Source organism: Bacteroides sp. AM44-19 (assembly GCF_003603395.1).
Classification (GTDB): domain Bacteria; phylum Bacteroidota; class Bacteroidia; order Bacteroidales; family Bacteroidaceae; genus Bacteroides; species Bacteroides uniformis.
In genome coordinates, this window is the sequence record NZ_QTNB01000004.1 from 288,358 (window position 1) to 335,331 (window position 46,974).

Here is a 46,974-nt window from a genome sequence, read left to right on the forward strand (position 1 = left end):
TTAGGGTTACTATTATGTACAGGCATAGTCGCCTATGCATTCTATACCTACCGCCTGAAGCGGCAGCACATGATGAAGAAAATGGAACGACAGAAAAAAGAGGAAGTCTATGAATCAAAACTACGCTTCTTCACCAACATCACCCACGAGTTTTGCACCCCCCTCACCCTGATTCAGGGACCGTGCGAGAAGATACTCACCCACAAGGAGACAGATATCTACACGCACCGCTACGCCAAAATGATTCAGCAAAATGTGGAAAAGCTGAATGGTCTCATCGTGGAGTTGCTGGAGTTCAGAAGACTGGAAACGGAAAACAAAATGCTCTCCATACAGCCGCAGCCTGTTTCCGAAAAGTTAAGGGACATCGCCGAATCCTTCGGTGACATGGCGGAAAACAGAGAAATGAACTACTGCCTTGACATCGCCCCCGAACTGACATGGAACACCGACCTGAGCTGCTTCAACAAAATAGCCGGAAACCTCATATCCAACGCTTTCAAGTACACACCCGACAAGGGGAACATCAGCGTAACATTGTACACGAAAAACGAACGTCTTATTTTGAAGATAGCCAATACCGGCAAAGGCATCACACCGGAAAATCTCGGAAAGATATTCGACCGCTATAAGATTCTCGACTCCGTGGAGATGAACGGCAAAAACTCAAGAAACGGACTGGGGTTGGCCATCTGCAAAAACATGGTGACACTGTTGGAAGGAGACATAAACATCGAAAGCACACCGGGCGAACTGACCACCTTCACTGTAAGCCTTCCCTCGCTCCCCCCCAACGGACAAGAAGTACCGCAAACTGCATACGAAGCGGCTTCTCCAAGCATTCCCACCGAAGAGGTGCAAGAATTGCCCGAAAAATACACCCAAGAATTCGACGCAAACAAGCAGACGGTCATGGTGATAGATGATGACCCTTCCATGCTGTGGTTCGTATCCGAAATATTCACAGAGAAATACAACGTACTCTCCTTCAATAATGCCCAAAAGGCATTAGACAGCTTGGAACAACGACAGCCAGACCTCATCATCTCAGACGTGATGATGCCCGATATAGACGGGCTATCCTTCACCTCCACCATCAAGCAACACAAGCTGTGGAGCCATATCCCCCTAATCCTGCTCTCAGCACTGCATCACGAAGACGACCAAGTAAAAGGACTGGAATCGGGGGCGGATGCCTATGTCACCAAGCCTTTCAATGTGAAATATTTGGAAAAGATGGTCTATCATCTCATCCGCCGCGAAGAAAACCTGAAGGAATATTATAGTTCGGCACTCAGCACCTTTACCTGGAAAGAAGGAAGCTGCTTGCACAAAGAAGAACAAGAATTCTTAGAGAAAATGACAGAAGTCATTGAAAAGAACTTAGCCAATCCAGACCTGCAAGTAGAACTTTTGAGTAAGGAAATGGGCTACAGCAGCCGGCAGTTCTACCGCAAACTGAAACCACTTACTGACAAATCGCCTGCCGACATCATCAAAGAATACCGCCTCTCCACGGCGGAACGCTTGTTAGTCTCCAGCAACTTCACCATCGAAGAGCTGATGGACCGCACGGGATTCACCAACCGAAGCACTTTCTATAAAGCTTTTTCACAACGTTACGGAATGCCGCCCCGTCAATACTGCGAACGGCAAAAGAAGAACGTGAGGGAAGGACAGGAAATCACTAATACTTAATCATCTTATACCATCTGCATTTATGAAAAGAAGCTCTTTTTTGAGTATCGCATTCACCGGGCTGCTTGCTACCGCAGCCGCAACAGCACAAACTCACGAACAGCCCGAATGAAATGACCTGAACATTTCGGGAGTGAACAAAGAAACGGCATGCCAAACCGCCATTCCCTTTGCCGACGAAGGACAAGCCCTACGCCTGAGCATCGAGGAATCCCCCTATTATCAAACTCTGAACGGTACATGGAAATTCCATTGGGTGGCCGACCCCGAAAAACGGCCGAAGGATTTCTTCAAGCCCGACTACGACGTAAGTGACTGGGACAACATCAAAGTGCCTGCCACATGGCAGATAGAGGCTGTACGCCATAACAAGCCCTGGGACAAGCCTTTGTATTGCAATACCATTTACCCTTTCTGTGATTACAGTAAAGGAGTACAATGGCCCAACGTCATCCAACCTCGCCCGGCAGACTATACTTTCGCCAACATGCCCAATCCCGTAGGCAGTTACCGACGTGAATTCACTTTGCCCACATCTTGGAAGGGCAGAGATGTATTTATTCGCTTCAATGGAGTGGAAGCAGGTTTCTATCTTTGGTTGAACGGTAAAAAAGTGGGCTATTCAGAAGACAGCTACTTACCTGCCGAGTTCAATCTGACTCCCTATTTACAAGAAGGAAAAAACACATTGGCAGTTGAAGTGTACCGTTTCACCGATGGAAGTTTTCTTGAATGTCAAGATTTCTGGCGGTTCAGCGGTATCTTCCGCGATGTATTCCTATGGTCAGCACCACGCACGCAAATTAGGGACTTCTTCTTCCGAACCGACTTGGACGGAGATTATCGTAATGCTACAGTTTTTTTGGACGTGGAAATCACCGGTAAGAAAAGTTCTGCCGAACTCATAGTGAAGCTCTCCGACACAGAAGGAAAGGAAGTGCTATCACGCACTATCCACGCCACAAAAATAGGTAGTACCCATCTGGAATTCGATGTGAAGAACCCACTGAAATGGACAGCCGAAACACCCAGCCTCTACAACCTGACCCTGACCCTAAAACAGAAGGGAAAAGTGACAGACCTACGTAGTGTAAAGGTAGGCTTCCGCGAAATAGAGTTTGCCAAAAACGGACAACTGCTGATTAACGGCAAACCCACTCTTTTCAAAGGTGTCAACCGCCACGATCACAGCCCATTGAATGGCCGTACCGTCTCCAAAGAAGAGATGGAAAAGGACGTACAACTAATGAAAGCGCTGAACGTAAATGCTGTCCGTACCTCCCATTACCCCAACAACCCTTACTTTTACGACCTATGCGACCGCTATGGCATCTATGTATTGGCAGAAGCCAATGTAGAGTGCCACGGCGAAATGCGTCTCTCACACGAGCCACAGTGGGAAAAATCATTCACCGAGCGCAACGAGAACCAAGTGAAACGTTTCCGTAACCACGCTTCCATCGTAATGTGGTCCATGGGCAACGAATCGGGAAACGGAAACAACTTCTCCACTGCTGAAAAGGCCATCAAACGTTTGGATACTACCCGCCCCACCCACTACGAGGGAAACAGTTCCTTCTGCGACGTGACCAGTTGCATGTACCCAAGTGTGGACTGGCTGGAAAACGTAGGCCGTGAACGATTGGAGAAAATACAAAAGGGCGAGATCGTGAAACCTCACGTAGTATGCGAGTATGCCCATGCCATGGGAAATTCCATAGGAAACTTCAAGGAATACTGGGAAACCTACGAACGCTATCCGGCACTCATCGGAGGTTTCATTTGGGATTGGGTGGACCAAAGCCTGCGTATGCCCACTCCCGACGGCAAAGGCTTCTACATGGCCGTAGGCGGTGACTTTGGTGACAAGCCCAACGACGGTAACTTCTGTACCAACGGCGTCATCTTCTCCGACCGTACATTATCTGCCAAATCCTATGAAATGAAGAAGATACATCAACCCATCCGCATAGAAGCATTAGGGAATGGCAAATATAGAATCAGCAACAAGCGATTCCATGCCAATATGGAAGACCTCTACGGGAGATACGAAATAACGGAAGATGGAAGGACCGTCTGCTCAGGCAATCTGGAAGATTTGAAGCTGGAAGCACAGGCAAGCAAAGTCATCACCCTGCCAGACATACCCGCAACGAAGGTACCCGGAGCAGAATACTTTATCAATTTCAGTTTCTGCCAAAAAAGAGATACCGAATGGGCAAAAGCCGACTACGAGGTAGCCACCGAACAATTCAAGCTATCAAGCAGCGAGAAACCTATATTCGTACCCGAAAAAGGAAACATCAATCTAAACGAAACTGCCGACGCATTGGTGGTGAAAGGTGAACGTTTTGAAGCTGTCTTCTCCAAGGAAGAAGGAACTTTATCGGCATATACATTGAATAATATCCCCCTGATAAGTAAAGGACTCGAACTGAACCTCTTCCGTGCTCCCACCGACAACGATAAACAGGTAAGTGGCGATTGGCAACGCAAAGGCCTTTACCAGCTGCAAGCGGAAACCGGCAAATGGGAAACCCACCAAGAAGAGGACAGAATAACCCTGCACATCCGGAACTGCCACAAAGGTAAACTCGGTTTTGAGTATCGCACAGAAATAGAATACACCGTAAATGCCGATGGTTCCATCATGGTGAACAGTGTCATCATCCCGGTATCCGACAGCGAAATCATTCCGCGTGTGGGCTATCGAATGGAACTGCCCGAAGGCTTCGAGCGTATGCGTTGGTATGGACGTGGCCCATGGGAAAACTACGTAGACCGCAAGGATGCCACCCCAATAGGCGTATACGAAAGTACAGTATCCGACCAATGGGTGAACTATGTAAAGCCTCAGGAGATGGGTAACCATGAAGAGGTACGCTGGATTTCCATCACCAACGCCGACGGTATGGGCTTCGTTTTCGTGGCAGGCGACCAAATGGCGGCTTCTGCCCTGCATGTCAGAGCACAAGACATGGCAGACCCCGACCATCTGCAAAAACTGATTCACAAATACGACATCCCGATGCGCAAGGAGACAGTTCTTTGTCTTGATGCCCACAATCGTCCTCTGGGCAACGCAAGCTGCGGTCCAGGCCCGATGAAAAAATACGAACTGCAAGCAACTCCCGTAGCATTCAGCTTCATCATGATGCCTTTGGAAAGAAGCTACACGCAAAGTGAGCTTACCAAGAAAGCACGCGTACAGATGCCTGCATGCATGCCCGTAATGGTAGAACGCGATAACAACGGTTACCTGCAAATGAGTACCGGAACTCCGGACGCGACCATCTTCTACAGCCTTAACGGTAACGAATACCGGGAATACACAGCTCCATTCGAGTTCATTGACGGTGGAAAGATACAAACATACGCTGTTTCTGGAAAATTAGGCAAGAGCCTGGTCACTACTATGGAACTACCCATATTCGTAGACCACTCGGCATGGAAGGTGGTCTCCTCCAGCAGCGACAGCCAAGGAGAAGAGGCGCAAAACGCCATCGATGGAGACCCTTCCACGTATTGGCACACCCGTTGGCACGAACCCATTCCAGAGTTTCCACACAGCATTGTGGTAGACATGGCTTCCCTACTGGTAGTGGACAAATTCATCTACACAGCACGACATTCCAATGATAACGGACACGTCAAAGACTACGAGCTAAGCTTCAGCAAAGACGGAAAAAATTGGGAAAGCACCGTCAAAGGTACATTCTCCAATCTGACGTCTGCCCAAACCATAACATTGGAAACACCCGTCACTGCCCGTTACTTCAAATTCGTTCCCTTGTCCGAAATGCACGGCAGGAAATGGGCTTCGGCAGCCGAACTGAATGTGAGCAGCGGAGCATCCCAGAGACAAATAGTGGTCTCCGTAGACAGCGATGCAGACAACAGCATGAAGCTGGCGGCAGACGGTAACATAAACACCTATTGGCACACGGTACACAACCAATTCTACATAGCTCCCTACCCTCATGAGATACATCTTTCCCTATCCAAAGAGGCCACTATAAAGGGTATCCGCTACACTCCGCGACAAGATAGCGAAGAAGGACGGATAGCTTCCTATGAAGTATATGCAAGCAAAGATGGAAAAAATTGGGGGCAGCCCATTACCTATGGCACCTTCCATATAGGTACAGCAACGCAAACTATAGAATTTACTCCTTGCCGGGCACGCTATGTGAAACTATCGGGATTATCGGCCCATGACAAAGGAAAGAAAGCTGCCATAGCAGAATTAGAGATAATCTTGGAAGAATAATTTTATATGAAAAACTATTAACCATGGAGTTTCAAGACTTGTGCAAAAACTTGTACAAGTCCTGAAATTCCACGTTTTCTCCTATAAGCAAAAATCACTTCCCTTTCACTATCCGCTTAATATCATTCAGCTTGTTCAGCGCCTCCAGCGGCGTCAAGTTATTCACATCCAGATTCAGTATCTCATCGCGTATCTGGCACAGCACCGGGTCGTCGAGCTGAAAGAAGCTGAGCTGCATACCACCGCGTGTCTCTCCCACTTCCACCATCGGTTTGCTGGAAATCCCCTGCTGGCGGTTGTCCGTTTCCAGTTGTTTCAGAATGTCATTGGCACGCTTCACGATGCTTTTGGGCATACCTGCCATTTTGGCTACATGGATACCGAAGGAGTGTTCGCTGCCGCCGCGCTCCAATTTGCGCAGGAAGATGACTTTGTTATCTATCTCCTTCACCGAAACGTTGTAGTTCTTAATACGCTTGAAGCTTTTCTCCATCTCGTTCAACTCATGGTAGTGCGTGGCAAACAAGGTGCGTGCCTTCGCTTTTGGATGCTCATGGATATGCTCCACAATCGCCCAGGCGATGGAAATACCGTCGTACGTAGAAGTACCGCGTCCCAGCTCGTCGAACAGCACCAGGCTGCGGGGAGAAAGGTTGTTCAAGATATCCGCCGCCTCGTTCATCTCCACCATAAAGGTAGACTCGCCCACGGAAATATTATCGCTGGCACCCACACGGGTGAATATCTTATCCACCAAACCGATATGGGCACTCTCCGCAGGCACGAAACTGCCGATTTGAGCCAGTAGCGTAATCAGCGCCGTCTGCCTCAGCAAAGCGGACTTACCCGCCATGTTGGGACCCGTAATGATGATAATCTGCTGCGTCTGGCTGTCCAGCATCACATCGTTGGCAATATACTTCTCGCCGATGGGGAGCTGCTTCTCAATGACCGGATGCCGTCCCTGATGGATTTCCAGCACATCGTCGTCGGCAATGACGGGGCGTATATAGTTGTTCTCGCGCGCCGCTGTGGCAAAGGAGAGCAGGCAGTCCAACCGTGCTATCTGGTTCGCATTGATTTGAATGGCAGGAATGAACTCGCTCAAAGATTGTACCAGCTCTGCATAGAGTTGTGTTTCCAGTACCAGTATCTTGTCCTCCGCGCCGAGAATCTTCTCCTCGTATTCCTTCAATTCCTGGGTAATATAGCGCTCGGCATTGGCAAGGGTCTGCTTGCGTATCCACTCTGCCGGCACCTTGTCCTTATGCGTGTTGCGCACCTCGATGTAGTAGCCGAAAACATTGTTGTAGCCTATCTTCAAACTGGGAATCTCTGTCAGTTCGCTCTCGCGCTGCTGTATCTGCAACAGATAATCCTTGCCGGAGTAGGCAATCCGGCGCAACTCGTCCAGCTCGGCACTGACACCGGATTTGATGACACCTCCCTTATTAATCAATAACGGCGGGTCATTGTCTATCTCCCGGTCAATACGGTCGCGGATAGACTGGCAGATATTCAACTGCTCGCCTATATGATTCAAGCTGGCATTATCGGCATCCATGCAAGCTGCCTTGATGGGTTCTATCGCCTGCAAAGCCACCTTCAACGCCACCACCTCACGCGGAGAGACACGCCCTACCGCCACTTTGGAGATGATGCGTTCCAAGTCGCCAATCAAATGCAACTGCTCTTCTATCAACTCTTTGAAATCGGGCTGGCGGAAAAAGTATTCCACCACATTCAGCCGCTCGTTAATCGGCTGCACGTCCTTCAACGGGAATACCAGCCAGCGTTTCAGCAGGCGGGCACCCATCGGGCTGATGGTCTTGTCTATCACATTCAGCAGACTACTGCCACCGTCGTTCATCGACCCCATCAACTCCAGGCTGCGCACCGTGAACTTATCCAGGCGGACATACTTATCCTCCTCGATGCGTGCCAGCGAAGTGACATGCCCTATCTGCGTATGCTGCGTCATGATGAGGTATTGCAGGATGGCTCCCGAAGCGATGATACCGTTCTTGAGATGCTCCACACCGAAGCCTTTCAAGTTCTTCACCTCGAAATGCTTCAGCAGCTTTTCGCGGGCAGATGTCTCGGTAAACACCCAGTCGTCCAACTCGAAGGTGAAGAACTTGCTGCCGAAGTTTCCTTCGAACATCAGCCGCTTGCCACGCTCGAAAAGCACCTCTTTGGGGGCAAAGTTGTTCAGCAGCTTGTCCACATAGTCGAAAGGTCCTTCCGCCGTCAGAAATTCGCCCGTAGATATGTCCAGGAAAGCCACACCGCAGGCACCCTTACCGAAATGCACGGCAGCCAGGAAGTTGTTCTCCCGGTAGTTCAGCACATTGTCGTTGATGGAAACTCCCGGCGTCACCAGCTCCGTGATGCCGCGCTTCACCAGTTTCTTCGTCAGCTTCGGGTCCTCCAACTGGTCGCAGATGGCCACACGCTTGCCGGCACGTATCAGCTTGGGCAGATAGGTGTCGAGCGCATGATGCGGGAAACCCGCCATTTCGATGGTTTTCCCCTTGCCATTGGCACGTTTGGTCAAGGTAATACCGAGGATTTCGGACGCGACGACGGCATCGGTGGAATAGGTTTCATAGAAGTCACCACAACGAAACAGCATGACAGCATCGGGATGCTTTGCCTTCAAGTCGAGGAACTGCTTCATCATCGGGGTAAGGACAATATCTTCGTGCATACAAGTCTTTAATTTTTAATTTCCAAAGCTTTGAGCCAAGAGAGCAGGAAATCGTCAAGTAAGACCCAAAACTTAATGTGACAAAGATAATTCTTTTTTAGAAAACAGCCACGGAGAGGCTTCAAAACCTTAGCAAGCCTTAACAAAGAGACGCATTTTCCTAAAACATGTTATAAAACAGTCTTTTTTATTTGCTTTATTTGGAGATAAGCAAAAAGTTCGTACCTTTGCAATGTGTTTTTCATAGTATTAGATTTAAGGTTAACAAAGGTTGGAGTACAGCGGTACTCCTTTTTTTATGCCCATACCTTTCGTATCTTTCCCCTTTTCCCTTACAAAAGTACATATTCACTCGGCGAAACGCCCTTTATCTTCTTGAAAACCTTGTTCATGCGATCCCAACAAGGATGAGCAACAGTTGTCTCCCATTTACTACATTCCCTATTTAAGCAACAATTCCTGCAATACTGCATTTTAAATTCTTGCTTACTAAAACTTATTCGTCCGACAGCCGTTGAATTATCGTCCGACAATTGTCGGACGATAATTCAACGGCTGTCGGACGATAATTCAACAAGTATCGGACGAATAAATCTTAGCAAATAGAGAGATAGATGGCTTACCGCTTGATTTATTTGTGATTATCCGCGCACACAATCAGTACCTCCCCAAAAGAATCAAGTTGCCAATGGGGTCTCATAGAGATTGTCATTGCAACTTCAGGAATGGCAACGTATTTCCACCGGTAGACAACGGCAATTTCCCGTCCCATTTCTCCACAGCCTTTAGTTGAATCAATTCCGGCGTGATGCTTTGTTGAAGGATACGGTTGGCATCTGCCTTACCCTTGGCGGCAGCTACTACCTTTTCCGCCTCGGCTATAGCGGCTTTCTTTTCATTCTCCACCTTCAAGGCATTCTGCACAGCAGTATTCTTTTCGTCAATGGCAGCTTGCAGCACATCGTTGGGTTTCACGGACGACTGTATGTTGGTAAACGTAAAGCCACGGGTACTGAGACGCTCCTTCAGTAATGCCTCCACCTCCTTCTCGAAAGCCGGACGGTTGTTGATGAGCGAATCCGTCTCATAGAGTCCTGCCACGTCCTTATAAGCGTTCTTCACTTCCGTCAGGATAACACTCTGTTCCAATTCTTCGGTAGTCTTGCGATAGCGTAGAAAAACTACTTTGGCATCCTCCCGCTCAATGAAGTATTCTATAGTAGGGTCTGTCTTGAAGATGGTTCCCTTCTTGTCCTGAATGTCGAAAGGTTCGTAGTCTACAATCTGCGCAAATGCAGGATATTCGAATAGCTGCTTGGCAAAACGGTTGTAAACCACCCATCCGGTCTCCACCTTGGCATCATCTACTCCACGCTCACTACCGGCCAGATTGACGATGATGCCCGTCTGTCCCGAATCAATACGCTCCACGGCAAACATGACCAAGAACAATACTATAATTCCAATGACTGCGACTCCTGCCGCGCCTACTCTCACTGTTGATTTGTTTGTGACTTTCATGGTGTTTTCTGTTAGTTTAATGAGTGAATAATGCTCCAAAGATATTTATAATTGTTTGTTCAAAAAAGGCAATCCGTTATTTTTGGAAGAGAAGAAGGCCTCCCTCCCGCACACAGTGTAGAAAGGAGGCCCATAGTCTCTATATTTTCAGAATTTACTCAGTCACGATACGACCTGCCAACAGTGATTTCTTCAGATAACTTTCAGCACACTATAGGAATTACCCTCACTCCCACTGGACATGGTGCTGATTTCCTTTGCCACTTCTTTCAGTCTTGCCGGATTGCTGTATTTATATATAATTGTAGGATATACCTTTTTACAGAATTCTGTGCCAAATTACTTAAACGTTCGTGTTTGCGAAATAATATTGCCATAATGTCTTGGTTTTTAAAATAAATAGAATAGAAATCGTGTTTTCTTATTTCTCTGCCAATAGCTGCACAGATTCATCCGTCATGTGATGGTCTGCTGTCAAGCTCCAGTCATTGTTCTTTTCGTCCCATTCGTAGCTGAGGTAGCGCAAGACACTGCTGTCGGTCTGCCGATAGACGGCTTTCTGCTTGATGTCGGTGTAGGCATTGCTTTGCTCGTTCCAGAGGGCGTATTCCACAGTGACGTCGTCCGTATAGAAGAAGTTAAGACTGTGGTGCTTCTCAAAGCTTTGCGTGGATTCGTTCCATTTCAGCACTTCTTTTTGGGAGATGCGACCGGAGTTGTCGTAAATGTAATTGTACTTCAGGTGGCGGTGCAGGAATTTCTGATTCTCCACTTTGAATACGGTTTGTGTTTCCACACGGCCGTCGTTGGTTTCGGTATTATAGGCAAAGTTGTCTGTACGGTTAACGGCTGCTGCGCTTACTACGTTTACTAAAGAGGTCATTGCGATGATTGCTGAAATTACTAAAGTCTTCATAATGGTTCTATTTTTTAAGTTATACATTTTGTTTCAAGTTCTTGTCTTTGGGGGAGTTGTTCCCTTTCGACATTGCAAAGATAGGAGGTGGTAAAAAGCTTTTAGGTTATCGTTACGTTAATGTTAGGTTAACGGAGATATTTATTACTTTTGCGCCCAAAACAAGAACAAAATGAAAACACGTTTCCTCTTATATCTTTCCTTTTCCAATCTATCGGAGACGTAACTGGATAGGCATACAGCAGACTGTCACCACATCTACTATTGAGAAGTACCATCTTTCTTCTATGTCGTCCCAAACGGTTCGGACTTTCTTCGCTTCGAAAAGCTTGATGGCATTATGCTGGGTCATGATATTATGTTTTCAATTCTTAGTTTTAAGCTCTTTGATTGGGTCCTCGTTATGTGACAGAAACAATGCTCTTTCTTCAATTTAATCATAATTTCTGTTTTATTGCATCAGTTGACATAGTCTGTTTTCTTAGGTATAGTACAAAATATATGATTATTTTGACTTAAAACAAATCGCAGTCAATAAATCACTGCACATCATATGACAATAGGGAATAGCCTGCACCACAGACCATCCCCTATCACCTTAATTCTACTTGTGTGACTTCCTCTTACTTCACCACACCGTCCGTCATCGTAAAGCCTTCCAGAGAGCCGGCTTTCACCTGAATACAAATCACACTGATGGCGCTGTCTGCCGCAGCCGACAATTGGCGTTCTCCTGCCGGAGCCACGCGAAGCCAGTCACCCGCCTGCAGTTCTACGGTTTCTCCGTCAACCACCATGGTGCCGCGTCCGGAGAGGACGGCATAAATTTCTTCATTTTGCTTGTGCGAATGCACAAAAGGTACTCCTGCACCAGCCGGCAAATTGCTGATAGATACTTCTGCACCAGTCAGATTCAATGAATCGTGCAACTCGACACGTGCCTCGCCTGCGGGCACATTTACTTTCTGATAGTTCTTCATAATCACTTCTCCTTAGTATGTTTTGATTTACGGCTGCAAAGTTAGCCAACTACCAGACATCGTACAAGAAGGCACTTGAAGCTCAGTTAGTTACCTCCATGTTACCATTATTGGCAAATAAGGAGTTAGAAAAATAAGATTAACAAAAATTATTACTATTTTTGCCGAAAAAGCAAATATCGACTAAACTCTATAAAACATGAAGATTCTGAAAAAAATTTCAAAAGTAATAGTCATCGTAATGGCTGTACTGGCAACCATTTGGTGTGGTTTGTATGTTTATGCCAACTATTTCTATAATGACAAGCAGATTGATGTAGAAAACTTCTACATCGCGGAACTACCGTTAACCCCCTCGCAGTTTGAAGAAGATTTCAAAGAAATACACCAGATTGTCATGGAGAATTATTCATTATACCAAGCCAAGCATCTGAATATGGATTCATTGTATCAAGCTTGTGACGCCCGCGTTCGCCAGGCGCAGACCACCACAGACTACGGACTGATAGTGCAGGAATACATCTCTGCCTTACAATGCGCCCACGCCATTACCTGCTACAAGAGGTACACAGCCAATCAGCGCGTAGCCTTTATAGAGGATTTCTTGTTCGTTGACAAACCCAATGACTATCTGACAGAATACGGCTTCCAGGACAAAGACCGGATTATAGCTATCAACGGACTCCCCTATAAACAATGGATTGAACAGAACGAAAAATATACCGAAGCATCTACCGTCCCCCACAGACGGCTCCGTACAGCCTATGATGCGTTCCGTAGTTATGCAGACACCCTAAGAAACTATACACTGCTGAGAGGGGGCGATACTCTGACCGTCACCCTTCCCTTGAAACAAAGGGACTATTTTCCGGATAACGAAGAACAAACTGTGGAGAGCAGGATATTACAAGACAGCATTGGTTACCTTACCATCAAAACCATGATGAACCCCGTCATGGAAGATTTCAAGGCGGTCTATCCCAAAGTCAAGGATTTACCATACCTCATTATAGACGTACGTAGAAACGGCGGAGGAAACAGCATGAATGGAGTAAACATCTGCAAGTACTTCATCCGCGAAGCACAACCACACTGCGTCAGCAAGAGCTACATCATGCAGCCCGAAGCCGACGCCTATAAAGGTAAAATCTATCTGCTGACCGACACATATACGCTCTCTGCTGCCGAGAGCTTCACACTCGACATGAAGGAAAGCGGAAATGTCACCCTCATCGGCGAAGCTACCGGAGGGGATACCGGCAATGGCCCCCGTCCTTTCTGTACCAAACAGCGGACCTATTTCCGTATCCCTACCCGCCAGCCGGACGTCTCTTCTAAAGGTTTCCCCATGGAAGGTATAGGCATACCGCCCCATCATCAAGTATCCCAAACCGTAGCAGATTTCATGAAGGATGAAGATACAGTGCTGAATTATGCTGTCGGACTGATAACAGAGAAACAATAATACATTTCCTCAACGAAAAAGAGCCAAGTATCAAAGGTGTGTCACCTCACGATACTTGGCTCTTTTGTATTTGATATATTATCCTTTATTTGGTACTTGCCAACATCAAAGCCGCATTGCTGTCATTCAGTTCGTAAACGGTAGTTTGCGTATAGCTGTCGTAACCATTAGTTCTACTGTTCCAACGGGCATAGTTCAACTCAACTTCACTGTCAGTGTATTCAACATCCAGCTTGAAATAAGGCACCCAGGCTTCCTTTACGCTATCCCACTTGAAAGCTTCCTTGCTCGTCACACGGTTCTCACTGTCATAAGTGTAAGTGTAGCGGAGGTGACGGAAAAGGTGTCCGTCCTCATTGCGGAAGATAGTCTTGGCGGTCATCAGTTCTCCGGTCATCTCCTCGTTTTTCACATAATCGGCAGGAGTTGTCGCGCTTGCAGAAAAGTTCATTACACTTGCCATTACCACTGCCATCATTACCACTGCTTTTGAAAATACTGTTGCTTTCATAATCGTTATTTTTTATTGTTATTACTTCTTTCTCTGAGGAGGTTGTTGTTTCATAACCGCCTTCGCCTATATATAGTCAATCTGCGTGCCAAAGAATTAAATCACTGATTATCAAAGAATAACTATTTTATAGTAATGTCCATTTTCGGACAACTGTCCGCACAAAAACGAACAGCAAAACAAAAAATAAACGAAATATCATGAAAGTATTTCTACATTAGCAATAATATTATGTAACAGTAGTAAACTGTTTGATGATTGTCCCTACAAAAAGCTGATGTATACTTATCTTATCTCAATGGCGGCATCTGAAAACGTGGTGGGGCAATAGTCGCTCCGCCACTGCCCCCTCTATTATCAAAGACGGTGTTACGCAGAATCTCATACAAGATTCCACCTACATCCAGACTTAATTTAAACTTGTCGAAATTATAATAGGGAATCACAACGGGAACCGTCTCCCAACGACCGCGATAAGCATCGTAATAACGTTGTACTCCAACTTCCATACCAAAACGTTCGGACATATCCAGAGACATGGTGGCACCGTAGCGGTGGGTATCCATCCCGTAAGTATTTCCTATGGCATACGAACCGAAAACCTTAAAAGCTACACGGTCCGAAGCCTGATACCGCAAAGCTCCCGAAGTACTGAAAGCCTGCCCGGTGGAATGAATCATATTTATCTTCATGGCATCTACGCCAAGCTGGAGCGTCAGCCTTTGGTTAAAGGCATGCTGATATCCCAGGGAAGCATTGTTGAAACGTCCGATACCCGGTACGCTGGTCTGCCCACCGGAACCGAATAACATACCGTGAGGAAACTGTCTTAATACACCGCTTGTACTGTAATCTCCCCGAAATAGCAGGGAAGGATTGGTCTGATAAGGCAGACGAAGAGACTCTTTCAGTGAAAAATCGGGCAGGGAATAGGAGTGCTCCGGATGAAACATGGAAGAAGGGGCAGAGTTTTCAGAAGGAAGCTCAAAAGGAGAGAATAGAGATTCATTGAATTCCGGCTGTATCTGTATACTGTCACGAATGAAACGTACACTGTCTTCCTGCGCAAAAAGCAATTGCGGCACAAAAGCCAACAGCAGGCAGATTCCCAAACGGCCACCAAGACAAGAGATACTGACTTTCCGTTTTATACACATATACCCTCCTTCTTTATATTCATATAATACTGCTATACAAAAATAACGAAAATAAACCAGAAGAACAGTACATGTACTGCTAAATTATTGCAATATAGAAGGATACATTATTAATTTTCTATCAGTATCAATCCTACTCCTTTCACTGTTTTAATGGTTACCGACTCGTCTTCCGAAAGAAATTTCCGAAGTTTCGTCACAAATACATCCAGGCTGCGGGAAGCAAAGTAATCATCTTCCGTATTCCAGAATTTATCCAAGATAGCTTCCCGGCGGATAACGTCTCCCCGCTTCTCACAAAGCATCTGCAACAAACCTGTCTCGCGCACAGTCAAAGTCTTGTTTACACCCGAAGCATGTTTCAAAGTGGCATGTGTGGCATCCAACACATATTCCTTGCCTATCTTGTAGCATTGACTCATGTCTTTCGATTTTTCGCCTTTGGAAAGCTTCAATAAGGCGTGGACATGTGCATCCAGTTCTTCGGGAATGAACGGTTTCTTTATATAGTTATTGGCACCGATTTCATAACCTTTTACCACATCTTTAGGAGATATCAGGGCAGAGGAGAACAGAATCGGAGTTTCCCCATCTGTCTCGCGGATACGCTTCACCATCTCGTAACCGTTCATAACGGGCATTTCTATATCAGATACTATCACATCAGGATGTTGTTCTTTCCACTGTTTCAAGCCCTCCTCGCCATTGGCGGCAGCAATCACTTCATAACCGCCTATCATATCTTCCAACCCGCCCTGAACTATATATCTCAAGCTTGCATCGTCTTCTACCAACAATAACTTTATCATAATGCGTTTATTATATATTGCAAAAATAAGGAAAAGAATGAATGCAACAGTCATATTGCTATAAAATAAACGAGGAAAACAACGCCTCTTAACCTAATATTAACGTAGCGATAACTTATGAAGCATGTGCCCCACTCTACCTTTGCAACATCAATACAAAAAATCCACACTATGAAAGCAGATATTTCAATAACAAAAAGCCGAAAAGGGACAGAGATAGTAGTTTCGGGCAAGAGGATTAATAAATACGGCATCATAGCTGCCATAGTATTTGCAGTACCAATGCTGATTCTGTTTCAGTCGATACATGGAGAAACAACCAGCCATCTATCGCTGGTCAGATTCTTCATGTGTATATTGGCAGCTGTCCTGGTAAATCTATTCCTACATAAACTGTTGTTCAGATTGTTTTCGCCGATACGCATGTGGCAATATCGCATCACATGCCTGCTGCCCTTCCTGCTACTGGGTATATTGCCCCTTATATATGGTATGACAAGTGGCAATTATGATGTCACACGATTTGGAATATTACTGGCTGTCATGAGTTTCGACGACCTTTACATCCTCTGGCAATTACGCTCATTCGGTGGAGGCTCCTATATTACTGACAAATCAGAAGGATTGAATTTCCACGTGTGGTAAATTTATACAGTCTCAATAGGAAAGTAGAGTGTAAATTCACTGAAGCACCCCTCTTCACTTTCCACTTCTACCCTGCCGCCATGTGCCAGCATCACCTGCTGTACATAATTCAGGCCCAGACCAAAACCTGCAGCACCGCCCCTTCCACTTCGCCCGACTGCTGCAGAACGTTCAAAACGGTTGAAGATAAGAGACTGGTCTTTTAAGGGAATACCCAATCCGTTGTCACACACCTTTATCTTGCAGAAGCCTTTCTCCGATTCGCAAATAATATCTATCTTTACCTCTTCATGGGAATATTTAATGGCATTGTCCAGCAGATTGCCCAACACTTCACGCAAACAGAAGGCATCGGCATACACCATTTCACAACGATGATAAACGGTCGTAAATTCTACCCTTTTGCTGGTTTTCAGAGAAATTTTGGCAATTATATCATCAAGTAAAGGCCGCAAAGGCACCTCTTCCTGATGGAGTTCCAAATGTCCCTCATCCAGCTTGGTAAGTACCAGTACACGATTGGAAAGGGTAAGCAGATGCTCACACTCTTCCATCATCGCCTGCCGGTATTTCTCTTCTTTTCCAGGCTTACCGGACAATTTGCCGCTATTCAGAATATGAGCTCCCATCAGGATGGAACTCAGAGGAGACTTCATGTCGTGTATCATAGCATAAGTAAAATCCTTCTGGAATTGCTCCAAATGCCGCTGTGTACGCAAAACTTTCACCTGGCCGAGAATACAGTCCAACACCACCAAAAACATCACCCAAAGAGGCAGAAACAGATACCATACGGAACTTATGACGTAGCGATACGGATTCTTCACCACACCTTGTATACAAAGGATGCTGTCCTCCTTCAACGGTATAAACCGGGAAGAAATATCCTGATATTTTGCCGAGGCATATCCTGCTTCCACCACTGTACTATCGGAGGGAGCGTAGTACTGGCGGATACCACTCTTATAGGTCATTCCCAAGGCTTCCAACCTGGAAGCAAAAGCAGAATCGAGGTACTGCACGGAGAGAGGAAGTTCCATTCCGCTTTCATTGATGCTGCGCTGCATAATCAAAGCAGAGCGTAGTCGATAATTCAAATCGACCGGATTGTACATATGTACCACTCCAAAGCGGTTCACCTTATACTTCGACTGCTCTTTCTCCAGAAATTCCCTTTGCTCCTTTGCAAAAGGCGATTCAACACTCTCTTCCCATTCATCCTTTCCATCCCTATCAGTCTGTTCGTAGAGCAAAGAAAGGCGGCGTTTCAAGACCTCGTCATAAAAAGCTGCTTCAAAACAATCATTTACCTGATAGGCAGTTTCTTTGAAAGAAGCACGGTACAGATAGACAAACCAGACTACCATCAGCAGACAGCCGGCAATCAACCCGACAATCGAAAAGACTTTAAAAGAATATTGCTTGCGCACCTGCCGCTGCCGTTCGCTTTGCTTAGCTCCCGTAAGCGTATGTTCTGTCATGTCCAGCAAATGTTGCCCCGAGGCTTCTATATCTGCCCACCGGCTCTCCGATATCTGACTACGTACCTCACCTATCGGCAACCTCATCTTCTCTGCCAGCACATAAAAAGCAGACCGCTGCTTCTCAATATCATTACCTTGTTTAAGTATGGAATCCATTTGCCTGGCCCAACTGTACACCAGAAAAACAACCAAGAGAAGCGTAGGAAGGAACAAAAAGACTATATCCTTGACAAGCGGTATAAAAGGAGAAAACATGACAGCTTCAATGGCCTCTCCTTTCTTCTCATTCAACCAGGCTTTTTCCGAAAGAACAGACTTGAACCGTACATATACCGAACGCTTGCTTCTGTCCGTCGCAGGACGGATATTTACAGTCCGGTCTATATTTTTCCATTTCAGTTTCTTCTCTACCAACCTCGCCATCACATCTAATGGAATGGCGACATGATATACATCTTCGAGAAAGGAAGCTGCCTGCTGATAGTTTAAAAACATCTCATCTTCGAAAGACCTGATACTGTCTTTGGATAGATACGAGTAAAAAGGGATAGTCATGTCAGGAAACGGTAAATTATTAATCTCGTTGTCCACCGTTTCGATAAAAGCCAGACGAAAACATTCGTTCAGTGCGCGTTCCGCCTCTTTCTTGGTATTGTCGTAAGCATACATCATACCACCAATCTGCACCACAATTACCAGTAGCAGCCCTACAATAGAAAGGATATAGAGTGAACGAAGTTTCATCTTACCTATTATTTTGAGGACAAAGATAGCATTTTATCATAGAAAAAGAACTGATACAAAAAAGATAGCCTTGGACTTTTATTTATCCAAAGCTATCCATACAAGTACAATCCCTGCGATAGAGACGTCTACAGAATTATTTGCGAAGAGTCAACTTATCAATCCCAAAGAAACCGGTATCATGTCCCGAAGCCAGTGCAGCCGACTCAATCTGCAACTCATTCTCTCCTTTTTTCAAATTGACCTGCCCAAGATTCACCAGAAGCAAAGACACTTCTTCATTGGTCAGATTGATTTCCGGAGTAATCACCTTATCATTTACACGGAGGGCAAACGTACCATAATCAGGTGCTACCGTAAACTGTATTTTCGCATAATAAATTCCTTCCACTTCACTGTCAAAAGCCAGTGAAAGCTTATCTCCCGGTTTGAAATCTTTCCAATAGAGTTGCATACCCTCACTCCACAAGGGATGGAAGTTGGTCTGCAATTCAACGGAGCCTGTATGCCCCGGACGAGGCTGCATGGCTTCGCCTTCCACAACCAGACTCATCCCTGAACCGAAAATATCCGACGGTTGGTTGGCAACCCGTTCGCGTACATCGCTCACAAAGGGTTTCGGCTGTATTTCGCCTCCGGGAAGCATATACCAGAAGGTTATCGGAGCATAATTAAGGTGTATATTCGACCAGTCGAATAACTCTATGTCAAAGCGCAGGCTCCGAGTAAACGGAATCGCATCCAAACTGCGGACACGGGTATTCTGCGCCAAACCTATGTGAGCATAACAACCATCTCCTATGGGTTGGGCAACAAAAGGATGGTTTATCCACGGTTCATAGCGCCCCCAGGCATAGCCATAATAATCTTCTGTACCCGTTCCAAAGTGTGACGGAAAGGTTTCACCGTCCACATACACCTTTTCATCACCTTCTCCCCACCAACCCAAGTTGGGGTTATAGACAGTAACCGCATCTCCCACATACACGCCCCTACCCTTAAGATCGGCAAACGTAAGGTCCTGGGCAAACTCATCGCCCCGGGCATGGATATGCGTAAACTGCTGCCATGTGGTACCAAAGTGCATGGAACGTTCATCCCACTGCCACTTTCCACTAACTGCAGCCGCCTTGGATATTTCCACCGGCTGTTCCCCATAATTGGTCAAGGTAATCGTACAGTTCCGCTCGAAAGGCATCACCCACCATGCACTCATCACGTCATCCTGCACGGCCCGCGTATACCACGTACCAGTTGCAACGGGATAATAGCCTACCCCAAAAAACTCACCGACCGGAGCCCAGACAGTCTGTTCCCCATCAAAGGCAAGGGACAAGACCGTAGAGCGAAGTGCTTGGCGACGGTCATCCGCATCAATCCGCATCGAAAGACGACGAATGGCACGAGAGCCGTCAATCGTAAAACTACGGCTTTCACCCGGAGCCAGAGAAGCCGCCAGATTGAGCGTACTTTCTCTTCCCGCAAGCGGAGTATCAATACCAGGTGTTCCTTCCGACAGCTTCTTATTGACAGCAGCTATCAGCCGGGCATTCTTCTTCAACTCTTTGGCCGAGAAAGAAATCACCTTGACCGGAGAAGTATAAGTGCGGTAATTGATAGCATAGTATACAATGGTCTTACTCTCAATTTTCCCCTCCGGAGTAATCTTCAAGTCCGGCGATTCGATAGTCACCTTGCACCGCTTGGCATAAGGTATTGGCAAATATAAATTATGCCCTCTTTCTTCCATCGGAGCCTCATCGGGTACTGAAGTTGAAAGAGGTTCTCCACAAAGGACTTGTCCGCTCAATATATCACGTACATTGCCTTCAATTACCGGTTTTTCCTCATTGTCTATGTAGATACGCAGAGTCCCTTGTCCCCGATTTATGCCGGAGAAAGTCATCCAGAAACGAACTATGGCACCGGGGCCTTCGGCATCCATCATCACATATTCCGTCCTCCCTCCGTTCTCTTCCTGGCGGATAAACTGTCCTTGGTCGAAATTACCAAACCAGGCACGCTTATCCGTCATGTTATGCGAACTACGGTCGTAGCTGCTGAACTGCTTACACGTATAGGCATTTTCGGGCCAACGCGCCAGCACGGAACGGTCTGTCATCTCATGCAACAATGTCTTAAGAGAGATAACCGGGTCGGCCATAGCCAAACCGCTATAGAGAAATATCAACTGAATTACAAAAACTAGTTTTTTCATCATAACCGATTATTTTAGTAAATCTCCATCTCATTGATGCGTAACACCTTTCCTCCTGCATGCTGCATAGGACGGGTTATCATCAAGCGTACATAGCGTACCTGCGCCGGAGTGTCAATCATACGTGATACGACATTCTGCCGGTTTCCATCTATATTGTCAAGTGTCTTCCATTCTTCAGTCTGGCTGTTTCTGCCTTGCAGGAAGCAAGCGGAAGTAATGTACCCTTTGTCCTCACGGCCTGCATTCACCAGTTTCCAACCGCTCACAGTTTTCGCCTCACCCAAATCAAAATCCACATAGTTCAACGCACTTCCCACTTCACACCATTTGGTATCGACATCCCCGTCAACGATGCGTTCGGGCTTCTCATTATCATTAAAATAGCCGGAATAGGCGATAATCTTCGCGCCCTTCAACAGATTTTCTTTTTCCACCTCCACACTGTTCAACTCCATCTCATTGTCACGGATGGCTGTATGGAACAAGCTAGTGGCAACCTGGACGGGTTTCAGAGTTTCCTCCACCAATGTGGCAGCAAAAAGAACAACCTTTTCATTCTTCGGAAGTATAAGGCTGGCAGCACCTGTCGGAATATCAACACCGAACTTGAACATATAGGTAAACTCATAGGCCTCATCGGCTGTAGGAGAGTGGCGGTGAGTTCCCACATAAGCCACTTCGGCATCCTTCAGATAACCTTTGGTATGTCCCGAATGTCCCCACTGTCCGACAAATCCGGTATAGGAAGGTACAATGACCTCACTCTTGTTCCCTCCGCACCGGAAAGTGGCGGCATAGTCCCCGTCCGTAGCGGCAGCCAGAAAATACAGTTTATTATACTTTTTACCTTCCGGTAGAACAATAGTATCACCATTGCACGTCATTCCGTTGGCGGCATCTTTCTCGCCGAGCTGGAAAGGAATCCCGTTTACAGCCAGGGATTCGGGCAACAGTTCTGCCGCAAACGAATAGCCCGACTCAAAATCAGCTTCGCCGCGAAACTCGTTGAATGATGAACATTTATAGTTATAGGACAGCGGCAAAGAGGCATACTGCAATTGATAGGCGTCTTCACCCGATGACTTCAAACGTACCTTGAATGTCTTTACAGAATAAGGCTTTATACTTACAGACAGCCCGTTTCCACTGAATTCGGCCGAACCGATACTCTTTTCAGTGCCATCCGCTTCGCAGGCACTGGCAATTTCGCCTGCAAAAGAAAGTACCGCATCCTGCACCTTCTCACCGCCCATCTCATAGACACGCACTACATACTCATCCGAGTTTTCGGCTTTCTTCAATGCCTTGATAATGACATTACGGTTATTGGAAGAGACGAAAGAGAACTCCTTACCCAACGTACCCTTGTGTTTGTCGGTACGGAAAGCTTTCAACCTCTGGTTCAACATCTCCGCTTTCTCTATGGTGGCAGCCTTGTCAAGTCCGCCGGCATGACCCACCAGACTGTATGTAAAGCAATGATGACCGAAGTCCTGGCGATTCTGGTAAGCATAATCCTTGTCTGTTTCGGGGGTATGCAGCAGAGTCAGGCGGAGGGTGTTGTCGTCCGGTTTGTCCCAACCGTATTTGCTGTCATTCAGGACAGACACACCATAGTTTCCACTACGGTCAGTCAAATCGGCCCAATACTGTGCATAGACTTCGTAGGCAGTCTCCGTATTGTTGCCCCGCTTCACGCTTCCAAGTCCCAAATCGTAAGTAGCTTCCGTATTTGCTATGTTCAAAGGGAATTCGGCCTTCAATAAGGCATTGGACAACTGCCAGTCCACCTCATTGTAGAAGTCTATGCGGTCGGCACGGTTGCCTTCATACAAGCGGATGTATTGCTTGAAGAGTGACTCTCCATAACGTTTCTCGATGCAGAGTGACTTGCACAGCTCACCATCCTCCACCAATGTCATCTTCACATCCTCTGTGATGGAAACCGGTTCCCGGTCTATGGTCTCCTTCAAGATTTCCCAAGCAGGCCATATGTAGGACTTGTTCTGCGTGAAAAGCGCCAAACGAATGGATTTACCGGGTTTCACCAGCTCCTTGCCATTCTTCTTGTCAAACAGTGAAATGATGTCTCCCTTCTTATCCAACGTTATCTTGTAAACAGAATTCTCCAATGCATTGGCATTCACAAATACCCGGGCATCAGCCGACGGACTGGATGTGCGGACATCATATACCGCATAACCGGTAGCAGGTACAACGGCTTCCATCAAGAGTCTGGCTTTACCGTCGGCATAGGACAGCAGTTGGGAGGCCACTTTCCGACCATTCATATCATATACGGCAACCCCTTTCGGTTCCTTTGGCAAGGCAAGCTCTACCTCTGCCATATCGGTAACCTGGAATCCAAGCGCATTGTAAAGCACCACCGGTATCCCTTTCACCCTGGTATCCATCTTTCTTGCCACAGCGTCAATGGAGGAAGTAAGAATACCGGAGAACTGCTTGAGGGAAATCAACTCGTCATTCCATGAGAATTCATAAGCCCGCGGTATACTTGTTCCCGTAAGGTCATCATGGAACTGATGGAAAATGAAACGCTGCCAGTTCTCAGTCAATGCAGCTCCGGGATAGGAAGCCTGGTTCAGCCATTCGGCTACAACGGAAGAGCGTTCCGCTGCATCCCCCAAAAGCTCATTCTGACGGTTGTACAGCTTCATGGCAGCCTGGGAAGTATAACATCCGGTACCGTGAACATCCATCAACAGTTCACCGTTGAACTTGGGCAGTTCCGGATGGCTTGCGTAAGGCTGGAAGTCTTTATATATCCGGTCACTCGTGGCACTGACAATCTGCAACGGACCATTGCCTTGCAAGCCTTTCTCTACGGCACGTACAGACTCCAATGTAGGTGAACCGCCTATGTCTCCCGTACCGTAATAGCGGTAGACCATGTGAAGCGGAGAGTGGCCGGTCAATTCCAACAAGTCCTTGTTTTCCGACAGGTCCCCGTCCTCAAAACGTTGGTTATAATCATATCCATGGGTCATCATGATGGTAGAGCCGTCTATACCTTGCCATAAGCCGACAGTGAAAGGATATTTGTCGTTACCGTAGAACGGTTTGTTGCGCCACTGCAACTTCTGGGAGGAGAAGCCGATCAGTCCGCAATGGGACGCAATGGCAGGAAGTGTCCAGCCAAAACCGAAACAGTCTGGCAAGAAAATGTCCGTGCTCTCCACACCGAATTCCTTCCGGTAATAATCCTGGCCGAGCATGATGTTACGAAGCGCAGACTCTATGGAAGGAACCAGCGTATCAGTGGCATCCCAGCTGGCTCCACTAATATGCCAACGACCGCTCTCTATGAATTTCTTCATCTCTTCGTATTGCGCCGGATAATATTCCTTCATCCAGGCATACTTGACCGCACCTTCAAAATTAAAGATGTATTCCGGATACTGCTTCAGCAGAAACAAATTCTGACTGATCGTGTTCCATACATAATCCTTTATTGTGGTCTAGATATCCCAGTTCCACTGTGTGTCCAAATGTGCATCAGACACCATGTAGGCTTTCGGTCTTTGCGCCTGAGCACCATTCTGAGCATAGGTACCGCCACCCATTAGCAAGGCGGATACCAATACTGCAATCTGTCTTTTCATTTTCTGTTTATTTATTGTTTATTGTGTTTAAAGGTTTTATTCATTGCAATTCGCTGATCTCGGCGAAAAGCTCAATCATACAGGCATTCTCCAGTAGACTCTTGAACTGCTCTTTTCTGTTTCCCGACCAATCATTACTAAACAAGCCATTCTCATCACGCGTATAGTTCCAGGCATAATCCGCATTCTCAATCATGGTCTTTATGTACGCCTCATTCCTATCCACCAGATATAGCGCCTTCAAACCTCTGAACAAGATTACATTAAACCAAGGAGTTCCCGGGAAGAATTTCATCTCTCCTGTTGCGATAGGCTGTACCTTCAGAAAGAAACGGCAGGCACCCTCGGCTGTCTGCTGCGCTTCCTTCAAGTAATGCTTCTCTCCAGTTACCTGATAGAGAAGTACACCGGCCTGAATCATCTGCCCGCTGTTATAAGTATATTTGGCCGGATCCACTTTTCCCTGCAAATTCTTGTTGTCCCAATATACAAAGTCAGAAGGGTCACAAAGATTGTCACGGGTCCATTGATAGGTCTTCTTAGCTTGCTCAAGGTATTTTGCATCCTTAGTCAACTTAAACAGCTTCATACAAAGAACAGTAGCCGGAGCATTCGAACAAGTGTTTTTTGATTCTTTCTTCTGTTCGCACCAATAGATTCCTCCCCCCAACTCTTCGGACCATCCGGAATAAATATAGTCATGCAGCTGGATGGCTTTTTCCAGATACTCCTTGTCACCAGTCCGTTCATAGTAATCACAGAAATCAATGGCCACCCAGTCATTGTCATCGTAATAACGATCATTATGACCTGCAAAAGCCGGATACGACTGGTAACAATGGGGAATCCGGGTAGAGTCCCAATAAAGGTCCAGTCCCGGCTTTATCTGCCGGTCCATCAGTTTTCTGTACTTCTTTTGCCCGGAAACCTTATACAAAGAAACACAACCGGATACCAAGGCTGAATAAGGCCACAAAAAAGAGACCTCCTGCTGGTTAACAACAGCGCCGGTATTGGCCGTATATGTAATTCTCTGCTCCGGGTTTCTTGGATAAGTTTCCGTCAGCAGGCCATACTTCTCCACTTTATAGAGAGTAAGTATCTGCTGAAGTAAAGAATCGGCTCGTTGCAGATAGATTTGTTTGCTTGTCTGTGCAGACAAGCAAACCGGTAACGAGAGAGCTATTAATAAAAATAAATTCCTAAGCTTCATATCCAATTCAAGTCAAGTGATTATTATTCCAGCTTCATATCGGCACACATCAGGAAAGCATTGTACGGCCCCCACATGGACATGATGAACCAAAGCTGGTCATCATTGTCTTTCAACGGATGTATGTAAGCGCAATACAAAGCTGGATATCTGTCCGCTTCCGCCAATACTTTCGGCTCGCTCCACTGGACGAGATCCTTCGATGTACAATAAAGAATGGCATGCCTTTTGGTCAAAGGAGTCTCGTCATGATTCGGATCATAATTATAAGTCAGAATCCAACGCTCAAACTTCTTGTGCCATATCAGCGACGCTTCTCCTACGGGACCTCTCAATACCGGAGTAGCGGCAGCCTCATTTCCACGTATCCACTCTTTACTTTCACCATTCCAGTATTCATAGGCCTTCATATCCAGAAGATCTTTCTCAAGGAAACGCGCCAGATACGCAGCATCACCACGTCCGGCCTGTGTGCCAAGCATATAAATCCATCCGTCACGTTTGGCATAAGCCACTTGCGAAAAATGACTGTCGGGAGAAAAAGTCACCTCTTCACGCCGCTCCCATGTCCGACCGTCATCATTGGAAGTATAGACAGAAGAAAAATTGGTAAGCCAGCGTCCATGAGGCGCTCCCCAATCATAAATGTTCATGATATGGACACAATCCGTTTTCCCGGCACGAATGGCACTCGTGGGGATGGAAGTCTGGTATACCTCCGGATTCGTCTTACCGCCTGCACATACCTCAAGCGCCTTACCATCGGCATCAAGCAGCATTGAATCTATTTTAAGACCGTCTGTAAGCTCTGTATCCGATGAAAAAGCCAGTACGTTGGAACGCCAGTTGGAACCATTACCACCATTTTTATTCACGACAAAGCCTTCTCCACTGGTATCTCCGAAAAACATGCCCACACGGTTTCCATCCATATGCCACATTAACCCCAAATCCGTTCCATATACATCAAAGTCAGGTCCGGTATTATTGGGATTCAGCAATGTATCTCCCGGCAAAGGATCACCCGTGACACGGGATATCATGCGTACATTATCAATACACAGCGTTTTTTCACTATCAGCATCCTTACAAGCCATATTGCCCGTCAAACTACAGGTAACAAGCCCGAACAGTAAAATTTGTTTAGTTCTCATTCTTATCAATTCCATATACAAGTACACATTCCCACATCTATTCCTTTATTCTTTCCAGGATAATCAGTCCCAGTTCAAACTGGTCCCCACCGTTATTATTTCTCACATGGAAAGTGACCGAATTGGTTTGTTCCGTCAAATTGATGTCTCCTACATGTACTCTGTCTTTAGACACTTCTTTGTCCTTCTTAGTAGAGATCCATCCGGACAGTTGCTTCTGGCGTTGCCAAACCTGGAAGTCGGCACCATTCGGTTTCTCGAAATAGTTTATCAGCACTTTATATTTTCCTTCGGGCACATCGTTCAGCATGATGCGCACTACTCCTCCATGCTGGGTGGTCATACGGATTCCACGCTCATTTGTTACCTGGACACCTCCACCAAGACTCAGCTGCATCAATTGAGGGAAATAAATATGTTCTGTCGGCTGATATACAGTGCGTAATTCAGCAGTAGGTTCTTCTCTGCCTTGCAATGGCTGGGCTGCATAGAAGAATCCAACAGATGTATAATCTACCGGGAAATTATTTTTTACTTCACCATGTTCCATTCCATGATAGATTTCCTTCTCATAGGACATTTTGTCGGCCAAGAAGAAACGGTATCCACCGGTTCTGGCCATCGGAAGTGAATAATCCAGACAACCATGGAGAGGGAGGCTGTTTCCTCTGTCCCAACGATCCAATAAAGCATACCAGCCACCGTTGTAATAGTCTTCGGAACCGGTGCCGTGCAGACGCATTTTATTATCTACGTAAGTGCTGTCGTCCCCTTCGAAGAACAAGGTCATTCCCGGACGCAGGCCTTGTGCCTGATGGATGGTTCCTACATAATGTCCTTTTCCTTTTTGTGCAGCAAACTTATGGAAAATGCCGAGAGGAGTTTTCTCTCTACGCCATACAGAATAGAACTTACCCTCTTCCTTCACATTACGCTTATTACTGTTATAGTACACTTTAACGTTTACAGAAATAGGAGATTGCTGAATACCTTCTCTCTTTTTATAAATCATCTTCATAGAAGCTGACTTGTCAAAAGGCATTGGCAGATAGCAGTAGTTGGAAGTACCTTGCTTACCCATTAAGATACTCCGCATTGCTCCTTTTCCATAGGCATATCCAAAAAAATCAGCAACGGGGGCATAAATAGCCTCCACCTTCTCATTATCCCATTTAGCTGAAAGAATCACATCTTTGTATAAACCTTCGAAAGATGTTCCGCCATCAATCGACATACCTACAATACGTCCCGGTTCTGCCATCTCAAAGAAAGAAACTTCTTCTCCCGGACTCAGTGTAAATACCTTTTCTTCCGTCTGTACACCAGCTGATTTTCCAAAGGTATAATTCGTTACAGCAGGAGACAAGTCAGCCCATATTCTATTCACCTCAGCCAACAAATCCTTATCCTGCTGTGAGAATTCACCGGTATAGGTTTCCACCTTCTTTTCCGGCAAGTTACGGTATTGTATCTGAATGAATTCCAATTTAGGTCCATCGAAAACAATTTTGCAGGACTTTTTGTACGTAATGGGCAGATAACAATAAAAACCACCGATTTCATTACCACAAACGGGCTTTGTAAACGGATAAACCTTACCGGAAAACAAATCCGAGAACTTTATTTTCAGACCGGGCTCTTTCTGTCCATCAAAATAGAAATAGAGCATATTGTCCGTCGGTGTAGGAGTCCAGATTCGGTTGATGACTCCGGGGCCTTCCATCTCAGCAATCACCAACTTATCACCTTCCTTACGAAGGAAAGAATAAGTACCCGCAAAACCATCATCATTGCCTCCGGTACGGTCGTAACTCGAGAACTGCTCCACATAAGAGCCAGTGCGATACTCCGGCAATTTATCCACTCTTTTCAATAACTCCAGCTCATCCGTCCATCTGTATGGGTTCTGAGCCACGGCATACGAGCCTGCCAATAGAATGGCAGACAAGAAAACAGAAACTTCTTTCAAATTAATTTTCATAAACTATTTTACTATATGTTTTTTAAAAAGGCAAGGAGAGAATGCCTGTTTAAACGGTATCTCTCCTCACTGACAGTATTATTTCAATAGAAAGGATTATGGTCTATAAAACCACATCAATTCTCCTCTTCTGAAAGTACCATGGTATTTACGCCAAAGAATTTGGCCCATTGTACATTGTTCGGGCCCGGTTTCATCTCGATATAAACAACACCTTCGTCATTAGGCTCAATACCCTTAATCTCTACCGTTCTATCTAAATTATAGTCACTAACCAAATAAGCAACGCCATCGTTCTTTCCGATTACATGGAACTCGGTTTCAGTTCCACGGTCATTGATGTGAGCATAGAAACTGAACGTATATTTTGTTCCTTGAGAGAGACCTGTCACCTTAAATCCACTGAGCGGAATCTTAATACCGTCGCTGAAAAACATATCCTCAGAAGCTGTTTTTGGAAGACCCAAATTATTATTCAAACCGCGAGCCAATTTTCCGGAAAACGGTTTGTCCACCTCGATGCCGAAAGTAGTAGGACGACCTCTTTGGTCGAGCATATTTACCAATCCGGGGTCTCTGGGATTCCTATAGTTGTTAAACGGAGCCGGAGAATCAATGACACCAAAGTCAATGTAACACGTCTTAGGAGTCTTGGTAACAGTCAAGTCACTAAAGTAGCACAACTTGCCATCGGCTGTCTCTACCTTGATAACCGTTTTTCCAACGGCAATAGGCGTAATGACGGCTGCGTTGTTTTCTACACCTTCAATGGTCGCTACATCGGAATCGAGCACGCTCCATTTCAACAGATAGGAATCACCCGCCAAAGTGTCAACGGAAGCGGTGACAGTGACATTCTCGTCAATCTCCACATAAACTGCCGATTGATCGATACGGACAAACTTACGATTGGACAAGTCCACCTCATTATCATCCGAGCAAGACATCAATGTGGTAAACGCTAACGCCATCGTACAAAAAATGAATTTTATTGATTTCATACTTGTTCTCTAATTATTTATTAATATCCGGGAGCTTGTCTCAAATTGGGGTTGATGTCCATCTGAGCCTGCGGAACGGGCCATAAATACATTCTTTTGTTGAAGGTACGGCTCTTGTAGTAAGTTCTCTTATAAAAAGCCTTCGGATTGTTCACATCATCGCTCTTCTCAGAACCGTCATGATTCATACCATAAAGCTTGCCGCCCAGGTATTTGTCGGCAATCTTCCAACGACGGAGGTCATGGAAACGGATACCTTCACAATTGAACTCTACCCGACGTTCTTGCTGAATGGCGGCACGCATTTCTTCCTTACTCAGCCCTTCCTTCAAAGCGGGAATTCCGGCACGTTCACGAATCAAGTTCACATACTTATATACATCGGGAGTGGGAGCTGGCGAAGACTCGTTCAATGCTTCCGCATAGCCCAAATACGCTTCAGCCATTCTGTATAAGATACCCGGCTGATATACATGCTTTCCATCTCTGGGAAGTACATCCAAAGAGATTCGCTTACGGACATTATAACCGTTCTGCGGAGAGTCGAAAGTCATATCCGTATCACGGCCTCCTTGAAGGAAGTTCACACGACGGTTATCAACTCCCAGCCATGCGCCATTATAGATGACGGAAACATAGAAGCGAGGCTCCCGGTTGCAATACATGTTGTAGGTACCTTCTTCTGTTACCGGGCTTACACCGGTTTCTTTATTGGCAAGGTTCGAAGGTCCACCGCCCGGCCACTTCGTGGTTCTATACTCTGTATTGGTAGAGAATCCGTTTTCCACATACCCCGATTCCGGGTTGATAATGGGCGAACCATCCTCGTTATATCCCAATATAGGCATTTCACCGTTCTTCATATAAAAAGCGTCCACCAGTTCCTGAGTAACACCCATAGCGGCATTTCCACCGATACCTTTCGGCAGATGATGAGCCTGCCAGGAGTTCAGGTTCTCATTTTCGGGGCGTCCGAAAAGAATCTCCTTATTACCTTCTGAGAAGCGTTTCAACGACATGTTATAGTAAGACATGAAGGGGTCAATGCTTCCATCCACATTATATTCATAGTACAGCTTATGTCCGGCTGCTTCGGCTGCCTTTATCAAGTCGAGATGAGCTTTGGCAGCCTTTTCCCATCTTTCCGGTTTGGCTTCGGCATCAAAAAGGAATTCTCCTTCTGAGTTCTTCCAGTCCTTGAGGTCCGGATTGCCATTGAACAACGGACTTGCGGCAAATAACAGTGTTTTGGCACGTATTGCCAAAGCCATGATAGAGGTGGCCCTGCCCCAATCGGTATTATTGGGATAGACAGCGGGCAGATGTTCTGACACTTCCAGCAGCTCTTTGTCAATCCAATCTACCACTTCGGCATAGGGTCTTTGGGGCGTCATCATCTCCGATTCGGGCGCATCGACGGCAACAAGCACACCGGGAGTAAACGGTATGGCACCATACAACTCAATCATCAAAGAGTAATAGTAGGCTATCAAGAAGCGGACTTCGTACTTCATCTGGTTGACATAAGATTCCGTCAGGTCTTTTTCCGGAAGTACTTTTGCCTCCTGCAAGAAGATAAGGCCGGAACGTATGCGCTTGTGCAATTCTACCCAATAATTGGGGACCCATGTTGAGATAGGACTCCAGTTTCCGGTGGTGTAGGCATACACACTTCTCCATCCATACGGCGACCAATCTTGGGGAATAGTGATATCATCGCCCATAATGTTATAACCTTGCTCCTTGAAATACCCCCACATGGGGCTGGGAATGGATGAATAAACACCTGCCAACCAGTCCTCAGTCCTTATCTTGTCCGTGAAAATCATCTCCATGGTAAGCTGGTCGTCGGGAGCCTTGTCCAAGAAATCGTTGCAACTCGTTGTCAATGCCAGGGTGCACGACAATAAGACAGCTTTTGCTATAGATTTATATTTTTTCATTTTCTTCGTATCTTAATTAATTGTTGAAATTGATGCTAAAACCCACTGATACAGATTTCATCTGTGGGTATCTCAATCCATCGGTAGTTTCCAGTTCGGGGTCCCAAAGCTTGAAGTTGGAGAACGTCAGCAGATTGGTTCCTCTTGCAAACAAACGGCAGCCGCGGATGCCAATTTTGGTAGTCCAACGTTGCGGAAGAGTATATCCAAGTTCCAGATTCTTCAGGCGCAGGAAACTCATGTCACGCAACCACCATGTGGAAGCTTGTTCATTGTTTGCCACAGCCTTGTCTCCCATACGGGGCCAGAATACATCTTGCCTCGGATTTTCGGGTGTCCAACGGTCGTCAATGTTCGAATAGATGTTACCAGCACCTAAGGAAGAACCCGGCAACCAGGTCTCTCCGCCCAAGAGCTGGTAGGTTTTACCTGTTCCTTGGAAGAATACTCCCAAATCGAACGACTTATAGCTTACTGTAGCTCCAAAACCATAGACAATCTCGGGAATACGTGTACCGCCAATGGCTGTTTTATCTACTGCGGTCACTTCACCATCCCCGTTCAAATCTTTGTATTTAATGTCACCGGGACGTAGGTTACTCATATCACTGAACTTCTGTGCCGGAATTCCTTCCTTAAGCATACCGTTTTCATCGAAATCATCTTCCGTAAAGAGCCTTTCCGCTATCAAGCCAAACAATTGCCCTACAGGTTTACCAGTTTGCGAACGGTATGTACCCAAGATGGCGGCAGGTTCGTCTATTTCCACAACCTTATTGTGTGCGTAGGTATAGTTTGCCATAGCGGAAATGGCCCAATCGCTATTGAACTTGTGGTTGACATTCAAAGACACATCAAATCCCTGATTATCGACCTTGCCATAATTGGCCCAAACAGGGCGGTTGAATCCGGCAGAACCAGGCACATTCTTACGCTGCATGAAGATGTCATCGCGCTTTTCCTTGAACACATCCACTACGAGGTTCACGCTACCATTCCATAGACCTAAGTCGATACCGGCATTCATCTTGGTCACGGTTTCCCATGTCAAGTTGTTCACACCGATTTCGCCTTCCGAACGTCCAAGGCGATAGATTTCCGCATCTGTACCCCATCTGTACGAACCGGTATTGACAATGGTAGAAATATAGGCGAAACGTCTGTTACCACCAATGTTACTGTTACCGGCCTTACCCCAAGTAGCTCTCAGCTTCAAGTTGGAGATGACATCGGAAACCGGCTCCATGAATTTCTCGGAAGATACAATCCATCCCAACGCCACGGCGGGGAAGAAGCCGAAGCGCTTGCCTTTGGCAAAGTTCTCGGAGCCGTTGTAACCGAAGTTCAGCTCGGCAACATAGCGGCTGTCGTAAGTATAAGAGAATCTTCCGGCTATGCCTTGGGTACGATAGGGAAGCGCATCACCATTGTCATACTCCTTCTGGTTGTAGAGGAACATGGCGTTCACATCGTGCACTTTGCCGAAAATGCGGTTGTACGAGAACATTCCTTCCAGATAGATGGACTGATCGCCCCATTTAGCTCCTTTTTCATAGCCCAGGAACTCTTGTCCGGTGGTCTGCACATCAGTGATGATGTTGCCCTCTGCATCGCGTGCGGTGGCGGGATTGTAGTAATAGGGGTTCTTGGAACGTGTCACGGAAGTTGCCGAGAACTTGTCAAAAGAGAAGGTTCCCTTGAACTTCAGTCCCGGTGTGATGAACTTCAAATCCTGTTCCAACGATACTAGGGATTCAATCTTATTGTGGTTTAGTTTTTCGTATCCACGCTGTGTGGCCCACGCCCAAGGGTTCTGCTTGTACATCACACGGGGAATGCGTCCATCGGCATAGATGGCCGGATGCACGTAAGGAGGTACACGCATGGCTTGATAGAAAATGCCATGATTGGTTTCCGTGTCTCCCGGAGGAGCGTTACGGGTTTGCAGGAACACGCCCACATTGGCACGGAACAAGGTAGTGGGAGTCACATTCACATCTACATTGGAACGTACCGTATATCGGCTCACCTTCAGGGAAGAGTCCCACTCCTGGTTCTTGTCGCGTTCAATGATACCGTTCTCATTGTAATATCCTGCCACCAACGCATAACGAAGAATGTCCGTACCACCGTTGACACTAACGTTCGCCTTCGTGTTGTCTGCATGGTCTTTGGAGATAACATCCCACCAATTCACATCGGGATAGAGTTCCGGGTCGGTCTGATTCTTGTAGTTCAGCAAGGTGGCTTCGCTGGCAAAGGGGGCTCTACCTTGCTCGGCATACATTTCGTTAATCAGTTCCAGATACTTCACACTGCCGATGTAGTCGGGTATCTTGATGGGTTGCGTAAAGGAGTGTTCGAAGCGGACGTTCACCTGCGGCTTTCCAATCTTGCCGCGCTTGGTCTCAATCATCACTACACCATTGGCACCGCGCACACCATAGACGGCACTGGCGGCAGCATCCTTCAACACGGAGAAGGAGGCGATTTCTTCAGGGTCGATGTCGTGGAGCGAACGCTCGACGCCGTCCACCAATACCAGCGGATTGGTATTGCCAGTAAAGCTACTGATACCACGAATCCAGAAGTCGGAGTTATTGAACCAAGGGTCACCGCTACGCTGAACCGCAATCACACCGGGAACCATACCCGCCAGGTTGTTACTGAGCGAACGGCTGGGAGCCGCGGCAAGCTTGGCCGGCTCTATATTGGTAATGGAGCCGACCACAGAAGCTTTCTTCTGCGTTCCGAAGCCCACTACCACCACTTCGTCAAGGGCTGCCACATCTTCTTCCAAAGCTACATCAAGCACTCCTTTGGAGCCTACCGCTACCACTTTATCCTTGAAGCCGATATAAGAGAATTTTAATGACGGCTTATTACCTTTCAACGTAATCGTATACGTACCGTTGATGTCCGTCACCACACCATTAGAAGGGTCTGCCGCCTCCGTCACATTCACACCGATGAGTAACTCACCTTGTGCATCCATCACACGTCCGGTCACCTTCTTAGGCGACTGGGCAAATGCCGAGGTACTGATGCACAACAGTAGCATCAGCATCCAGCCCGCAAATTGCTTTTTGGGAATATTCTTCATTTCGTATCTTTATTAATGATTTATTGAATTTGCTGCTCCGTAGAACTATTCTTCCATAGTCGTACCTCTATAGTGACACAGCTTTACCAATATAGAGGCATAGTCTTGCCACTATAGTGGCAAAACCCCGGATATAAAATCAGCCTATGAATGTATAAAAAAGAGCGTTACCAAAGCTTACCCAAATATGGTTGATGGCCCCTGCTCCCTTGATGTCTGCAATGATTCGTTTCTCACCCGGCTTGAAAGGTTCCAGATGGTCTCTGTTACCTCCGGTAGGGTCTGTACTGGAGATTCTCTTGTTTTTTACACCCGATTTCAACTTTGCCAAGTCAAACATTTCGTTCGTCATGTTCGACTGTGCAAATACAGTAGGAAAGTACAATCCCAGAACAAGGGAGAGTAACAAACTGTATTTTGTAATTCTTCTCATAAGTTTTTATTTACATTGATTAATTAGATGATTAGTATTCCAATCATTGAATGTTTTCCACAGCAATTCTCCAAACAATGTATTGGCCCATGCAAACCAGCTCCTTGTGAATTTCTTGGGGTCATCCTTGTGGAATGACTCGTGCATGAATCCGGTACCGGCATGCGTTTTCTGGAGCATCTGGATACATTGCTGTGAATCTCATTAGAAGTATCTACGCCATGCTCAGATACTTGAATAGATCCATTTGTCCCCGATGCAGCGGTTGCAAGGGGCAAATTATCCCCTGCATACACTGCAAATGATAGCATTGATGCCAATGCTATGAAACCATTCCTATTAAAAGAAATCCTCATAATACTTTGATTTAATAGTTAATAAAAAAACAACGTAATTTTAAATATCGGGTATACCCAATTTTACCATCTTGGAATTTCCAAATCGTCCTTGCTCGGCAAAGCCGGGAATTTGGCATGCGGCTCGGCCTGGTACCAGAAAGTGGTCGACGAGATATCCGACTTCTGGTTGTTGTAGCGTCCGTCATGACGCCATCCCAAATCCTGTATCGTGACTTTCAGGTCCTTGTCGAAGCGTATCGGGTCAAGGATATGCCAGCGGTACAGCCCGAAAGCGGTCACTGCACGGTACAGCCCGTCGGGACGGATTACCTGGTGCATGCCGGCATAAGGGGTGGTGAACTCCTGGTACTGGTGCGTCTTCTGGTTCTCGAAATTATACGAGCCGCAGAAGTAGTCTTCAGCCCCGGTTCCACAGATAGTCGGATATTCCTTGTCACCGTCCATGTAGAACTTGATTTCCCCTTCACCCCACCAGCAGTTGTCGTTTACACGCCACGCCAGGTAGGTACCCACATACTGTCCCTTGCCCTTCACACCGTCAATCAACGTGTGCAGCGACCCCTGGGTCGGGTTGGAGCGGCGGAACTGCGCATGGAAGTAGGCCTCGTCCTCGGGAACTTCTGTCAGGGTGTAGTTGATTTGGTAGTACAGACGCATCTCCTCGGCGGTGTTGATGTTCTCCAGCGTGATACGGGCTTTCTTGCGGAAAGGCATCTTCCAGTAGCAGTTGAAGGCGCTGCCCGGATTCACGCAAACGGCCAGTGAGGAGAGCTGTGCATATTCATTGTATGCGCTGCAGAAGAAGTCACCCACCGGACATTCGACGGAAGGCTCCTTCTCATCGTCCCAGTACATTCTCAGGATGGAGAAGCGCCAGTTCCCGGTCGGTGTCATCCAGATCTGCTGGATGGCTCCCGGACCCTCGATCTCCGCAATCGTGATTGTCTCTCCCGGTTTCACGATGATGAAGGGGTTTACCTTCCAACCCTTGCCCAGGTCCTTGGCCGCATGATGAGCGTTGGCCACATTGCGCTGATCCTTGTCCCTGACCGGATCGGCCATGCCGCCCTTGCCCTTCTCGCCCGTGAAGTTCTCAGGGCTGATGGAACGTGTCTTGGCATCGGACAGTCTTGACAGGTTACCCATGTTCATGTCCAGACCGTTGAACGGGTAGTTGCTTTGGGCGTAAACACCCACGGTGGCCATGCATAAGGCCGCCAAAATTAATGATTTGATTCTCATGTTTTAAATAGATTAATGGTTTGTATACTTAGTTAATGGTTTCAGCAAGTTTTGCCAGTTCAAGATATTTCTTGTATAGTTTTTCGTAGATGAGGGCTCTTTTTTCATCCGGCCGGTATTCAGCTTCGATGTCCGACCCCATGTGCCTTGTCGCTTCATTGATATCCTTGTACACCCCTGCGGCAACTGCCGCGAACATTGCCGCTCCCAAGGCACAGGTCTGTTCCGAGCGGACCACACGGATAGGCATGTCCAGCACGTCTGCCAGCGTCTGCATCACGAAGGGCGCCTTCTTGCTGATACCTCCGATGGCATTGACCGAATCAATGCGCAGCCCCTGGCCCTTCATATGCTCCACAATACGGCGGGAACCGAAGGCGGTGGCTTCCACCAGCGCACGGAATATTTCCGGGGCGCTGGTACCCAGCGTGAGTCCCGCAACGGCACCCTTCACGTTCTGGTCCGCATCGGGGGTACGGCGGCCGTTCATCCAGTCCAGGGCGACAACACCGTCCTCGGAGGGTTCCATGTCTTGGGCCTCACGGGTGAGTTCCACCAGCATGCCGTCCAGAACTTTCTGCCTGGCATCTCCTCCGGGGATATCTTTCAGTGTCCATGCCAGCATCTTCCTGAACCAGGCGTAGATGTCTCCGAAAGCCGACTGCCCGGCTTCGAAACCGACGAATCCCGGAAGCACCGAACCGTCCACCTGGCCGCAGATTCCCTTGATACAGCGTCCGCCTACCTCGTCTTTGCCGGCAACCATGATGTCGCAGGTGGATGTTCCCATGATACGTGTCAGTATCCCCGGGGCGACGGATGCGCCTACGGCTCCCATATGGGCGTCCAGCGCCCCCACGGCCACGGCGATTCCTCGGGGAAGTCCAAGCCTGTCTGCCCACTCGGGTGTCAGTTCCCCTGCCTTGGTGTCGCTGGTGTGGGTTTCTGTGAACAGATGGGGGAGCATTTCCTTCAAGGCCGGATTAAGTTCTTCGAGAACTTCGCCGGAAGGAAGACCCCAACTGGCATGCCACATTGCTTTATGTCCAGCAGCACAACGGCTACGAAAAATCTGTTCCGGAATAGTGTTACCAGTTACTAATCCAGTCATCCAATCACAGTGTTCTACCCAAGCATAAGCAGCATCCTTTATAGCGACGTTTGTGTTGATAATATGTAAAACCTTTGACCATACCCATTCTGATGAATAAGTACCACCTTCATAAAGTAAATAATCAAGGTTACGTTTATTAATCAGTGCGTTGATTTGCTCAGCTTCTCGAACAGCTGTATGATCTTTCCAAAGAATAAACATAGCATCCGGTTCTTCTGCAAACTCGGGACATAAAGCTAATGGCATTCCTGCCCTATCAGTTAAAGCAGGAGTACTACCAGTTGTGTCAAAACATAATCCACAAATAGAAGCAATCTCTTCTTCCTTCAAATCAGATAAGGCTATATGTACAGCCTCTGTCATGGATTCAATATAATCCAATGGATGTTGGCGATAGCGATTGTTGTGTGCATCGCAGTAAAGCCCCGCTTTCCAACGGGGGTAAAAACTTACCCCCGTAGCCATTTCACGGCCAGTATATGTATCCACTACCAGTGCACGACAAGAATCCGTACCAAAATCAAGACCAATAACGTATTTCTTGTTTGATTCCATAGTTTAAAGCATTATTTGGTTGTTAACTCTTGTTTTCTTGCAATGAAGAACCCATAATAGGCAATCACTGCAAAAGCAACGGCCGGTACAGCATATGCAGCCATAATACTACCTGTCTGGTCGGAGACAATACCCTGAATTTGGGTCAGAACGGCAGCACCGGCAATAGCCATTACCATGAATGAACCGCCGATTTTAGTATCATCCCCCAAACCTGTAAGACCAAAACCATAAATGGTCGGGAACATCAATGACATACATCCGGAAATACCCATCAGGCAATAGACGCCGAAACTGCCCTTACCGAACATGGCACCCAAACAACACATTACAGCAAGAAGCGCAAGTCCTATCAAGAGTTTATAAGCTTTCACGTACTTCATCATTGCAGTGCATACAAACCTCATGGTCACAAAGAGAATGAGCGACATGATATAGTAAGTGGCCGCAGCCTGTTCTGCCGTACGCGGCAGCAAGTCATCCAATCCAAGCCATTCACAACAATTATAGAATGCGGCAGCTACCGGTTCCACTCCCCGTAATGCATTTACAACAGCATCTGCAGAAGCGGCTTCTCCTAAAGAAGCCAATACACCGTCAAAATTCAGCTGTACCATAGCATAACGGATTACGAATGACCATACGGCTATCTGTGCACCAATATTGAAAAATTGTGCTATTACACCCCATACATAATTCTTATTCTTTATAAGACGACGAAGAGTGGCACCAAACTCTATTTTTTCACCTTTTTCACTAAGATTAGGCATTCTGGTAAGCCGGATGGCAAGCAAGAGCACCAACATCACCAGACCAAGTACCACATAAGCAGTAGTAACAGCATTCAATTCCTGCCCCTGGATGGCGGCCAGTTCCTCAGCCGGAAGTTGGGCACGCTCTGTCGCCGTCATTCCATTCAGTTGTGAGAGGATGAAAATCTGACTGATCACCACTCCCGTAATCGCTCCGAACGGATTGAAGGCCTGAGACAGATTCAAACGGCGTGTCGCGGTACTTTCAGGACCGATTGCCAATACATAAGAATTAGTAGACGTCTCCAGAACTGAAAGTCCGGCAAAGAGAACAAAGATTGCCAGCAGATACATAAAGAAGCTGAAATCAACATTCACTCCCGAGCTAAGCATGGCAGGATAGAACAGTAAAGCCCCAAATGCATATAGACCAAGCCCCAGCATCACGCCTGATTTATAAGTGTATTTCTTGATAAACAAGGCACCGGGAACAGCACAACATCCATATCCCAACAAATAGCACACTACCTGTATCCAGGCTGTTTTTGAATCACTCATACTCATGATGCGCTTGAAAGCTGCAAGCATGGTATCTGTCAGATTATTCGGCACAGCCCAGGCAAAGAAAAGAGTAGTGAGCAGAATGAATGGGAAGAGGATTCCTTTCGGTATTATTTTATTTGATTCCATACGAATTCTCCATTATATAGTTACCCTATTGAAACTTTGTTTTTATTACATTCAAATCTGCTCCAAATAAATCTTGCACGATAGGAACCAATTGTTCATCCTTACCCTGTATATGAATCACCTTTTGCGTATGGACCAATGAGGCACCGGGAGCCAGCTCCGCACCAGGAGAAGACGTTTCAATTTCATAGAAAGGTCCCATTATAGAACCGTCTTCTACCGGACCGTCATTATAAGAGTTGATTACATCGCCGGCAAACGGATCTTCCTGAGGTCCCCATTGGCCATTTACGTAGACTGAAGGAGTTTCGGGAAGACTACACCACAGGATTGTGAGTACGCCTTTCGATGAATCATAACTTCCGCAAATATCCGTTGCCCGTGAAGCCGGCAATCCCAGCTTGGAACGATAGAGCCCGTCAATCTTGAAATAGATAATACCATTTTCCTTTATCAGCCTATCCGCCGGTATCTTACCGAAATATTCATCATTCACGATTGTTCCTTCCGCATCTTGCTTATAAGGAATGAATACAGTAGTGGTCGGTGTAGGATTAAAACAGCCGAGCATCCATACGGATACAAGGCCACCCTCTTTTGTCCATGCCTTGTCACCTGTATTGGTAATCTTATTCTCGCTCTTGTAAGCTACAATTTTCATATCATTTGTAAGCTGGATATTAAAATCGGCAGCCACTTCACCGGCATCCATCAACGATACAGTACGGTCAATATTCATATCAAAAGTAGTACCGGAAGCATTTGTCAAACGGGTATCTTTCACAAAACGGATACTACCGCTGTCCTGTGACTTTATGTCAAAAGCTTCAGTATCAAGTACCGGAGGAACTATCCAATTATCATAAACCTGCTCTTGTCCTCCCTTAAAATAAAGTGAGAACGGACCACCTTCCGGACCAAGCCAGAAGCGTTCCTCACCTCCTACCGGATTAAACTGGGAACTGACTTTGCCTTCATTTATGAAACGATAATTAATCCAGCCGTAACTATCACCCTCATCGCCGGAAGCGGAAGTAGTCATTACACGGCCTTGCCATGCGGGAATAACCATCACTTTAGAATTCCCATCAGCAGATACCAATTCAGTATATTCAATGCCGTGGTCCTTTAAGAACCGGGCATCATAAGCATAACTTCCCATCTTGATTTCTTTTTGTCCGCCGCATGATACAAGTATTGCAGTTGCACCTGCCAGCAGAGTGTTTTTCAGTTTGGTTGATTTCAACATAACGCCTGTGTCCTTTATTTATAGAGAGGTCCGTAATTCTTGCAAGCCCTATAGTCACTGCCTTCCATATCCTCGCCAAAAGCGGTCCATGCACTGGGACGGAAAATATCCTCCTCAGAAACATTGTGCATGCATACCGGGATACGGAGCATGGAAGCCAGAGTAATCAAGTCAGCACCGATATGGCCATAACTGATAGCGCCATGGTTAGCCCCCCAGTTATTCATAACGGTATATACATCACGGAAATATCCCTTACCTGTCAGACGTGGAGCGAAGAAAGTGGAAGGCCATGTACGGTCAGTACGTTCATTGATGGCCTTGAAGACATCCTTATCCAAGTTTACTGTCCAGCCTTCGGCAATCTGTAATACCGGACCTTGACCTTTTACGAGATTCAGACGGCACATTGTTACCGGCATTTCACCACGGGTCAGGAACTGGGAAGAATAACCACCGCCACGCATATATTCGCGACTGGCCGGATGCCACTTGGTCGCAGAAAGACAAGCTTCCACTTCCTCTTCCGTAATTTCCCAGAAAGGCTTCATTACCGGTTTATTGTCACGTGTCTGGCAGCCTGTCCCATCAAGCGTACAGGAGCCTGAGTTGATCAGGTGAATGAAACCGTTTGCCGCCTTACCTTCCAATTTCTTACCCGTTACCCGTTCTATGGCATTCGGACTCCAATAAGTACGCACATCCGCAAATATCTGTGCAGTATTGGTCAATAGATGATTGAAGAGCATTGAAGTACAATTCAGCGTATCATTTTCCGTAGCGAAAGTAAACGCTTCACGGATACCGTTCCAATCGAAAGAAGTATTCAGTATAGCTTCTGAAAAATCACCGTCAGGCTTATAATCCGTCCACTGGCGCTGTCCCTGGAAACCCGCGGCAATCGCATTGTGTCCCATTGACTCTTCCTTGAACCCCATTTCAGCCAATTTCGGATTGCCAATCATCATATCACGGAAAATAAGGGTCATTTTTACCACGTATTCCCAACGGGCATCTTTCTCTTCACGGGAATATACCAGATGTTCCGGATTAAAGTCTGTCCCTTCATTACTCTTGCAATACTTTTCTGTCCATGCCATGGCACGTGCGAACTCTTCATGGTCATAAATGCCCAACTGGACACGACGTTCTATCTCACTGGCATCCACATACTCATTACGCATGCCCAAATACTCCTGGAAGAAATCAGGATTGGGAATAGAGCCTGCAATGCCCATGGATACACTGCCGATTGAAAGATAGGATTTCCCCTTCATTGTAGCCACAGCTATACCTGCACGGGCAAAGCGCAACAATTTCTCCTGTACATCTTCCGGTATCTCCATATCGGTCACCTCCTGTACATCACGTCCGTAAATGCCAAAAGTAGGCAATCCCTTCTGTGTATGGCTTGCCAATGCCGAAGCCAGGTAAACCGCACCCGGACGTTCCGTACCGTTAAAGCCCCAGATGGCTTTCGGCATCTCTCCGTCCATATCAATAGTCTCGAATCCATAACACCAGCAAGGAGTTACAGAAAGTACGACACCCACTCCACTATTACGGAATTTTTCAGCCGCCATGGCGGCTTCAGCCACTCCACCGATAGTTGTATCTGCAATGACGCACTCTACGGAAGTGCCGTCACTATGACGTAAGACAGAAGAATAAAGCTCGGCCACTTTATGGGCCATGCCCATAGTCATATCCTCCAATGACTCACGGATACCTCCACGGCGACCGTCAATAATAGGTCTGATACCAATTTTCGGCTTTCCACCGATTAATCTTGAATTTCTCATGGTTCAACTGTTTTTATTGAGATTAATATAAAAATTAACTAAATCGATTAAGCCATCATGTAAAAAAAACAGCTCTCCTAAGGAGCCATTTCAATAAATTCTCCCTCGGCAAGCACAGACTGCACTGTATTACCGTTAATAATGATATCTATCAGTATTTCAAGTGCTTTCTGTACTAAAACATCTATAGGCTGCTGAATATAGGATATAGGGGCATCAAAAAAGTCAAATACCGGATTACCGTCAAAACCCACTAAACCTATTTTACCAATAATTCCCTCTCCCATGTCCTTTATTGTATATAAACAAGCCAATGAAATCATGTTGGTGGCAAAAAGAAAAGCGTCTACACCACCATCAATCATTTTAGGCAACAAACGGTCTGCGGACTTTCTGGGAGCATCCTGCCTCAAAAAGACCACGTTAGCCAAGTTTCTCTTACCGGCTTCATCCATAGCCTTTTTATAACCACGAATACGCTCTTTCATATGGATAAGGTTGACATCATAAGCCACCATACAAGGAGCGTTATAGCCTGCATTCAAAAGATGTTTGGTTGATATATAGGAAGCATTGAAGTTATTCAACGCCACATAGCTGACATTGATTTCCGGAAAATAGCGGTCGAACAAAACAATAGGGATATTATTGTTCACAAGTGAAGCGATGGATTTCTCAGAATTGTCACAAGGAACAATGATGAGTCCATCTACACCTTTATTAATAAGGTTACTAACAACACGGGTCATCTTATCCTTATCCTCATCTGAACTTCCAAAAAGTACGGTATATCCCCGTTTGGTTGCCTCATCTTCCAATACACGCGCTAATTGAGAAAAAAATGGGTTGGAAATATCAGAAACCACTAATCCTATTGTTTTTGTTTTGCCACTACGAAGACTTTTGGCCGCAAGATTAGGCTGGTAGTTCATTTCATTGGCAATTTTCAATATGCGTTGGGCAGTTTCTTCTCCCACGCGATACTCTTTCTTTTTCCCATTCAAAACGAACGAAACCAATGCTGTTGAAACGCCTGCAGCTTCAGCAATATCCTTCAGCGATATTTTTTTTAGTGACGACATATATTTGTGTAACGTTTTTGCTATATAATAGTATTATACTTTTAGGTTACCTCTTGAATCAGTAGCACTTATCGTATTCTCACGATGCAAATATAAACATAAAAATTAAATCTACAAATTATTTTGCTAATTCGTTATAACATTTTATATTTGCAGTACCAAATCATGCTAAAAACGATATGAACTACCATAAACGACACATAAAAATTAATTTTAAACTTTTAAAATCATGAAAACCAAGATTCTATTTACACTTTTATTCTTTGCATGCGGAATACACTACCTTTATGGACAGACTAACCTACAAATAGCCCCGGAAACTTTAGCAACTCCGGAAAAAAATGGAATATGGTTACAACCTGCTCAAAATACAAAAGCACAACCCATTTGGGGATTTGCAAATGGTATCCGAATAGGAATTGCTCCATTAGGAGGTCCGCGTGGACTAATTCGTATCTATACACCTTATTTAGAACATGATGAATTTGTTGTTACCAATTTCATTGCTTTTGAACCAATTGATAAAGCAAAAAATAATAGGGGGCTCTCAGAACTGGAATGGAGTCAACTCGATAATGTTCGTGGAAAACGTTTTTGGAGTGGGAATACTCCTGAAGCTCCCTCATTCCCAAATCAATATTATCCAGCTCACGGAGTAATAGCAAAGGAAAATGGAGTTGAAACACTTACTGTGTATTTCTTTTGTGAAACTTTTGATAATGGTGCGGATATTTATGTCCGGACTAAATTCACAGAAGGAAAGCCTTATGAGTTTGAATTAACTACGTATACCACGGAAGAATCAGATGAGCTAAATCGTTTTATACTCACAGCTACTATGGGAAACAAAGCAAGACTTAGGACATTACATCTCGCAGATGGTAAAACGAAAGAAGCCGGCCAATTATGGCCGAGCTATAAAGATTCTAATTTCACAGAACATAACCATACTCCAGTGGCAGAAATGATAAAAGATAAAAATGGAGGTGTATGGTTTATAGCGTCACCTGATGAGAAAGACCCTACAAAAGCTGTATATGCTGAAGATACACATACACATTGGAAATATACTGGTAAAAAAGCAACGCAATATTGGTATTGTTCCAATCCAAGTAATGAGTTAGAAGGAGTTGTGAATGGTCGTTATACTTATTGGGCAAGTAAATCTCCGATACCTGGTGGTATCGCTTATGAGAACTTTGAACTGACTGAACCATTTCAGTCTGGTCAAAGCTATATTTTTGGTATCACACCTCTTTCACCGGAAGAATTAATAAACCACATTATGAAATAAGAACGGACTACTTTTTGGGTAGAACTTCTTTTCCTCCTTATTTATCCCCTCTTTTGTTCTTAATTTATAGAACAGAAAAGGATAAAAGGTGGATAAAAATAAGAAAAGGATAAATTACAAAACTTACTAAATAGCTTATTACTCTAATGAGAGCAGCAGAAAATAGATACTCTATTTCTACTGTTCTCATTTTATATATATATACAACTTGTCATAGTATAAAATCTCAAAACAATCTTTTAAAGTCAACTTAAGAGATACTTCTTAACTATTGTTGGGGTCTTCCTTCCGGCGAAGTTCTCGAAGAACTTAATCCGGCCTTGAAGGAAATGCTCCCCCATCTGTTCACAGAAACCCACACCAGCGACACCAAGGCAGGGGAACTGACACCCGAGTGGGCAGACAGGCTTGGACTTCCCCGAGGAATCGCCGTGGCCGTGGGGGCGCTGGACGCCCATATGGGAGCCGTAGGCGCATCCGTCGCCCCGGGGATACTGACACGTATCATGGGAACATCCACCTGCGACATCATGGTTGCCGGCAAAGACGAGGTAGGCGGACGCTGTATCAAGGGAATCTGCGGCCAGGTGGACGGTTCGGTGCTTCCGGGATTCGTCGGTTTCGAAGCCGGGCAGTCGGCTTTCGGAGACATCTACGCCTGGTTCAGGAAGATGCTGGCATGGACACTGAAAGATATCCCCGGAGGGGAGGCCAGGCAGAAAGTTCTGGACGGCATGCTGGTGGAACTCACCCGTGAGGTCCAGGACATGGAACCCTCCGAGGATGGTGTTGTCGCCCTGGACTGGATGAACGGCCGCCGTACCCCCGATGCGGACCAGAACGTGAAGGGTGCCGTTGCGGGACTCACGCTGGGTACCAGCGCCCCGGAAATATTCCGTGCGCTGGTGGAAGCCACCGCCTTCGGTTCCCGCCGTATTGTGGAGCATATGAAGGGCCAGGGGCTGCGCATTGATTCGGTCAATGCCATCGGAGGTATCAGCAAGAAGGCGCCCTTCGTGATGCAGACGCTGGCAGACGTGCTGGACATGCCTATCCGTGTGGTCCGCTCGGAACAGACCTGTGCCTTGGGAGCGGCAATGTTCGCGGCAGTTGCCGCAGGGGTGTACAAGGATATCAATGAGGCGACAAGGCATATGGGGTCGGACATCGAGGCTGAATACCGGCCGGATGAGAAAAGAGCCCTCATCTACGAAAAACTATACAAGAAATATCTTGAACTGGCAAAACTTGCT

30 protein-coding genes and 2 pseudogenes (1 of these 32 only partly in view) are annotated in these 46,974 nt (G+C 46.3%); 6 read left to right on the plus strand and 26 right to left on the minus strand.

Translation table 11 applies throughout. The features are described from left to right. On the plus strand, positions 1-1,698 hold the final stretch of the coding sequence (locus DW947_RS09145) for a hybrid sensor histidine kinase/response regulator transcription factor (protein WP_022401927.1). 2,370 nt of this gene lie to the left of the window's left edge; 1,698 of the gene's 4,068 nt are visible here — the last part of the coding sequence; its start codon lies beyond the left edge, outside the window; the stop codon is at positions 1,696-1,698. Positions 1,699-1,720: 22 nt separating this feature from the next. Beyond that, positions 1,721-5,968 (plus strand): annotated as a pseudogene (locus DW947_RS09150) (glycoside hydrolase family 2 TIM barrel-domain containing protein). 94 nt (positions 5,969-6,062) lie between these two features. On the opposite strand, the gene mutS reads toward DW947_RS09150, so the two are convergent. The 5 genes from mutS to DW947_RS09175 all read right to left on the minus strand — a co-directional run bounded on the left by mutS (position 6,063) and on the right by DW947_RS09175 (position 12,095). After that, the gene (gene mutS, locus DW947_RS09155) at positions 6,063-8,678 is read right to left on the minus strand and encodes a DNA mismatch repair protein MutS (protein ID WP_005824820.1); all 2,616 of its coding nucleotides are present in this window, start codon (positions 8,676-8,678) and stop codon (positions 6,063-6,065) included. Positions 8,679-9,386: 708 nt separating this feature from the next. Further along, a complete protein-coding gene (locus DW947_RS09165; RefSeq protein WP_005824816.1) occupies positions 9,387-10,199 on the minus strand; it encodes an SPFH domain-containing protein in 813 nt (270 codons plus the stop codon). 421 nt (positions 10,200-10,620) lie between these two features. Then, positions 10,621-11,142: a DUF3836 domain-containing protein gene (locus DW947_RS09170; protein ID WP_005824811.1), complete on the minus strand. Its 522-nt coding sequence runs from the start codon at positions 11,140-11,142 to the stop codon at positions 10,621-10,623. 184 nt (positions 11,143-11,326) lie between these two features. Further along, entirely contained in the window at positions 11,327-11,467 is a 141-nt protein-coding gene (locus tag DW947_RS21570; RefSeq protein ID WP_005824809.1) for a hypothetical protein, read from the minus strand. A gap of 271 nt (positions 11,468-11,738) precedes the next feature. Next, positions 11,739-12,095, minus strand: coding sequence for a cupin domain-containing protein (locus DW947_RS09175; RefSeq protein WP_005824807.1), 357 nt, complete (start codon positions 12,093-12,095; stop codon positions 11,739-11,741). A gap of 199 nt (positions 12,096-12,294) precedes the next feature. Between DW947_RS09175 and DW947_RS09180 the strand changes: the two genes are divergently transcribed. Then, the gene (locus DW947_RS09180) at positions 12,295-13,560 is read left to right on the plus strand and encodes a S41 family peptidase (protein WP_005824806.1); all 1,266 of its coding nucleotides are present in this window, start codon (positions 12,295-12,297) and stop codon (positions 13,558-13,560) included. Positions 13,561-13,645: 85 nt separating this feature from the next. Here DW947_RS09180 and DW947_RS09185 read toward each other — a convergent pair whose 3' ends face one another. The 3 genes from DW947_RS09185 to DW947_RS09195 form a co-directional block, all read right to left on the minus strand. Continuing rightward, entirely contained in the window at positions 13,646-14,071 is a 426-nt protein-coding gene (locus tag DW947_RS09185; protein WP_005824804.1) for a DUF3836 domain-containing protein, read from the minus strand. Positions 14,072-14,361: 290 nt separating this feature from the next. Continuing rightward, on the minus strand, positions 14,362-15,228 hold the full coding sequence (locus DW947_RS09190; RefSeq protein WP_005833948.1) for a hypothetical protein: 867 nt from the start codon (positions 15,226-15,228) through the stop codon (positions 14,362-14,364). A gap of 110 nt (positions 15,229-15,338) precedes the next feature. Further along, the gene (locus DW947_RS09195) at positions 15,339-16,037 is read right to left on the minus strand and encodes a response regulator transcription factor (protein WP_005833949.1); all 699 of its coding nucleotides are present in this window, start codon (positions 16,035-16,037) and stop codon (positions 15,339-15,341) included. A 171-nt stretch (positions 16,038-16,208) separates the two neighbouring features. Between DW947_RS09195 and DW947_RS09200 the strand changes: the two genes are divergently transcribed. Continuing rightward, positions 16,209-16,682 carry a metalloprotease family protein gene (locus tag DW947_RS09200; RefSeq protein ID WP_229094639.1) on the plus strand — a complete coding sequence of 158 codons (474 nt, stop codon included), beginning with the start codon at positions 16,209-16,211 and terminating at the stop codon, positions 16,680-16,682. A 2-nt stretch (positions 16,683-16,684) separates the two neighbouring features. Here DW947_RS09200 and DW947_RS09205 read toward each other — a convergent pair whose 3' ends face one another. The 18 genes and pseudogenes from DW947_RS09205 to DW947_RS09285 form a co-directional block, all read right to left on the minus strand. Next, positions 16,685-18,910: a sensor histidine kinase gene (locus DW947_RS09205; protein ID WP_005824793.1), complete on the minus strand. Its 2,226-nt coding sequence runs from the start codon at positions 18,908-18,910 to the stop codon at positions 16,685-16,687. A 136-nt stretch (positions 18,911-19,046) separates the two neighbouring features. Then, positions 19,047-21,131 (minus strand): DUF2961 domain-containing protein, encoded by a 2,085-nt coding sequence (locus tag DW947_RS09210; RefSeq protein WP_005824790.1) that lies wholly within the window; start codon positions 21,129-21,131, stop codon positions 19,047-19,049. Positions 21,132-21,142: 11 nt separating this feature from the next. Next, on the minus strand, positions 21,143-24,604 hold the full coding sequence (locus DW947_RS09215) for a glycoside hydrolase family 38 C-terminal domain-containing protein (RefSeq protein ID WP_234129821.1): 3,462 nt from the start codon (positions 24,602-24,604) through the stop codon (positions 21,143-21,145). A 6-nt stretch (positions 24,605-24,610) separates the two neighbouring features. Continuing rightward, positions 24,611-24,754, minus strand: a complete 144-nt coding sequence (locus tag DW947_RS21815) for a hypothetical protein (protein ID WP_005824785.1) — start codon at positions 24,752-24,754, stop codon at positions 24,611-24,613. A 40-nt stretch (positions 24,755-24,794) separates the two neighbouring features. Next, a complete protein-coding gene (locus DW947_RS09220; RefSeq protein ID WP_117713974.1) occupies positions 24,795-25,967 on the minus strand; it encodes a glycoside hydrolase family 76 protein in 1,173 nt (390 codons plus the stop codon). Positions 25,968-25,990: 23 nt separating this feature from the next. Further along, positions 25,991-27,136, minus strand: a complete 1,146-nt coding sequence (locus DW947_RS09225; protein ID WP_005833955.1) for a DUF4185 domain-containing protein — start codon at positions 27,134-27,136, stop codon at positions 25,991-25,993. Between the two features lie 22 nt (positions 27,137-27,158). Beyond that, entirely contained in the window at positions 27,159-29,102 is a 1,944-nt protein-coding gene (locus tag DW947_RS09230; RefSeq protein WP_005824777.1) for a glycoside hydrolase family 172 protein, read from the minus strand. Between the two features lie 116 nt (positions 29,103-29,218). Next, entirely contained in the window at positions 29,219-30,103 is an 885-nt protein-coding gene (locus DW947_RS09235) for a hypothetical protein (RefSeq protein WP_117652541.1), read from the minus strand. 20 nt (positions 30,104-30,123) lie between these two features. Next, positions 30,124-32,046 carry a RagB/SusD family nutrient uptake outer membrane protein gene (locus DW947_RS09240; protein ID WP_117652540.1) on the minus strand — a complete coding sequence of 641 codons (1,923 nt, stop codon included), beginning with the start codon at positions 32,044-32,046 and terminating at the stop codon, positions 30,124-30,126. 16 nt (positions 32,047-32,062) lie between these two features. Beyond that, on the minus strand, positions 32,063-35,149 hold the full coding sequence (locus DW947_RS09245; protein WP_117713975.1) for a SusC/RagA family TonB-linked outer membrane protein: 3,087 nt from the start codon (positions 35,147-35,149) through the stop codon (positions 32,063-32,065). Positions 35,150-35,288: 139 nt separating this feature from the next. After that, on the minus strand, positions 35,289-35,582 hold the full coding sequence (locus DW947_RS09250; RefSeq protein WP_227212792.1) for a hypothetical protein: 294 nt from the start codon (positions 35,580-35,582) through the stop codon (positions 35,289-35,291). Positions 35,583-35,588: 6 nt separating this feature from the next. Then, a pseudogene (locus DW947_RS09255) lies at positions 35,589-35,777 on the minus strand (glycoside hydrolase family 125 protein); the annotation flags it as partial. Positions 35,778-36,001: 224 nt separating this feature from the next. Beyond that, complete coding sequence (locus DW947_RS09260) at positions 36,002-37,183, minus strand: glycoside hydrolase family 172 protein (protein ID WP_117713976.1); 1,182 nt, start codon at positions 37,181-37,183, stop codon at positions 36,002-36,004. Between the two features lie 28 nt (positions 37,184-37,211). Then, positions 37,212-38,852 (minus strand): ribulokinase, encoded by a 1,641-nt coding sequence (locus tag DW947_RS09265; RefSeq protein ID WP_119958489.1) that lies wholly within the window; start codon positions 38,850-38,852, stop codon positions 37,212-37,214. 11 nt (positions 38,853-38,863) lie between these two features. Beyond that, positions 38,864-40,294: an L-fucose:H+ symporter permease gene (gene fucP, locus DW947_RS09270; protein ID WP_117681007.1), complete on the minus strand. Its 1,431-nt coding sequence runs from the start codon at positions 40,292-40,294 to the stop codon at positions 38,864-38,866. 25 nt (positions 40,295-40,319) lie between these two features. After that, entirely contained in the window at positions 40,320-41,543 is a 1,224-nt protein-coding gene (locus DW947_RS09275) for a DUF6786 family protein (RefSeq protein ID WP_117704152.1), read from the minus strand. 14 nt (positions 41,544-41,557) lie between these two features. Beyond that, positions 41,558-43,345: an L-fucose isomerase gene (locus DW947_RS09280; RefSeq protein ID WP_117714089.1), complete on the minus strand. Its 1,788-nt coding sequence runs from the start codon at positions 43,343-43,345 to the stop codon at positions 41,558-41,560. Positions 43,346-43,422: 77 nt separating this feature from the next. Further along, complete coding sequence (locus DW947_RS09285; protein ID WP_005824684.1) at positions 43,423-44,427, minus strand: LacI family DNA-binding transcriptional regulator; 1,005 nt, start codon at positions 44,425-44,427, stop codon at positions 43,423-43,425. 229 nt (positions 44,428-44,656) lie between these two features. On the opposite strand from DW947_RS09285, the gene DW947_RS09290 reads away from it, so the two are divergent. Together DW947_RS09290 and DW947_RS09295 are read left to right on the plus strand one after the other, a co-directional pair. Then, complete coding sequence (locus tag DW947_RS09290; protein ID WP_119958490.1) at positions 44,657-45,721, plus strand: hypothetical protein; 1,065 nt, start codon at positions 44,657-44,659, stop codon at positions 45,719-45,721. Between the two features lie 329 nt (positions 45,722-46,050). After that, the coding region (locus DW947_RS09295) for an FGGY-family carbohydrate kinase (RefSeq protein WP_243635080.1) at positions 46,051-46,974 on the plus strand (924 nt) is incomplete at its 3' end.

Bases quoted from the DNA above. Each gene is read 5' to 3' on its own strand.
- DW947_RS09235 (WP_117652541.1), bottom strand. From the start codon at position 30,103: ATGAAATCAATAAAATTCATTTTTTGTACGATGGCGTTAGCGTTTACC.
- DW947_RS09220 (WP_117713974.1), bottom strand. From the start codon at position 25,967: ATGAAGCTTAGGAATTTATTTTTATTAATAGCTCTCTCGTTACCGGTT.
- DW947_RS09240 (WP_117652540.1), bottom strand. From the start codon at position 32,046: ATGAAAAAATATAAATCTATAGCAAAAGCTGTCTTATTGTCGTGCACC.
- DW947_RS09165 (WP_005824816.1), bottom strand. From the start codon at position 10,199: ATGAAAGTCACAAACAAATCAACAGTGAGAGTAGGCGCGGCAGGAGTC.
- fucP (WP_117681007.1), bottom strand. From the start codon at position 40,294: ATGGAATCAAATAAAATAATACCGAAAGGAATCCTCTTCCCATTCATT.
- DW947_RS09225 (WP_005833955.1), bottom strand. From the start codon at position 27,136: ATGGAATTGATAAGAATGAGAACTAAACAAATTTTACTGTTCGGGCTT.
- DW947_RS21570 (WP_005824809.1), bottom strand. From the start codon at position 11,467: ATGACCCAGCATAATGCCATCAAGCTTTTCGAAGCGAAGAAAGTCCGA.
- DW947_RS09285 (WP_005824684.1), bottom strand. From the start codon at position 44,427: ATGTCGTCACTAAAAAAAATATCGCTGAAGGATATTGCTGAAGCTGCA.
- DW947_RS09250 (WP_227212792.1), bottom strand. From the start codon at position 35,582: ATGAGAAGAATTACAAAATACAGTTTGTTACTCTCCCTTGTTCTGGGA.
- DW947_RS09190 (WP_005833948.1), bottom strand. From the start codon at position 15,228: ATGTGTATAAAACGGAAAGTCAGTATCTCTTGTCTTGGTGGCCGTTTG.
- DW947_RS09280 (WP_117714089.1), bottom strand. From the start codon at position 43,345: ATGAGAAATTCAAGATTAATCGGTGGAAAGCCGAAAATTGGTATCAGA.
- DW947_RS09195 (WP_005833949.1), bottom strand. From the start codon at position 16,037: ATGATAAAGTTATTGTTGGTAGAAGACGATGCAAGCTTGAGATATATA.
- DW947_RS09210 (WP_005824790.1), bottom strand. From the start codon at position 21,131: ATGATGAAAAAACTAGTTTTTGTAATTCAGTTGATATTTCTCTATAGC.
- DW947_RS09290 (WP_119958490.1), top strand. From the start codon at position 44,657: ATGAAAACCAAGATTCTATTTACACTTTTATTCTTTGCATGCGGAATA.
- DW947_RS09265 (WP_119958489.1), bottom strand. From the start codon at position 38,852: ATGGAATCAAACAAGAAATACGTTATTGGTCTTGATTTTGGTACGGAT.
- mutS (WP_005824820.1), bottom strand. From the start codon at position 8,678: ATGCACGAAGATATTGTCCTTACCCCGATGATGAAGCAGTTCCTCGAC.
- DW947_RS09200 (WP_229094639.1), top strand. From the start codon at position 16,209: ATGAAAGCAGATATTTCAATAACAAAAAGCCGAAAAGGGACAGAGATA.
- DW947_RS09230 (WP_005824777.1), bottom strand. From the start codon at position 29,102: ATGAAAATTAATTTGAAAGAAGTTTCTGTTTTCTTGTCTGCCATTCTA.
- DW947_RS09185 (WP_005824804.1), bottom strand. From the start codon at position 14,071: ATGAAAGCAACAGTATTTTCAAAAGCAGTGGTAATGATGGCAGTGGTA.
- DW947_RS09170 (WP_005824811.1), bottom strand. From the start codon at position 11,142: ATGTATAACTTAAAAAATAGAACCATTATGAAGACTTTAGTAATTTCA.
- DW947_RS09260 (WP_117713976.1), bottom strand. From the start codon at position 37,183: ATGAGAATCAAATCATTAATTTTGGCGGCCTTATGCATGGCCACCGTG.
- DW947_RS09275 (WP_117704152.1), bottom strand. From the start codon at position 41,543: ATGTTGAAATCAACCAAACTGAAAAACACTCTGCTGGCAGGTGCAACT.
- DW947_RS09175 (WP_005824807.1), bottom strand. From the start codon at position 12,095: ATGAAGAACTATCAGAAAGTAAATGTGCCCGCAGGCGAGGCACGTGTC.
- DW947_RS09180 (WP_005824806.1), top strand. From the start codon at position 12,295: ATGAAGATTCTGAAAAAAATTTCAAAAGTAATAGTCATCGTAATGGCT.
- DW947_RS09245 (WP_117713975.1), bottom strand. From the start codon at position 35,149: ATGAAGAATATTCCCAAAAAGCAATTTGCGGGCTGGATGCTGATGCTA.
- DW947_RS09205 (WP_005824793.1), bottom strand. From the start codon at position 18,910: ATGAAACTTCGTTCACTCTATATCCTTTCTATTGTAGGGCTGCTACTG.
- DW947_RS21815 (WP_005824785.1), bottom strand. From the start codon at position 24,754: ATGAAAAGACAGATTGCAGTATTGGTATCCGCCTTGCTAATGGGTGGC.